The 57,671-nt window shown below is 39.1% G+C and carries 51 protein-coding genes, 1 tRNA gene, 1 pseudogene and 1 riboswitch (1 of these 54 cut by a window edge); of the genes and pseudogenes, 49 read left to right on the top strand and 4 right to left on the bottom strand.

Annotated elements, in window-relative coordinates; genetic code table 11:
• The 10 genes from topA to NE257_RS04980 all read left to right on the top strand — a co-directional run.
• Nucleotides 1–1,487, top strand: partial view of a type I DNA topoisomerase gene (gene topA / locus NE257_RS05025; RefSeq protein WP_040366499.1) — the 3' portion only. It extends 592 nt beyond the left edge of the window; the window shows 1,487 of its 2,079 coding nt (coding positions 593–2,079); its start codon lies beyond the left edge, outside the window; its stop codon occupies nucleotides 1,485–1,487.
• A 19-nt stretch (nucleotides 1,488–1,506) separates the two neighbouring features.
• On the top strand, nucleotides 1,507–2,826 hold the full coding sequence (gene trmFO, locus NE257_RS05020) for an FADH(2)-oxidizing methylenetetrahydrofolate--tRNA-(uracil(54)-C(5))-methyltransferase TrmFO (RefSeq protein WP_251885931.1): 1,320 nt from the start codon (nucleotides 1,507–1,509) through the stop codon (nucleotides 2,824–2,826).
• A 29-nt stretch (nucleotides 2,827–2,855) separates the two neighbouring features.
• Nucleotides 2,856–3,152, top strand: coding sequence for a MoaF-related domain-containing protein (locus NE257_RS05015; RefSeq protein ID WP_251885930.1), 297 nt, complete (start codon nucleotides 2,856–2,858; stop codon nucleotides 3,150–3,152).
• Nucleotides 3,153–3,326: 174 nt separating this feature from the next.
• Nucleotides 3,327–3,719 (top strand): hypothetical protein, encoded by a 393-nt coding sequence (locus tag NE257_RS05010; RefSeq protein ID WP_007208159.1) that lies wholly within the window; start codon nucleotides 3,327–3,329, stop codon nucleotides 3,717–3,719.
• Between the two features lie 15 nt (nucleotides 3,720–3,734).
• Entirely contained in the window at nucleotides 3,735–5,162 is a 1,428-nt protein-coding gene (locus NE257_RS05005) for a flotillin family protein (protein WP_251869125.1), read from the top strand.
• A 405-nt stretch (nucleotides 5,163–5,567) separates the two neighbouring features.
• Nucleotides 5,568–6,500 carry a tyrosine recombinase XerC gene (gene xerC, locus NE257_RS05000; protein ID WP_251885929.1) on the top strand — a complete coding sequence of 311 codons (933 nt, stop codon included), beginning with the start codon at nucleotides 5,568–5,570 and terminating at the stop codon, nucleotides 6,498–6,500.
• A gap of 17 nt (nucleotides 6,501–6,517) precedes the next feature.
• On the top strand, nucleotides 6,518–7,060 hold the full coding sequence (hslV, locus tag NE257_RS04995; protein ID WP_007208162.1) for an ATP-dependent protease subunit HslV: 543 nt from the start codon (nucleotides 6,518–6,520) through the stop codon (nucleotides 7,058–7,060).
• 1 nt (nucleotide 7,061) lies between these two features.
• On the top strand, nucleotides 7,062–8,462 hold the full coding sequence (gene hslU / locus NE257_RS04990) for an ATP-dependent protease ATPase subunit HslU (protein ID WP_007208163.1): 1,401 nt from the start codon (nucleotides 7,062–7,064) through the stop codon (nucleotides 8,460–8,462).
• 11 nt (nucleotides 8,463–8,473) lie between these two features.
• Nucleotides 8,474–9,259, top strand: a complete 786-nt coding sequence (gene codY / locus NE257_RS04985; protein WP_251885928.1) for a GTP-sensing pleiotropic transcriptional regulator CodY — start codon at nucleotides 8,474–8,476, stop codon at nucleotides 9,257–9,259.
• A 37-nt stretch (nucleotides 9,260–9,296) separates the two neighbouring features.
• Nucleotides 9,297–10,169, top strand: a complete 873-nt coding sequence (locus NE257_RS04980; protein ID WP_251886448.1) for an aldose 1-epimerase family protein — start codon at nucleotides 9,297–9,299, stop codon at nucleotides 10,167–10,169.
• Nucleotides 10,170–10,234: 65 nt separating this feature from the next.
• On the opposite strand, the gene plsY is transcribed toward NE257_RS04980, so the two are convergent.
• The gene (gene plsY / locus NE257_RS04975; RefSeq protein WP_040366504.1) at nucleotides 10,235–10,876 is read right to left on the bottom strand and encodes a glycerol-3-phosphate 1-O-acyltransferase PlsY; all 642 of its coding nucleotides are present in this window, start codon (nucleotides 10,874–10,876) and stop codon (nucleotides 10,235–10,237) included.
• A 185-nt stretch (nucleotides 10,877–11,061) separates the two neighbouring features.
• Here plsY and parE point away from each other — a divergent pair, with 185 nt between their 5' ends.
• The 7 genes from parE to NE257_RS04940 all read left to right on the top strand — a co-directional run bounded on the left by parE (nucleotide 11,062) and on the right by NE257_RS04940 (nucleotide 21,741).
• The gene (gene parE, locus NE257_RS04970) at nucleotides 11,062–13,068 is read left to right on the top strand and encodes a DNA topoisomerase IV subunit B (RefSeq protein ID WP_251885927.1); all 2,007 of its coding nucleotides are present in this window, start codon (nucleotides 11,062–11,064) and stop codon (nucleotides 13,066–13,068) included.
• An 11-nt stretch (nucleotides 13,069–13,079) separates the two neighbouring features.
• A complete protein-coding gene (gene parC, locus NE257_RS04965) occupies nucleotides 13,080–15,533 on the top strand; it encodes a DNA topoisomerase IV subunit A (protein WP_251885926.1) in 2,454 nt (817 codons plus the stop codon).
• Nucleotides 15,534–15,800: 267 nt separating this feature from the next.
• On the top strand, nucleotides 15,801–18,080 hold the full coding sequence (gene pflB / locus NE257_RS04960) for a formate C-acetyltransferase (protein ID WP_251885925.1): 2,280 nt from the start codon (nucleotides 15,801–15,803) through the stop codon (nucleotides 18,078–18,080).
• Between the two features lie 61 nt (nucleotides 18,081–18,141).
• The gene (pflA, locus tag NE257_RS04955) at nucleotides 18,142–18,909 is read left to right on the top strand and encodes a pyruvate formate-lyase-activating protein (RefSeq protein WP_251885924.1); all 768 of its coding nucleotides are present in this window, start codon (nucleotides 18,142–18,144) and stop codon (nucleotides 18,907–18,909) included.
• 85 nt (nucleotides 18,910–18,994) lie between these two features.
• Nucleotides 18,995–19,918: a manganese-dependent inorganic pyrophosphatase gene (locus NE257_RS04950; RefSeq protein WP_251885923.1), complete on the top strand. Its 924-nt coding sequence runs from the start codon at nucleotides 18,995–18,997 to the stop codon at nucleotides 19,916–19,918.
• A 114-nt stretch (nucleotides 19,919–20,032) separates the two neighbouring features.
• Nucleotides 20,033–20,875: a DUF1803 domain-containing protein gene (locus NE257_RS04945; protein WP_251851680.1), complete on the top strand. Its 843-nt coding sequence runs from the start codon at nucleotides 20,033–20,035 to the stop codon at nucleotides 20,873–20,875.
• An 80-nt stretch (nucleotides 20,876–20,955) separates the two neighbouring features.
• On the top strand, nucleotides 20,956–21,741 hold the full coding sequence (locus NE257_RS04940; RefSeq protein ID WP_251885922.1) for a hypothetical protein: 786 nt from the start codon (nucleotides 20,956–20,958) through the stop codon (nucleotides 21,739–21,741).
• 177 nt (nucleotides 21,742–21,918) lie between these two features.
• Here NE257_RS04940 and NE257_RS04935 read toward each other — a convergent pair.
• Nucleotides 21,919–22,001 (bottom strand) — tRNA-Leu (locus NE257_RS04935).
• A gap of 154 nt (nucleotides 22,002–22,155) precedes the next feature.
• On the opposite strand from NE257_RS04935, the gene NE257_RS04930 reads away from it, so the two are divergent.
• A complete protein-coding gene (locus NE257_RS04930) occupies nucleotides 22,156–23,373 on the top strand; it encodes a pyridoxal phosphate-dependent aminotransferase (protein ID WP_007208174.1) in 1,218 nt (405 codons plus the stop codon).
• 71 nt (nucleotides 23,374–23,444) lie between these two features.
• Here the strand turns inward: NE257_RS04930 and NE257_RS04925 are convergent, their stop codons facing one another.
• Entirely contained in the window at nucleotides 23,445–23,624 is a 180-nt protein-coding gene (locus NE257_RS04925) for a hypothetical protein (RefSeq protein WP_007208175.1), read from the bottom strand.
• 112 nt (nucleotides 23,625–23,736) lie between these two features.
• Between NE257_RS04925 and NE257_RS04920 the strand changes: the two genes are divergently transcribed.
• From NE257_RS04920 to NE257_RS04875, 10 genes and pseudogenes are all read left to right on the top strand, one after another.
• On the top strand, nucleotides 23,737–24,594 hold the full coding sequence (locus NE257_RS04920; protein ID WP_007208176.1) for a helix-turn-helix domain-containing protein: 858 nt from the start codon (nucleotides 23,737–23,739) through the stop codon (nucleotides 24,592–24,594).
• Nucleotides 24,595–24,651: 57 nt separating this feature from the next.
• Entirely contained in the window at nucleotides 24,652–25,806 is a 1,155-nt protein-coding gene (gene nagA / locus NE257_RS04915; RefSeq protein WP_040366507.1) for an N-acetylglucosamine-6-phosphate deacetylase, read from the top strand.
• A gap of 351 nt (nucleotides 25,807–26,157) precedes the next feature.
• The gene (locus NE257_RS04910; RefSeq protein ID WP_251851678.1) at nucleotides 26,158–26,859 is read left to right on the top strand and encodes an ABC transporter ATP-binding protein; all 702 of its coding nucleotides are present in this window, start codon (nucleotides 26,158–26,160) and stop codon (nucleotides 26,857–26,859) included.
• Nucleotides 26,860–26,868: 9 nt separating this feature from the next.
• Entirely contained in the window at nucleotides 26,869–29,250 is a 2,382-nt protein-coding gene (locus NE257_RS04905) for an ABC transporter permease (RefSeq protein ID WP_251885921.1), read from the top strand.
• 17 nt (nucleotides 29,251–29,267) lie between these two features.
• Entirely contained in the window at nucleotides 29,268–30,239 is a 972-nt protein-coding gene (locus NE257_RS04900) for an aromatic acid exporter family protein (RefSeq protein WP_251885920.1), read from the top strand.
• Nucleotides 30,240–30,254: 15 nt separating this feature from the next.
• The gene (locus tag NE257_RS04895) at nucleotides 30,255–30,755 is read left to right on the top strand and encodes a hypothetical protein (protein ID WP_251851675.1); all 501 of its coding nucleotides are present in this window, start codon (nucleotides 30,255–30,257) and stop codon (nucleotides 30,753–30,755) included.
• Between the two features lie 31 nt (nucleotides 30,756–30,786).
• A complete protein-coding gene (locus NE257_RS04890) occupies nucleotides 30,787–31,395 on the top strand; it encodes a glycoside hydrolase family 73 protein (RefSeq protein ID WP_007208182.1) in 609 nt (202 codons plus the stop codon).
• A gap of 13 nt (nucleotides 31,396–31,408) precedes the next feature.
• Complete coding sequence (locus NE257_RS04885) at nucleotides 31,409–32,101, top strand: beta/alpha barrel domain-containing protein (RefSeq protein ID WP_007208183.1); 693 nt, start codon at nucleotides 31,409–31,411, stop codon at nucleotides 32,099–32,101.
• 71 nt (nucleotides 32,102–32,172) lie between these two features.
• A riboswitch (purine riboswitch) is annotated at nucleotides 32,173–32,269 on the top strand.
• A gap of 75 nt (nucleotides 32,270–32,344) precedes the next feature.
• Nucleotides 32,345–32,923 carry a xanthine phosphoribosyltransferase gene (locus NE257_RS04880; protein WP_007208184.1) on the top strand — a complete coding sequence of 193 codons (579 nt, stop codon included), beginning with the start codon at nucleotides 32,345–32,347 and terminating at the stop codon, nucleotides 32,921–32,923.
• A 2-nt stretch (nucleotides 32,924–32,925) separates the two neighbouring features.
• Nucleotides 32,926–33,441, top strand: a pseudogene (locus NE257_RS04875) (solute carrier family 23 protein); the annotation flags it as partial.
• 154 nt (nucleotides 33,442–33,595) lie between these two features.
• Here the strand turns inward: NE257_RS04875 and NE257_RS04870 are convergent.
• Nucleotides 33,596–34,576, bottom strand: coding sequence for a hypothetical protein (locus NE257_RS04870; RefSeq protein WP_251854718.1), 981 nt, complete (start codon nucleotides 34,574–34,576; stop codon nucleotides 33,596–33,598).
• 451 nt (nucleotides 34,577–35,027) lie between these two features.
• Here NE257_RS04870 and pdhA point away from each other — a divergent pair, with 451 nt between their 5' ends.
• The 21 genes from pdhA (at nucleotide 35,028) to murC (ending at nucleotide 57,633) form a co-directional block, all read left to right on the top strand.
• Nucleotides 35,028–36,134 carry a pyruvate dehydrogenase (acetyl-transferring) E1 component subunit alpha gene (gene pdhA, locus NE257_RS04865; protein ID WP_251854719.1) on the top strand — a complete coding sequence of 369 codons (1,107 nt, stop codon included), beginning with the start codon at nucleotides 35,028–35,030 and terminating at the stop codon, nucleotides 36,132–36,134.
• A gap of 2 nt (nucleotides 36,135–36,136) precedes the next feature.
• Nucleotides 36,137–37,114, top strand: coding sequence for an alpha-ketoacid dehydrogenase subunit beta (locus tag NE257_RS04860; RefSeq protein WP_007208202.1), 978 nt, complete (start codon nucleotides 36,137–36,139; stop codon nucleotides 37,112–37,114).
• A gap of 24 nt (nucleotides 37,115–37,138) precedes the next feature.
• Nucleotides 37,139–38,761, top strand: a complete 1,623-nt coding sequence (locus NE257_RS04850) for a dihydrolipoyllysine-residue acetyltransferase (protein ID WP_276532301.1) — start codon at nucleotides 37,139–37,141, stop codon at nucleotides 38,759–38,761.
• 7 nt (nucleotides 38,762–38,768) lie between these two features.
• Nucleotides 38,769–40,175, top strand: a complete 1,407-nt coding sequence (lpdA, locus tag NE257_RS04845; RefSeq protein WP_251885919.1) for a dihydrolipoyl dehydrogenase — start codon at nucleotides 38,769–38,771, stop codon at nucleotides 40,173–40,175.
• Between the two features lie 115 nt (nucleotides 40,176–40,290).
• Nucleotides 40,291–40,575 carry a UPF0223 family protein gene (locus tag NE257_RS04840; protein WP_007208205.1) on the top strand — a complete coding sequence of 95 codons (285 nt, stop codon included), beginning with the start codon at nucleotides 40,291–40,293 and terminating at the stop codon, nucleotides 40,573–40,575.
• Entirely contained in the window at nucleotides 40,575–41,357 is a 783-nt protein-coding gene (locus NE257_RS04835; protein ID WP_007208206.1) for an inositol monophosphatase family protein, read from the top strand. Before NE257_RS04840 ends, NE257_RS04835 begins: the two co-directional genes overlap by 1 nt.
• 84 nt (nucleotides 41,358–41,441) lie before the next feature.
• Entirely contained in the window at nucleotides 41,442–43,268 is a 1,827-nt protein-coding gene (gene typA, locus NE257_RS04830; RefSeq protein ID WP_251851665.1) for a translational GTPase TypA, read from the top strand.
• Between the two features lie 148 nt (nucleotides 43,269–43,416).
• Entirely contained in the window at nucleotides 43,417–43,713 is a 297-nt protein-coding gene (locus NE257_RS04825) for a DUF1507 family protein (protein ID WP_007208208.1), read from the top strand.
• 3 nt (nucleotides 43,714–43,716) lie between these two features.
• Nucleotides 43,717–44,880 carry an FtsW/RodA/SpoVE family cell cycle protein gene (locus tag NE257_RS04820; protein ID WP_251885918.1) on the top strand — a complete coding sequence of 388 codons (1,164 nt, stop codon included), beginning with the start codon at nucleotides 43,717–43,719 and terminating at the stop codon, nucleotides 44,878–44,880.
• A gap of 31 nt (nucleotides 44,881–44,911) precedes the next feature.
• Nucleotides 44,912–48,340 carry a pyruvate carboxylase gene (locus NE257_RS04815; RefSeq protein WP_251885917.1) on the top strand — a complete coding sequence of 1,143 codons (3,429 nt, stop codon included), beginning with the start codon at nucleotides 44,912–44,914 and terminating at the stop codon, nucleotides 48,338–48,340.
• 16 nt (nucleotides 48,341–48,356) lie between these two features.
• Nucleotides 48,357–49,478 (top strand): CAP-associated domain-containing protein, encoded by a 1,122-nt coding sequence (locus tag NE257_RS04810; RefSeq protein ID WP_251885916.1) that lies wholly within the window; start codon nucleotides 48,357–48,359, stop codon nucleotides 49,476–49,478.
• The gene (locus NE257_RS04805) at nucleotides 49,475–49,900 is read left to right on the top strand and encodes a YlbF/YmcA family competence regulator (RefSeq protein ID WP_251885915.1); all 426 of its coding nucleotides are present in this window, start codon (nucleotides 49,475–49,477) and stop codon (nucleotides 49,898–49,900) included. The genes NE257_RS04810 and NE257_RS04805 overlap by 4 nt, the downstream gene beginning before the upstream one ends.
• Complete coding sequence (locus NE257_RS04800) at nucleotides 49,890–50,237, top strand: YlbG family protein (RefSeq protein ID WP_007208213.1); 348 nt, start codon at nucleotides 49,890–49,892, stop codon at nucleotides 50,235–50,237. The genes NE257_RS04805 and NE257_RS04800 overlap by 11 nt, the downstream gene beginning before the upstream one ends.
• 113 nt (nucleotides 50,238–50,350) lie before the next feature.
• A complete protein-coding gene (gene rsmD / locus NE257_RS04795) occupies nucleotides 50,351–50,914 on the top strand; it encodes a 16S rRNA (guanine(966)-N(2))-methyltransferase RsmD (protein ID WP_007208214.1) in 564 nt (187 codons plus the stop codon).
• Nucleotides 50,911–51,390: a pantetheine-phosphate adenylyltransferase gene (gene coaD / locus NE257_RS04790; RefSeq protein WP_007208215.1), complete on the top strand. Its 480-nt coding sequence runs from the start codon at nucleotides 50,911–50,913 to the stop codon at nucleotides 51,388–51,390. The genes rsmD and coaD overlap by 4 nt, the downstream gene beginning before the upstream one ends.
• 7 nt (nucleotides 51,391–51,397) lie before the next feature.
• Nucleotides 51,398–52,447 carry a SepM family pheromone-processing serine protease gene (locus NE257_RS04785; protein WP_007208216.1) on the top strand — a complete coding sequence of 350 codons (1,050 nt, stop codon included), beginning with the start codon at nucleotides 51,398–51,400 and terminating at the stop codon, nucleotides 52,445–52,447.
• 62 nt (nucleotides 52,448–52,509) lie between these two features.
• Entirely contained in the window at nucleotides 52,510–52,896 is a 387-nt protein-coding gene (locus tag NE257_RS04780) for a DUF1149 family protein (protein WP_007208217.1), read from the top strand.
• A gap of 12 nt (nucleotides 52,897–52,908) precedes the next feature.
• Nucleotides 52,909–53,280 carry a VOC family protein gene (locus tag NE257_RS04775; protein WP_251885914.1) on the top strand — a complete coding sequence of 124 codons (372 nt, stop codon included), beginning with the start codon at nucleotides 52,909–52,911 and terminating at the stop codon, nucleotides 53,278–53,280.
• A gap of 253 nt (nucleotides 53,281–53,533) precedes the next feature.
• A complete protein-coding gene (locus NE257_RS04770; RefSeq protein ID WP_251885913.1) occupies nucleotides 53,534–55,711 on the top strand; it encodes a Tex family protein in 2,178 nt (725 codons plus the stop codon).
• A complete protein-coding gene (locus NE257_RS04765) occupies nucleotides 55,708–56,148 on the top strand; it encodes a SprT family protein (RefSeq protein ID WP_007208220.1) in 441 nt (146 codons plus the stop codon). Before NE257_RS04770 ends, NE257_RS04765 begins: the two co-directional genes overlap by 4 nt.
• Before the next feature lie 150 nt (nucleotides 56,149–56,298).
• The gene (gene murC, locus NE257_RS04760) at nucleotides 56,299–57,633 is read left to right on the top strand and encodes a UDP-N-acetylmuramate--L-alanine ligase (protein WP_251854730.1); all 1,335 of its coding nucleotides are present in this window, start codon (nucleotides 56,299–56,301) and stop codon (nucleotides 57,631–57,633) included.
• Nucleotides 57,634–57,671 lie beyond the last annotated feature (38 nt).

The following is a 57,671-nucleotide window of genomic DNA, read 5'->3' as shown; positions in this document are numbered from 1 at the left end:
TTAAAAAAGAAAAGAAAAAATTTAAAGCGAACTTTTGGGGTGTGGATGGCAAGAAGCGTAAACTAAGCACAGCTGCGGATGTGAAAGAAGTGACGCAAAAAATCACCTCTAAAGACTACGACGTTACCAAAGTTGAAAAACAAGAGCGCAAACGCAATCCAGCAGCACCGTTTACGACAAGTAGTATGCAACAAGAAGCAGCTCGTAAGTTGAATTTCCGGACGAGAAAGACCATGATGGTAGCACAACAACTCTATGAAGGAATTGCATTAGGAAAACAAGGGACTGTCGGCTTGATTACTTATATGCGTACCGATTCTAAGCGTATCGCGGACTCAGCGAAACAAGAAGCAGCGACTTTTATTGAAGAAACGTATGGCAGTGAATACGCAGCACACTCAAATAAGGCGATCAAAAATGCGCAAGGTGCACAAGATGCCCATGAAGCTATTCGACCAACAAGCGCACTCCGGACACCTGAGCAAATGGAAACATATTTAGACAAGGATCAAATGAAATTATATCGGTTAATTTGGTCACGTTTTGTGGCTAGTCAAATGAAACCAGCAATTTTGGACACAATGAAGGTGACGCTTGTTCAAAATGGTGTGACGTTTATTGCCAATGGTTCTAAAATAAAATTCCACGGATTTATGAAAGTCTATGTCGAAGGACGAGACGATGGCAAAGAAGACAAAGAAAATATTTTGCCAGAGTTGCTCGAAGGAGACAAGGTTCAATCTGTTGATATCGAGCCAAAACAACACTTTACCCAACCACCGGCCCGATTTAGTGAAGCGACATTGATTCGTACATTGGAAGAAAATGGTGTCGGTCGACCATCGACCTATGCACCAACTTTGGATACCATTCAACGACGTTACTATGTCAAATTAGCTCAAAAGCGCTTTGAACCAACTGAACTTGGCGAAATTGTAAATGGGCTAATTGAGGAATTTTTCCCACGTATTGTAGACAGTCATTTTACGGCTGAGATGGAAAAAGACTTAGATAGTGTGGAAGAAGGCAAGGAGCAATGGATCAAAGTTGTAGATCGTTTCTATCGACCGTTTGAGACAGAGTTAACCAAAGCCGAAGAAGGTATTGAAAAAATTCAGATCAAGGATGAACCGGCAGGATTTGACTGTGAACTATGTGGGCATCCGATGGTCATTAAATTAGGCAAATATGGTAAATTTTACGCTTGTAGTAATTTCCCAGATTGCCGTAATACAAAACCAATCATCAAAGAGATTGGAGTGGAATGTCCAGTCTGTCACCAAGGTCAAGTAGTTGAGCGGAAATCTAAGAAGAACCGAATTTTCTATGGTTGTAGCAATTACCCGACGTGTGAATTTACGTCATGGGATAAACCAGTGGGGCGTTCTTGTCCAAAATGTGACCATTATTTAGTTGAGAAAAAAGTGAAGGGCGGCAAGCAAGTCATCTGTCCTGAAGGGGATTATGAAGAAGCAGTCCAAAAATAGAAAGTATGAGGAGTTATCTATGGAAAGTGTAAATGTTATTGGAGCCGGACTGGCTGGAAGTGAAGCTGCATGGCAAGTAGCCCAAGCAGGTGTACCTGTGCGCTTATATGAAATGCGCCCAGTGAAGTCAACAGAGGCTCATCATACAGCAAATTTTGCGGAATTGGTTTGTTCCAATTCTTTACGTGGCAATAGCCTAGCAAATGCGGTCGGTGTTTTGAAAGAAGAGATGCGTCGTTTACATTCGGTCGTAATTACTTCAGCCGATCAAACAGCTGTGCCAGCTGGCGGAGCGTTAGCTGTGGACCGCGATTCATTTTCTGAATTGATTACTAAACGCGTCAAAGATCATCCGCTAGTGACCGTCATTAGTGAGGAAATTACTGAGATTCCAGCAGGCTTAACGATTATCGCGACTGGCCCACTAACTTCAGCACCACTAGCCCAAGCAATTCGTGAGTTTAACGGATCGGATGGATTTTATTTTTATGATGCGGCGGCACCTATCATAGACAAAAACTCCATCGACATGAATAAAGTCTACTTGAAGTCAAGATATGATAAAGGGGAAGCTGCTTACTTAAATTGTCCAATGACCAAAGAAGAGTTCGAGGCTTTTCGTGAGGAACTCATTCATGCGGAAGTGGCACCTTTAAAAGAATTTGAAAAGGAAAAATATTTTGAAGGCTGTATGCCAATCGAAGTGATGGCTAACCGTGGTCCGAAAACAATGTTATTTGGACCAATGAAACCGGTTGGATTGGAAGATCCTAAGACAGGCAAACGGCCATATGCTGTCATTCAATTACGACAAGATAATGCGGTGGCTTCACTGTATAATATCGTTGGCTTCCAAACACACCTGAAATGGGGTGAACAAAAGCGGGTCTTTCGCATGATTCCGGGCTTAGAAAATGCCGAAATCGTTCGCTATGGTGTGATGCATCGCAATAGCTTTATGAACGCGCCTGAATTGCTACAACAAACGTATCAATCTCGTTTGCGGGATGACTTGTTCTTTGCTGGTCAAATGACAGGAGTCGAAGGATATGTCGAAAGTGCAGCGAGCGGACTAGTAGCTGGGATGAATGCTGCTCGCCTTGCTAAAGGGCAAGAGCCAATTATTTTCCCACAAGAGACAGCAATTGGTTCAATGGCGTATTACATTACACATGCTTCTGGCAAACACTTCCAACCAATGAATGCCAACTTTGGTCTATTTCCTGAATTACCAGAGCGGATTCGCGACAAAAAAGGTCGTTATGAAGCATTGGCTAATCGGGCATTGACTGCGTTGGAAGAAGTAACAAAAGAAACAACGGCTACAAATCCTGCTTGAGCAATGCATGACAATAGGAGTGTAGAACAATGACAAAACTTGATTTTATCGGTCAAGATTATTTATTTGATTTTGGAGAAAACGCAAAGTATCAATTACATTTTGAGAATGAAGACGAGTTAACTGTGACAGTTGTAGAAGATGCGAATTATGCTGCACGAACGGTGAATCACTTTAAGCCACAAATCACCCATTTACAAGATACGTTGTATTTGATTACTTGGGTAGAAGAAGATACAGGCAATACAGTGACGCATATCGATGCTTTTGTTCGTGGTATTTCTTATACGAACATCACAGATTTGGCTCCAAAAAGTTTTTGGTGACTAAAAGGTTTGACCACAAAGGAAACTAGTATCGTTCATCACTACAGGAATTGTTTTAAATTCAAAAATAACCACAGGAATCGCTTCCTGTGGTTATTTTTTATTTTTTGATACTCCTTGTCATGGAACGTGGCTTAAGCTATGATGACTATATAGAGAGGACTGGGATGCACGATGATCGAACAACTAATGAATTCGCTTAACCAACTGACTGATACTGCGAGATATGGTGCGTATGCTATTTTGCTAGTGACCGCTTTGATACTTTTTTCGCTCATATTGATGCCGTTTATGTATCTTTACAATCGGCTGACCGACAAAAATCAATCGAATGTGTTGGCGCAAAAAGATTATGTTATTGGGGAATTGACGGAAAGAATTAGTGGAGATTCCTTTGGGGAAGTACGTGAAATCGGAAGTGGGGATGCATCGAGTGTCTATCCAGCACGATTCTATAGAGAAGAAGATCGACAAAAGCAACAAGGCTTGCCAGTTGGAACCAAAGTACTAATTATTGATTTTGATCAAGCTGGTGTGGCATTGGTAGTAAAAGCAACTAATTATTAAGGGAGATGAAAGTACATGGTATTTGATTTGTTAGAAAGTCCGATTTTTTGGGTAGTGTTACTTGTTTTAGCAATTGTCGCATTTTTAATGATTCGCTATCGGATTGGGAAGCCGGATGAAGCATTAATTGTGACGGGGTCATTTTTGGGGAAAGATGGCATTAAAATTTTAAAAAATAGTGGAACCTTCGTGATTCCAATCGTGCAAAAGGCTCATACACTGAGTCTATTGACTCACAAATTAGAGATTGGTACACCGGAAGTTTATACGGAACAAGGCGTACCGATTAAAGCAAGTGCTACTGTGCTAGTAAAAATTGGCAACAGTGTCGAAGCAATTAAAACGGCTGCTGAACAATACTTAGGGAAATCCACAGCCGAATTAGAAGATGAAGCCCAAGAGGTATTAGAGGGTCATTTGCGCGCGATTCTAGGGACAATGACCGTTGAAGCTATCTACAAAAACCGTGATGACTTTGCTGAACAAGTCCAAGAAGTCGCCTCTACTGACTTGAGAAAAATGGGACTTGAAATTGTCTCGTTTACGATTAAAGACGTGAGTGATCCGAATGGTTACTTAGAAGCTTTAGGTCGCCCTCAGATTGCTGAAGTAAAGAAAAATGCAGAGGTAGCTGAGTCAAATGCGCTAAGAGAAACACGGATCAAACAAGCGGCAAATGAGCAGTTAGCACAACAAGAAGAAATTCGCCGTCGGACAGAAATCGCCGAAGCCAATAAAGACATGGCGCTAAAAGAAGCACAGTACAAGCAAGAGCGTGAAGTGGCCGATGCGAAAGCAGAGCAAATTGCCGTCGTCGAAAAAATGAAAGTAAACTTAATTGAACAAGATAAAAATATCGAAATTCAATCGAAACAAGCAGAATTGACTGAAAAAGAATTGACAGCTACCGTCAGAAAACAAGCCGAAGCTGACAAATATGTCGTCGAACAACAAGCTTTGGCAAGTAAAGCACGAGAAATTGCCCAGGCCGAAGCCGAAGCAGAAAAAGTCCGCTTAGCAGCCCAAGCCGAAGCAGAGCGAATTGCCAAAATTGGGGAAGCAGAATCTGAAAAAATCATCAAAGTCGGTTTGGCCGAAGCAGAAAGCCAAGAAAAAATGGCTGTCGCCTTACAAAAACTGAACGAAGCTGGGGTATTAATTGAATTTATCAAAGTCTTACCAGCGATTGCAAAAGAAGTCAATGCACCAATTAGCAACATTGATAAGATTGTAAGTTTTGGTAATGGAGATGGCGTGCATGAAATGGGACAAGCTGGTTTGGCGCGAACGTTTGATACAATCAAAGAAACGACTGGTCTAGATTTAGTTTCATTGATTAATGATTCAATGGCCGTTAATAAGGGAAATAAAGAGTTAGTTGAAGCTGTCAAAGAGCATCAAGCAACTGCTCCTGAGGTAAAACAAGAGCAAGAAACGCGATAAAAACAGTTGAGTCCAAAAATAAGCGGTTTAACTGATTATCGAATCATTTATAGTAAGAGAGTGTGACGAACGGTTGTCACACTCTTTTTTCATAAATCTGATAGTAAACTGGCAAATAGCAGCCGAACCCTCTGCAACGCTAAGACTTTTTTATGCTGAGTAAAAGACACTCATCAAAAAAAGAGCTTATCGCTTGAGAGCTAACCGCGCTCGATCTGCTTTTATTATTAGATTTTTTTCATGTAGTTCTTAGCGTATTTTTTTAAATTGTAAGCAAATGGTGAACAATTTATTAAATTCTGACAATTTATTTGTTTTTTTTGAAACCGTATGCTACATTCTAAACAATCGGATATCTCTCAACAAGATGTCAGAAAGAATAACAACAAGAGTGGATGAGGTGTGATGAATAAAGAGTCATTTGATGAACAAGAAAACACTCCGTCAATTCAATGGTTTGATGAATTTTCGCAATACCTAATCGTCGAGCGAGGCTATTCTGAAAAAACACAAGCCGCATATGCGGAGGATTTTTTTCAGTTTTTAGACTTTCTTGAACAGTCAGGTAGTCGCGATTTTTTAGCGATTGATTATCGAGATGTGCGAATTTATTTAAGCTTTTTAAATGATCAAAAGTATAGTCGCAACAGCATTAGTCGCAAGGTAGCTAGCTTGCGTTCATTTTATCAATATTTATTGAAGCGGATGGTATTGACTGAAAATCCATTTGCCTATGTGCATTTAAAAAAGAAAAATCAAAAATTACCACGCTTTTTTTATGAAGACGAGTTGCAACAGCTTTTTGACAGTGTCAAAGGCACCGAGCCACTTGAGCAAAGGAATCTGGCGTTACTAGAGATTTTGTATGGGTGTGGGTTGCGGGTGAGCGAATGCGCCGCGATTACACTAACATCGATTGATTGGGAACATCAGATTTTACTTGTGTATGGGAAAGGAAGCAAAGAGCGGATTGTTCCATTTAATGAGCATGCAAATAAAGCAATGATCCACTATATAAAAAATGGTCGTAAAGAATTACTTACGCAGTTTAAAAAGGAACACGACTACTTATTTGTGAATCATTTAGGGTCACCAGTGACGGCGACAGGTATCGAATATATCTTAAACCAACTATTAAAGAGAAGTCAGTTGGATAGTGAGATTCATCCTCATAAGTTGCGCCATACATTTGCCACACATTTGTTAAACAATGGTGCAGATATGCGGACGGTGCAAGAATTATTGGGGCATGCGAATCTATCCACGACTCAAATCTATGCCCATGTGACAAAAGAATCATTACAAAAAAATTATCGAAAATTTCATCCTAGAGCATGAAAGAGGAGGATCATTAAATGGAATCAATGTTTCATTCAACAACAATCTGTGCGGTTGAAAAAGATGGCAAATTCGCAATGGCGGGGGACGGTCAGGTGACGATGGGCGAACAAATCGTCATGAAAGGGACAGCTAGAAAAGTACGCCGCATTTATAATAATCAAGTAGTTGTCGGCTTTGCCGGTAGTGTTGCGGATGCCTTTACCTTAGAGGAAAAGTTTGAAGGAAAACTCAATGAATACAACGGCAACTTAACTAGAGCAGCTGTGGAATTAGCGCAAGAATGGCGCACACAGCAATCCATGCAAAAATTAGAAGCGATGTTAATCGTGATGAATGAAAAAGAGATGTTGCTCGTCTCTGGTACGGGTGAAGTGATTGCACCTGATGATGGCATATTAGCGATTGGTTCGGGTGGAAATTATGCCCTTTCTGCGGCTAGAGCAATGAAAGCTTACAGTCCAGCACTTAGCGCGAAAGAAATTGCCGAAAATGCGCTAAACATCGCAGCGGACATCTGTGTATTTACCAATCATAATATTATCGTTGAGGAGTTTTAAGATGAATCAAGAAAAAACACCAAAAGAAATTGTGCAAGAACTAGATCAATATATTATTGGCCAAGAAAAGGCGAAAAAATCTGTTGCTGTGGCCTTGCGTAATCGTTACCGCCGTTTGCAATTAGATGAAAAGATGCAACATGAAGTAACACCCAAAAACATCCTAATGATTGGTCCAACGGGAGTCGGCAAGACTGAAATCGCACGCCGTTTGGCAAAAGTTGTCTCTGCGCCTTTTATCAAGGTCGAAGCGACAAAGTTTACTGAAGTCGGCTATGTGGGGCGGGATGTCGAATCGATGGTCCGCGATTTGGTTGAGAATGCCATTCAAATCGTTCGTAAGGAACAATACAGCAGCGTCTACCAACAAGCGGTAAAAAAGGCCAATCGCCGCTTAGTCAAAGCACTTGTTCCAGGAATCAAAAAGGAGCAAAAGCAAAGCACCAATCCTTACGAGCAAATGATGAGTATCCTTAATACAGCCAATCAGCCAGTCGAAGAACCAAAAGAAGAATTAACGGATGAAATCCGCTCGAATCGGCAAGCGATTTTTGAGCAGCTGGAACGCGGTGTCCTAGATAACCGTGAAGTAACAATTAAAATTGACGAGCCCAAAGCCCAAGCTGCTCCAATGAACAATGGACTAGAGCAAATGGGGATTGATTTAAATGAAACATTGGGTGCATTAAAACCCAAGAAAAAAATCGAACGCACAGTCACAGTCAAAGAAGCTCGTGAGCTATTGGTACAAGAAGAATCATCTAAGTTAGTGAATGATGCCGATATCCATAGCGCCGCCTTAAAACTTGCTGAAGCGAGTGGGATTATTTTTATTGATGAAATTGACAAAATCACCTCAAAATCTCAAAGTAACTCTGGTGAAGTTTCTAGAGAAGGGGTACAGCGTGATATTCTCCCAATCGTAGAAGGCTCACAAGTAAATACTAAATACGGCACGCTGCAAACGGATCACATCTTATTTGTCGCATCCGGCGCATTCCATTTATCAAAACCAAGCGATTTGATTCCTGAACTACAAGGTCGTTTTCCAATTCGCGTAGAGTTAGATGATTTGACGGCAGAGGATTTTGTTAAAATTTTGACTGAACCCAACAATGCTCTAATCAAACAATATATTGCTCTACTAGGAACAGAGCACGTCTCGGTTATTTTCACGCAAGAAGCCATTGAGCGAATTGCTCAAATCGCCTTCCAAGTGAACCAAGAAACCGACAACATCGGAGCTAGAAGACTACATACTATTTTGGAAAAATTATTGGAAGATTTATTATTTGAAGCAGCAGATATGCAAATGGCTGAAATCACCATTACGGAAGCCTATGTAAACGAAAAACTAAATGATATCGCCCAAGATGAAGACTTAAGTCGCTATATTTTATAAGGAGGAGTACCATGCGTACATTATTAGAAAAAACAAGACAAATCAATGAGTTATTGCAACAAAAGAACACGTTTAATATGAAATCTGAGCTTCCTTATAATCAAATGGCTTTAATTTTAGGGGACATTTTGGATAGCAATGCGTATATTATTAGTAGTAATGGGAATTTACTTGGGCTAAATGAAAAACATGACGTCAATAATGACCGAGTGAAAAACATGCTTGTCGAAAAACAATTTCCGAAGACATACACCGATATGGTGGATCATTTAGGTAGCACATTAGCCAATATTCCGATTAGCAATGATATGACGGCCTTTCCAATTGAAAGCCGTGAACTGTATCCTAATGGCTTGACAACAGTTGTTCCAATTTATGGAGCAGGAGAACGTCTGGGTACAATTATCCTTTCACGGATTGAAGAAACATTTAGCGACGATGATCTGGTACTTGCGGAATATAGTGCGACCGTAGTTGGTATGCAATTTCTTTATCAACAGTCTCGTTCAATCGAAGAGGATGTCCGTAGTCTGACAGCTGTACAAATGGCTATTGGTACCTTATCTTATAGTGAGCTAAAAGCGGTTCAAGCTATTTTTGAGGCTCTTGATGGCGATGAAGGTCGACTAACTGCTTCAAACGTAGCAGATAAGATAGGAATTACCCGTTCAGTGATTGTCAATGCTCTACGTAAATTAGAGTCTGCTGGTATTATTGAATCACGTTCACTTGGAATGAAAGGCACGTACTTGAAAATATTAAACCAACGCTTTAAAGAGGAACTTGAAAAAGTATAGATAAGAAAAATTTGAATCGTTAGGGGGAGTAGCAGTGATGTTTATCTTAGAAAATGAACAGTATCGGGCAGAATTTGCAACAAAAGGGGCAGAATTACAGCATTTTATCGCAAAGAAAACAGGGATGGAATACATTTGGCAAGCAGATCCTGATAAATGGGGGCGACATGCGCCAATCTTATTTCCGATTGTCGGAGCATTAAAAAACGATCAATATCAGTATCAAGATAAGAGCTATACACTTCCTAGGCATGGCTTTGCTAGAGATCATGAGTTTCAACTCGTTACACAAACGCAAACGGCAGCTACTTTCCGACTGATAGATGACAAAGAGACACGCATTGTATACCCGTTTGCTTTCCAATTGGATGTAACCTACACACTTGGGGGCAATCAGTTGACAGTACACTACCATGTTCAAAATTCAGGCGAGGACACATGCTATTTTTCAATCGGTGCGCACCCAGCATTTCGTGTGCCATTGGAGCAGGATTTAGATTTTTCGGATTACTTTTTTACTGCGTACCCTGCTAAGTCAAGAACCATGATCCCGTTAGCAGGAAATTTAGTAGATTATGCCAATCGTACACTAGGCCAAACCAATGCGCCCATTGATTTGACGCATGAATTATTTAAAAATGATGCGTTAATATTTGAGACAAAAGGCCACAATGAATGGACCATCGAGTCAGAAAAATCACCGCATAAAATCACCCTCTCGTATGAAGGATTTCCTTATGTGGGTCTATGGTCGGCGTATCCAAAACAGGCGGAATTTGTCTGCATTGAGCCTTGGTATGGTGTAGCAGATGCTTTAACGACAACGAGTAAATTAGAAGATAAGTTGGGTATCTGTCGATTAGAACCAACTGAAGATTTCCATGCAGAATATACTATTTCCGTTGAATAAGTGGGAAGCTATTTAGAAAAAAATCCGGACCAAGCCGTGTTGTAAATAGGGATTGGTGTCCGGATTTATTCTTTCTTTTTAGCGGCTTGGAGGCCAAATGAGACTTTGCTTTCTGTACCATTTTTGATGCGGGCAATGTTTTCTTTGTGACGGTAAAAAATGAATGCTGATACCCCAATGGCAATAATTGTTAATAACCAATTATGTGTTGGCAAAATAGCAGGCACCCAATAGGGTAAAATGATGGTCGATAGCGTAATCAAGACGGCCGCAATCATGCTTGTCAGACTGACCGTGCTCGTTAGAAAAAGGAAGATAACAAAAATTGCTGACGAATAAAGAAAAAATAGCGGATTGTACGCCAGTAACATCCCTGCACTCGTCGCGACCGCTTTTCCACCTTTAAAATGAGCAAAAATAGGGAAGGTATGGCCGATAATGGCGAACACACCAAACCATAGTGGATTAATCACTGTACTATGAAACAATACCGGTAGTAAAGTGGCCAATGTTCCTTTGGAGATATCCATAATTAAGACAATAATCCCTGCTTGCTTTCCTAGCACACGGAAGGTATTTGTGGTACCAGTATTGCCGCTACCAAATTGGCGGATATCTTTTTTATAAAAAAGTTTCCCAATCCAAACACCTGATGGAATTGATCCTAATAAGTACGCACCAATAAATAATAATAGAATTTTAAACATAACTTCGCTCCTTATCTCTAAGTCAAATTTTATCATGAATTCATGTTTCTAACAATTTTTCCTACAAGCTTCTCATAAATTCATTTGAAACTCATAGGACAAGTAGGGTATGGCTTTTTTTTTTAATTTAGATAGAGTATGATAGGAGATGTTGCGAAATTTTAAACGATAAAGGAGAGCTGACTTTGGTAAAAAAATCCAATGAATATAATGATGCTTCAATCCAAGTATTAGAGGGGTTAGAAGCAGTTCGTAAAAGACCAGGTATGTATATCGGGTCGACAGATGCGCGCGGCTTACATCATTTAGTATATGAAGTCGTAGATAACGCAGTGGATGAAGCCCTCTCTGGATATGGCGATGAAATTAAAGTAATCATACATAAAGATGGTAGTATCAGTGTCCAAGATTTTGGTCGAGGGATGCCGGTCGGAATGCATACTTCAGGCATACCGACGGTCGAAGTGATTTTCACCGTCCTACATGCTGGTGGGAAATTTGGTCAAGGTGGCTACAAGACATCAGGTGGTCTGCATGGTGTGGGTGCCAGTGTCGTAAATGCCCTGTCCGAATGGCTTGAAGTGCGAATTGTCCGCGATGGAATAGAGTATCGCCAGCGCTTTGTTAATGGTGGTCATCCAGAAGGGACATTAGAAAAAATCGGTAAGACCAAAGAAAAAAATGGGACGACTGTGCGCTTTCTACCTGATAAAGGGATTTTTTCAACGACGAAATTTTCTTATGATACGCTAGCAGAGCGATTAAGAGAGTCGGCCTTTTTACTACGGGGAGTAAAAATTTCTTTTACTGATTTACGCGAAGACGATAAAGAAGATGTGTTTCATTACGAAGAAGGCATTAAAGAATTTGTCGAATATTTAAATGAAGAGAAGGATGTTTTGACGCCAATTATTTATTTTTCTGGCGAAAAAGAAATGATTGAAGTTGAAGTGGCGCTTCAGTACAACGATGGTTTTTCGGAAACGATTTTATCGTTTGTTAATAATGTCCGCACAAAAGATGGCGGAACGCATGAAGCGGGGATGAAAGCTGCTTTAACCAAAGCCTTAAATGAATATGCCAGAAAGGTCGGTCTTTTAAAGGAAAAAGACCGTAACTTAGAAGGTAGTGATTTTAGAGAAGGCTTGGCAAGTGTGTTATCGATCCGCGTTCCGGAGCATTTGTTGCAGTTTGAAGGTCAAACCAAAGAAAAATTAGGAACACCTGCTGCTAGAACAGCTGTGGACAATGCTATTAGCGAGCAGCTAGGCTTCTATTTACAAGAAAATAACGAAACTAGTCAATTATTGGTCCGTAAAGCAATCAAAGCTCGCGAGGCTCGCGAAGCAGCACGTAAGGCGCGGGAAGAAAGTCGTAATGGCAAGAAAAAGAAAAAAGGTGAATCTTTACTTTCAGGAAAATTGACGCCAGCACAGTCCAAAAATCCAAAGAAAAATGAATTGTATTTGGTCGAAGGAGACTCTGCGGGCGGATCGGCAAAACAAGGCCGTGATCGCAAGTTCCAAGCGATTCTGCCACTGCGAGGAAAAGTAATCAATACCGAAAAAGCGAAAATGCAAGATATCTTGAAAAATGAAGAAATCAATACGATGATCTATACAATTGGTGCAGGTGTCGGGCCAGAGTTCTCCATTGAGGATTGTAACTATGACAAAATTATTATCATGACGGATGCTGATACCGATGGAGCGCACATTCAAGTCTTGTTATTGACGTTCTTCTATCGCTACATGAAGCCATTAATTGAAGCTGGAAAAGTCTACATCGCCTTGCCACCATTGTACAAAGTATCTAAAGGCACTGGCAAAAAAGAAGTCATTGAATACGCGTGGACGGATGAAGAGTTGCAGACAGTTACAGAAAAAGTCGGTCGTGGCTATATGTTACAACGCTACAAAGGTCTTGGAGAAATGAATGCAGATCAGTTGTGGGAGACGACGATGGATCCTGAGACGCGGACATTGGTGCAAGTCAGAATTGATGATCCGGCTCAAGCTGAACGACGCGTGACTACTTTGATGGGTGATAAAGTCGAACCACGAAGAAAATGGATCGAAAGTCATGTGCAATTTTCTTTAGAAGAGGACGGCAGTCTCCTTGACTCGGTCGAAGAAAAACCAGTAAATCGGTCAGCAGATTCTGTTGAGGATATAAGTTTATTTGAAGGATAGGAGCTGATTTTTTGGAAAAAAAACACAGCATTCAAGAATTAACATTAGAAGAAGTGATGGGTGATCGTTTCGGTCGCTATTCAAAATATATTATTCAAGAGCGTGCATTACCTGATATTCGCGATGGCTTAAAACCAGTCCAACGCAGAATTTTGTTTGCGATGCATCAAGACGGCAATACTGCTGAAAAGAGCTTTCGGAAATCAGCTAAATCAGTCGGAAATATTATGGGGAATTACCATCCTCATGGTGATAGTAGTATTTATGAAGCAATGGTCCGAATGAGTCAAGATTGGAAATTGCGCAATGTGTTAATCGAAATGCATGGAAACAACGGAAGTATGGATGGTGATCCGCCGGCTGCGATGAGGTACACGGAAGCACGGCTATCAAAGGTAAGTAGCGAGCTATTACGAGATATTGACAAAGAAACAGTCGAATTTGTCTGGAATTTTGACGATACCGAAAAAGAGCCGACTGTTTTGCCATCAATGTTCCCTAATTTATTGGTCAATGGCTCGACAGGTATTTCTGCAGGGTATGCCACGGAAATACCGACTCATAATCTAGGTGAAGTCATCGATGGGACGATTTACCTTATTGATCATCCCGATGCCTCATTGGAAAAACTAATGACCTTTATTCCTGGACCTGATTTTCCGACAGGTGGTATTTTACAAGGTGCCGATGAGATTAAAAAAGCGTATCAAACTGGTAAAGGGAAAGTTATTTTGCGTTCTAAGACACGAATTGAAGAGCTAAAAGGCGGCAAACAACAAATCGTCATCTCTGAAATTCCTTATGAAGTGAATAAAGCCAATCTTGTCAAACGTATGGATGAAATTCGCATCAATAAAAAAATTGAAGGAATTGCCGAAGTGCGGGATGAAAGTGATCGCACCGGTCTTCAAATCGTTGTAGAACTAAAAAAAGAAGTAAATGCAGAAGGCATTTTGAATTATTTGTTTAAAAATACTGATCTACAAGTGAACTATAACTTTAATATGGTCGCGATTGATCAGATGCGGCCCAAACAAGTCGGCTTAAAGCAAATGCTAAGTAGCTACGTCGCCCATCGGCAATCAGTCATCTTGCGTCGTAGTGAGTATGATTTAAAGAAAGCTCTTGCACGTCAACATATTGTCGACGGCTTGATCAAAGCGTTATCGATCTTAGATGAAGTGATTAAAACAATCCGTAAAAGTAAAGACAAACGAGATGCCAAAAACAATTTGATTTTGGCGCATGCCTTTACACAAGAGCAGGCTGAAGCCATCGTTACTTTACAGCTCTACCGTTTAACAAATACAGATATTACACAATTGCAGCAAGAAGCGGAAGAATTATTAGCTACGATTGCTGAATTGCAAAAAATTATCCAAGATTCAACTGAATTGTTCAAAGTGATGAAAAAAGAATTACGAGAAGTGAAGAAACAATATCAGTCAGAGCGCTTGACCGTTATCGAAGCAGAAGTAACTGAACTGACGATTGACACCGAAATATTGGTCGCTCAAGAAGATGTGATGGTGGTCGTTACGCGTGAGGGCTATGTGAAACGTAGTAGTCTGCGCTCATATAGTGCATCAAACAATGAAGAAGCCGGGATGAAAGAGTCGGATGTCGTTGTCTATAAGGGGCAATTAAATACCTTAGATCACTTGTTACTTGTCACCGACAAAGGCAATATGATCTATCGGCCAGTTCATGAATTGCCTGATTTGCGATGGAAAGATGTAGGGGAGCACCTATCGCAAGCTCTGACTACATTAAAAATTGAAGAAAATATTTTGACAGTTCTACCATACAAACAATTAAGTACAACACAAGAATTACTTATTTTAACTCAAGCAGGGATGATTAAGCGCACGAAATTAAGCGAGTTCACCCCTTGGCGGACGTACAAAACACGACCACTGCCTTTTATCACCTTAAAACAAGAAGAGGATAAAGTTATTTCGGTCATGGTGATTGAACCACAAGAAATCGCTACACAGGATATCTTTATGGTATCCAATCGGGCGTATGGCTTGCGATATGCTGTAACTGATGTACCGGTAGTTGGACCGAAAGCTGCCGGTGTGAAAGCGATGAATTTGAAAGAAGACGATGCCAGTGTCGTACAAGCTATTTTAGTACATACAGACGGTGATACACCTGTCGTGATTATTACCCAAAGAGGTGCAGCGAAACGCATGTTAGCACAAGAATTGCCTCAAACATCGCGTGCGCAAAGAGGGATAATGGTTTTAAGGGAACTTAAAAATCATCCGCATCGGATTATCTATATGGGCCTTGGTGATGAAACAGAATTACTCTTGACCAATCAAAAAGGCGACAAAAAAGAAGTACAGGCCAATCAGTTCCCAATTGCTGATCGAACGTCTAATGGCTCATTCGTACTTGATGAAAAATCAGGTGGCACTATCGTTTCTGTCGATGAGCTACCAAATAAACTGTTATAAAAAATAACGAAACACTAGCAAACTGTTGCAAAACAGATTGCTAGTGTTTTTCTCATATTGTGATTGATTCACGTGTATTTTTCTTGTTTTTAAATAAGTATTTCACAATCATAAACGCTGATAAATAAGGGTTTCTAAAAATAAACTATAAAAAAAGCCTTAAAATGTTAAAAAATCACGTTGAAAACACTTGCAAAAAAGGGGTTATGTGTTATACTAATCACGTAAAAGCTGTTACACAAAAACAGTTATAAGGAGGACCAGAAAATGGCAGTCGAAACAACTAATGTAAAAGCAACAAACAAAGCATGGGATGGTTTTACAGGCGGACATTGGCAAAATGAAATTAACACACGAGATTTTATCCAAAAGAACTACACAGAGTACAGAGGTGACGATAGTTTCTTAGAACCAATCGCACCAAGTACAGAAAAATTATGGACGAAACTGCAAGAATTATTCGAAGTAGAACATGAACAAAATGGTGTTTATGATATGGATAATAATATCCCTTCAACCCTTACTTCTCATGGTCCTGGTTACTTAATCAAAGAAGAAGAAAAAATTGTCGGTCTACAAACTGACAAACCTTTGAAACAAGCATTCCAACCATTTGGTGGTATTAAAATGGCAAACAATGCGTTGACTTCAAATGGTTATGAAGTTGATGAAAACATGACAAAAGTTTTCACTGAATGGCGCAAAACACATAACCAAGGTGTATTTGATGCCTACACTCCTGAAATGCGTTTAGCCCGTAAAAACAAAATTATTACTGGACTACCAGATGCTTATGGCCGTGGTCGTATTATTGGTGATTATCGTCGTATTGCTCTATACGGAATTGATTTCTTGATGGAACAAAAGAAAAAAGATCATGACAATTGTGGAAACAAAGTCATGTTAGACGACGTTATTCGTCTTCGTGAAGAAATTTCTGAACAATACCGTGCCTTAGCTGATTTGAAAAAAATGGCTGCTTCTTATGGATTTGATATTTCACGTCCAGCTGAAAATGCTCAAGAAGCTGTTCAATGGTTATACTTCGGTTACCTTGGTGCAATCAAAGCTCAAAACGGTGCGGCAATGTCTATCGGTCGTATCTCAGCCTTCTTAGATATTTATATTCAACGTGACTTAGAACGCGGTGACATTACTGAATTTGAAGCGCAAGAATTAGTTGACCATTTAATTATGAAATTACGTATGGTGAAATTTGCGCGTACACCAGAATACAACTCATTATTCTCTGGCTACCCAATTTGGGCTACATTATCAATCGCTGGTATGGGTATCGATGGACGTTCATTAGTGACAAAAAATGATTTCCGTATCCTTCATACATTGACAAATATGGGGCCTTCTCCAGAACCAAACTTAACAGTATTGTATTCTTCACATTTACCTGAAGGGTTCCGTACTTACGCAGCAAAAATTGCGAAAGAAAGTTCTTCAATCCAATTTGAAAATGATGATTTGCTTCGTGCGAATTGGGGATCTGATGATTGCGCCATCGCTTGTTGTGTATCTGCAACAGTGGTTGGTAAAGATATGCAATTCTTCGGTGCCCGTGCAAACTTAGTGAAAGCTGTTCTTTATGCAATTAATGGTTGCCAAGATGAAAAAACAAAAATGCAAGTTGGTCCACGTTTCCGTCGTATGGAAGGTGAAACCCTTGATTTCGATGAATTCATGGAAAACTACAAACAAACATTAGACTGGTTAGCAGAACTTTATGTGAACACATTAAATATTATTCACTACATGCATGATAAATATGCATATGAAGCTGCACAATTAGCTTTAATGGATACTGATTTGAAACGGACATTTGCTACAGGTATTGCAGGTATTTCTCATGCGACAGATAGCATCATGGCAATCAAACACGGTAACGTGAAAGTGATCCGCGACGAAGACGGCATGGCTGTTGACTATGTACCACAAAATGAGTTCCCAACTTACGGAAATGATAATGAAGAAGCAGATGCAATGGCTAACTGGATTCTTGATTACTTCATGACTCAAATCAAACGTCAACATACTTACCGTAACTCAACACCTACAACTTCATTATTGACAATTACTTCAAATGTTGTTTATGGTAAAGCTACAGGTAATACTCCTGACGGCCGTCGTGCAGGTAAACCATTAGCACCAGGTGCAAACCCAAGTTACCAAGATGGCAAATTCTTAGGTGAAAAGAATGGTTTATTAGCATCATTAAACTCAACTGCGCGCTTAGAATATGAACACGCACGCGATGGTATCTCTAATACTCAAACAATTAATCCTAATGGTTTAGGTAAAGATGATACAACTCGTATTAACAACTTACGTAACGTTTTAGATGGCTACTTTGATAAAGGTGGTTACCATATCAACGTGAACGTATTTACAAATGAATTATTATTAGATGCACAAAAACATCCAGAAAAATATCCAAACTTGACTATTCGAGTTTCAGGATATGCTGTGAAGTTCCGTGACTTAACACCTGAACAACAAGCAGATGTTATTTCAAGAACATCTCATGATCATATGTAAGAAAAGGCGGGGTGTCAGTCTTGTTGATTGTCACCTTCTTTTTTAGAGAAGAGGGATTTTTATGACTACCGAAGTGAAAGGTAGAATTCATTCAACTGAAAATTTTGGGACGGTAGATGGACCAGGAGTAAGATTTGTGATCTTCTCGCAAGGGTGTCGCATGCGTTGCCAGTTTTGCCACAATCCAGACACATGGAAGATAGATGATCCAAAAGCTTCACTGCGATCTGCGGATGATGTGTTAGCTGAAGCGCTAAAGTATCAGTCCTATTGGGGTGAAAAAGGCGGCATCACAGTCAGTGGGGGTGAACCTTTGTTGCAACTGGATTTCCTCCTTGATTTATTTAAAAAGGCGAAAGTAAAGGGAATTCATACGACCATCGACACTTGCGGCAAACCGTTTACAAGGGAAGAACCATTTTTTAGTAAATTTGAAGAGCTAATGAATTATACTGACTTGCTTTTGTTTGATATTAAACATATCGATAACGAAGCGCACAAAAGATTAACTTCGCTAGGTAATGAAAATATTCTCGAAATGGCGAAATATTTATCAGAAATCAACAAACCAGTCTGGATTCGCCATGTCCTAGTTCCTTTTCGAAGTGATTACGATGAATTTTTAATTCGTTTGGATACCTTTATTAAGACGTTGAACAATGTTGATAAGGTAGAAATTTTACCGTATCATACGATGGGAAAATTCAAGTGGGATGAAATGGGGTTAAAGTATCCATTGGAAGGAATTGAACCTCCTACTGATGATCGTGTCCAAAATGCGAAAAATTTGCTCCATGTGAATGACTATCAAGGATATTTAACAAGATAAAGTGCAACAAGATAAGAAATGCTATTTTCTTATCTTGTTTTTTTTGCTATCATTAAAAGCGATAAGAAAGAATGGAGAGATCGTCATGTCAAAAACTTTAGTCTTCGGGCACCAAAATCCAGATACCGATGCAATCGGAGCGGCAATTGCTTTTGCCCATTTACAAAATGCACTAGGAAAGGATGTTGAAGCTGTCGCATTAGGAACACCTAATGAAGAAACACAATTTGCATTATCAACATTTGGACTAGAAGCACCTCGTGTGATTACAAGTGTGAAACCAGAGGCCGATAGCGTGATGCTAGTTGACCACAATGAATTTCAACAAAGTGCAGTCGATATCGCTGATGTTGCTATTTTATCTGTTGTGGATCATCACAGAATTTCTAACTTTGAAACAGCCAATCCTTTATACTATCGTGCTGAACCAGTTGGATGCACAAGTACGATTGTCTTGAAACTATACAAAGAAGCCAATGTTTCTATCCCTAAAGAAATCGCAGGAATCATGCTATCGGCTATCGTGTCAGATACATTATTATTTAAATCACCAACTTGTACGCCAGAAGACGTTGCTGCTGCAAAAGAATTAGCAGAAATTGCGGCTGTCAATGTAGAAAGCTATGGCTTAGACATGTTAAAAGCGGGTACGAATTTAAGTACGAAATCCGTCGATACATTATTAGAGCTTGATGCAAAAAGCTTCCCAATGGGCGATAAAAAGGTTCGTATCGCGCAGGTGAATACGGTAGACATCGCAGAAGTATTAGAGCGTCAAGCAGAATTTGAACAAGTCATGGCGGCTGAAAATGGACGTAACGGGTACGACTTGTTCTTGTTAGTCATTACCAATATTTTAGATAGCGATTCAGAATTGCTTGTTGTCGGCGAACCCAAAGCTAACGTGGAAGAAGCATTTGGTGTGACACTAAATAACAATCGGGCCTTTTTACCAGGTGTAGTTTCTCGTAAAAAACAAATCGTTCCACAATTGACTGAAACATTTTAATAGATTTAATTGAGTGAATACGATAGTTTAATCGGGTGTGATGAATCAATCTAAGCGTTTGCTTACTGTGATTGATTCTCACGCTTTTTTTATGAATGAACTGGAGGTGTCCGAATGAAATTAATAGTAGAGGATCATTGGCAAACTGATCAGAAACTTATCGATCGTCTTTTTTTTGAACAACTCGTTAACTATTTAATCAATAAAGCAGAGCAATTGCCGACATTGCGTGATATTAAACAAGCCTTTCCTACTGTGAAAGTCGATCGCGCGATGGAAAATTACATTCGTCTCGGTCTGATTGCTAGGTCAGAGCGGCGATATAAATTACTGGTACCCATATATCTGCAAGCTGAAACGGATGATGTAATCCGATCGAAATTTGAGCAAGCAAAGGTGATGATCGCGCCATGGCCGAAAGAGAAAAGAAGAGCGTGGTTTTTCTACCAAGGACAACAACTAGCGACTCATCCGCAACTATATCTGACAGACAGTAACAGCCCGCTATTCGTCTTTCGAGACCTAATTCATGAACAGCTTAAGGTCTATGAACTATCTGATGAAGAGTATGATAAGACGATGCCAGCCTATTTTACAGCTATGAGAAGCGGGGCAGAGAATCGCTATGAGCAGTTTTCTTATCTGGGCGATGTTGATCCATCATATTACTTAGATCAAGTAGCAGTTTTATTTGAAAAATTGCGTACCAATCCCAAACGAATACGTCCGTCGATCTTTTTAAAAAGTCTAGTTGATTTCGGCTTTTTGACAGAAGACTGTCAGCTTGTTGCTAGTTCTCCAAGTAAAACAGGTGCTCCATCTCAAGAGGATGAGATACTAGTGGATTGTTCACAATTTGAACAGCGGAGCATTTTAGGTCAGCTCTGGCAATTTTTTGAGGAAGGGGCCTATTCAATCGTCGAACAAGGCGACTATCAGTATGCCACGAGACTATAATTAATAAGAAAATTTCAGCAAATTTTTGCTATTCATGCTATGATAGTGAAGAAAAATGATACTTTGGAAGGAGCAAGTCAATGGCACACTATTCTGACATTAAGCGAAAGAAAGAAAGATTTCCGGCTTTTTCTGATGAAGAAGGTGTGAAAAGACGGTCGAACGAAGACTCGTTGACACGCTTTGCATCCGATGATAGCTGGATTATTACCGAACAACAAACAGAATCGCTAGTAGAAAAACCAAAAATGATAGTTGAAGAAAAAAACTATCGTCGTCAGCCAAGCGGCGAATCTGCTCAAAGTGCATTCCATAATCAAGAGCAAGAAACCCTTGAACGTTTCAAAAGAGCACTACCGACTTATCGTCAGCATGCAGTCAGTGAAACGAAGAAGACAGGAAAAAAAGTACTTTTCGATCACCAAAGAACAAATCATGAGCAGTCAGCCAAACAATATGTAGCACCCCGTGAAGGACAAAAGAAGCAGCCAGTTTCAACTGTTAAAAAGGAATATTCAGGTGGTCGTTCTTACTTTGTACCGAAATTTGTCCCCGCATCACTAATTCCTGATGATCCTGAGCAAAAAATTGCTCCAGCGACACTATACGCTTCGATGAAAAAAGAACAAGGGAATTATTTATTGTTTGATATAAATGCAGATTATCAAGAGAAAAAACCGGGGGATCCATCTGTTAAACGCTTCAAAAAAACGGAGCAAATCACAATGACAAGAAATGAATACAAAGCTGCAATCAAGTCTAAAGATAAAAAACGCAGTATTTTGGATCATTCATTAAATGGCTTAATTCAAGATGGAGAAAGTCAATTTAAAGAAAATGGGTATTTTAAACCAACAAAGAAGTAAAAAAATGTGAGAAAAGGGGCTATTGAGATAGTCAGAATTGCCATGATGCTGCTTTTCACAGTTTACGAGAGTGTGACGGAAATTTATTACACTCTTTTTTTATTTCAATAATAATGTTATGTAAACTTTTAGTTGTGTAAAAAAACACCACGCCTATAGGAAGCGTGGTGCTACTAATGCGGACAATGGGACTCGAACCCACACGACCTAAGGCCATACGCCCCTCAAGCGTACGCGTCTGCCAATTCCGCCATATCCGCAAATGTTACGACTTAGAAATGGTATCGTTTTTTTTAAAGTTTGTCAATGTGAATAGGAAAGATTACTTAAAAATATTTTTCAATACAAATTGCAATTTTTAAGAAGATGCCTTAAAGTTGAAACAAACCATTAATTCTGAAAAGAGGATCTGCTATGAGAAACTTTGAAAAATCATCAAAACTAGAAGGCGTAAGCTATGATGTTCGTGGTCCAGTATTAGAAGAAGCAGAGCGAATGCAAGAAGAAGGCGTAAGCATTTTAAAATTAAACACCGGTAATCCAGCGACATTTGGCTTTGAGGCACCAAATGAAATCATTCGCGATTTAATTATGAACGTAAGAGCTTCAGAAGGGTATTCTGATTCGAAGGGAATTTTTTCTGCTCGCAAAGCCATCGAGCAATATTGTCAATTGGCTAATTTTCCAAATGTGACAATCAATGATATTTATACAGGTAATGGTGTAAGTGAATTGATCACAATGAGTATGCAAGGACTATGCAACAATGGCGATGAGGTGTTAGTTCCGATGCCTGATTATCCGTTGTGGACAGCATCTGTTTCACTCGCTGGTGGCAAGCCTGTTCATTATATTTGTGATGAGCAAAGTGAATGGTATCCAGATATTGAGGATATTCGCTCAAAAGTAACTCCTAAGACGAAGGCGATTGTATTAATTAATCCTAACAATCCGACTGGCGCGGTCTATCCAAAAGAAATTTTATTAGCAATCGTTGAAATTGCCCGTGAGTTTGATTTAATTATTTTTTCTGATGAAATTTATGATCGCTTGTTGATGGATGGCCTTAAGCATGTACCAATCGCGACATTAGCACCTGATCGTTTTGTCGTGACATTTAGCGGATTATCAAAATCACATCGAGTTGCGGGATTCCGTGTTGGTTGGATGGTGCTAAGCGGCAATAAAAAGAATGCGAAAGACTATATCGAAGGATTAAACATGTTGTCCTCAATGCGTCTATGCTCGAATGTCCTCTCGCAACAAATCGTTCAAACCGCATTAGGGGGCTATCAAAGTGTGGATAAGCTCTTGCTTCCTGGTGGTCGAATTTATGAGCAAAGGGAGTACATCTATAATGCGATTAATGACATACCTGGTTTAAGTGCCGTTAAGCCTAAAGCAGCCTTTTATATGTTTCCAAAGATTGATGTCAAACGATTCAATATTACCAATGACGAACAGTTCGTTCTGGATTTTCTCCACGAGCATCATATCTTATTGGTACATGGGGGAGGTTTTAACTGGCAACAACCGGACCATTTCCGTATCGTCTACTTGCCAAACTTAGAAGAGTTAAGAACGACTGCGACGTCCATGCGTCAATTTTTAGCAACGTATCGTCAAAAATAAATAGAATCCACGCTCATTCTAGCAAAACCTTTTCCCAATTGGCTTTGAAATGAATGAGCTGGATTCTTTTTTTAGTCATTAAGGTCGCTACAATTCTTTTTACTGATGACGATGCGACCATTGTATTTTTCAGTCAATTCTTGATTCGGATTACTCACACTAATCAAGTAAGAGTTTTCGTATTCTTTCTCCACGATACCATTATACACTGCATTTTCCCATGTAAAGCTAATTACTGTCTGCTGACTCATCCCAATCACTCCCTTTTTTCATCTAAAAAAAATAAATACGCTTTCTTTTTTGATAGTATGTGCTAAAATGAATAAAATAGAAAATGCGAATTCGCATATTTGGTGAGGGCTTATGACAAACGAAAAAAGTAGTCTCGGAGAAAAAATAAAAAGACTGAGGAAAACACGAAAATTGACACAAAAAATGCTGGCTGATGGTATCTGCTCACAAAGCGTACTAAGTCGAATAGAGAATGATTTAGAAATTCCCAATGTACTCGTATTGAAAAAAATCTGTGTGCGGCTGGGTATTACCATGGATCAAATGATGTTTGCTGAATTTAATGAAATTCATCGAATGCAACGATTCTTTGAAAAGGTGAATAATGCGTTGATTCATCAAGACTACGAACAAATGAATGCACTACTACGCAATGCTCAGATTGCCAATCAAATTTATTTAGATACCGATATGCAGCTGTATTTTTATTATCTGGGCACTGTCCAATTTTTTATCGATCAAAATCCTGATCGAGCGATCAATTCGTTGAAGCATAGCTTGTTGTTGACGTATACAGAGAACAAGAAAAGCAATATTTCACCGATTGAGATTCAAATTTTGGGCTGTCTTGGCCGGATTTATGCAGATACGAATCAGTTGAAAAACGCAGAACATTATTTATCGCTAAGTATTCAGTTGACCATGGATTTGCCAAAGGAGCATGCGAATTTTGAACTCTCTAAAATCTTTTATCATCATAGCCGCTTTTTATTTTTACAAGCTGATTTTTTAGGGACGATTGATAGCGCCCTGAAAGGAGTTCAATGGGCCATTAGTAAAATGAGCTATTATTATGTTGAAGAATTATTGCAAATTACGGGTGCTGCCTATGAAAAATTGCAAGAGTATGAGCGCGCACAATTTATGTATGAGAAAGCGCAGTCAGTTCAGATGTTCGCAAAGTTTGAAAATGGTGTATACCTTTCTTGATTTTCGAACCAAAAAAGAGTACGTTTATCGTATAAATTGTTTAAAGGAGCGATTATCGTGAAAGACTATATTTATGCGGACAAGTTCTTTTTCACTTCGGGAACAAAAGGGCCGGGCTATTTAGAACTTGTGGATGGCTTGTTTGGTGAGTATTCTGCAGAGTTACCTGAAAAGTTTTCTGGAGAAGTGATCGATTATACGGGAAAGTGGATTGCACCTGGCTTGGTGGATACCCACATTCACGGCTATGCCAACCATGATGTGATGGATAATGATGCGGATGGGCTAAAAATCATGTCGGAAAAATTATTGTCTTGTGGTGTTACATCCTTTTTACCAACGACACTCACTTCAAGTCAAGAACGGCTGAAAGAGGTCGCTGCGACCATTGCTAGCGTCAAAGCGGATGTTACTGGAGCCAAAATTCAAGGGATTTACTTCGAAGGGCCTTTTTTTACAGAAGAACACAAAGGAGCTCAAAATCCAAGCTATTTTGGCGATCCAGATCTTGATGTCTTTCATGATTGGCAAAAAGCAGCAGAAGGGTTAATAAAAAAAATTGCTTTGGCACCTGAACGTCAAGGGGTAAAAGAATTTGTCAAGACCGTGACGGATGAAGGGGTTGTCGTTTCACTTGGACATAGTGACGCGACATTGACGCAAGCCCAAGCCGCTGTCGAAGCGGGTGCAAGTGTCTTCGTCCATGCGTATAATGGCATGCGCGGTCTGAATCATCGTGAACCAGGCATGGTCGGTGCGCTGCTAACGTTGCAGCATGTCTATTCAGAATTAATTTGTGATGGGCATCATGTACACCCTAAAGCATGTGAGTTGCTTATTGATAAAGTCGGCGCTGACCATATAGCATTGATTACTGATTGTATGATGGCAGGTGGAATGCCAGATGGAAATTATCAATTAGGTGAATTTCCTGTTGTCGTAAAAGATGGTACGGCTCGCTTATCGGAAGGTAATTTAGCAGGTAGTATTTTAAAATTGAAAGAAGCCATTAAAAATGTCGTGGCGTGGGGATTAGCGACACCTGAGGAAGCAATTATGATGGGAAGTCTGGTTCCGGCAATGAGTTGCAAAATTGATGATGTTTGTGGTTCAATCAAAAAAGGACGCGCAGCGGACTTTATTGTTTTGACGCCGCAAATGGATCTATATGCAACCTATCTAGATGGAAGCAAGCGTTACACAGCTCAATAAGAGAATAGGCTGTGTAACACTCGCTTCGATCAACAAATATACGTAAATTTTTTCAAATATACGGAATGTTTGGCTTGTCGAGTGAGCTGTTTTGCCACACTATTTATCAAGGTTGAGACAGAATTGTAAAATTATAAAAAGACTAGAACATCTAGAGATTGTTTTTCGAACTTTTGGATGTTCTAACCTTTTGTCAATAGTAGCTAATTCGTTCGTGCCTTTTTACATATTTTTCAGAATAGGAATACTTCTTTACACCATTTTTTCGCGTTTAATCATAGGTAAGGGTCATTCCTTGAAGGTGGCCTTCTATGGTAAACTACATGTAAAGGATTGGAAGAGGGGAACGTCATGGCGTTGATTGAATTACATAATGAATCTAAGCATTACCAGATGGGTAGTACACTTGTTCAAGCGAATGAGAATGTTTCTTTTGAGATAGAATCAGGTAGTATTACGATCATCCTTGGCCCGAGTGGTGCGGGAAAATCAACTGTACTGAATATATTAGGTGGTATGGATGTCCCGACGAGTGGTCGCGTGATTGTCGACGAGACGGATATCGCTCAATTTTCGAATAAGCAACTGACACATTATCGCCGAGTGGATGTTGGGTTTATTTTTCAATTTTATAACTTGGTCCCGAATCTGACAGCTATAGAAAATGTTGAGCTTGCAAGCCAGCTCGTACCCAATGCATACGATGCCAAAGAGATGCTAGAAAAAGTTGGTCTCGGGCATCGGCTGGCTAATTTTCCCGCACAATTATCTGGTGGAGAGCAGCAGAGGGTAACGATTGCTCGCGCTTTGGCAAAAAAACCAAAGTTGTTATTAGCGGACGAACCGACTGGCGCATTGGACTATGAAACGGGTAAACAAATTTTGCAATTACTTGAGGACGCTGCTAGAAAAGATGGCACCACAGTAGTCATAATCACGCATAATAGTCAGCTGGCTCCGATGGCTAATCGTGTGATTCGTATGAATGATGGAAAAGTACAACAGATTTATGATCAGAAAAATCCTATATCCATACAGTCACTAGAATGGTAGGTGAATCGGATGAATAAGCAATTCTTTCTCTCGACATGGCGCGATATTCGTCAGACACCGGCGCGTTTTCTTGCCTTAGTCAGTATTATTTTTTTAGGCGTTGCATTTTTTGTAGGAATTAAGGCTACAGCACCAGATATGAAACAATCAGCAGACGAGTATTTTCGCCAAACTTACCTTGCCGATGTAACGCTGACAAACGCAGAAGGGGTTACGCAAAGCCAGATTGATACAATAGCGAAATTAAATGGTGTGAAAGAAATCGACACACAAATCAGTGCCGATACTACACTTACAGCCAATGGTGATGTGTTACGACTGACTGGCTATCAAGCATCAGCCGCTTTGAATCAGTTGACACTGCTTGAAGGACGTTATCCGCAAGCAGCATCTGAGATTATCTTGGACCAATCGATAAAAAGTGAGCTAAATATTACTATTGGTGATACGATTCAACTGGATGAGAGTAATCAGTTGCGGAGACTGACCTATAAAGTGATAGGGTTTATTCAAAGCCCTGTCTATCTTGATAAAAGCAACCGTGGCACATCATTTATCGGTAGTGGGTCGGTCGCATACTATGGCTTCATAATGAAGGATAATTTTGTTCAACAACTACCTACTAGCTTAGTAATTCAGCTAGATGCTAGTTATACGAACTACCAGACCTATTCCACTGCATACCAGAAGAAAGTGACACAATTTACAAGTAAATTGACGTCTATCGTTGATCAACAAACGACCGTTACGACTAGAGAAGACTTATCAGGCTATACAGAGTATAAGCAAAATGCCAATCGGATTGATTCATTAGCGACGGTCTTTCCGACCATATTCTTTTTAATTGCCTGTTTGATTAGTTTTACCACTGTCAGACGTATGGTAGACGAAAAACGATCAGAAGTCGGCTTATTCTATGCATTAGGGTATCGACCAACGGAAATCATGAGTAAATTTCTCTTGTATATTGGTTCAGCCTGTTTATTAGGTGTTGGGTTTGGTTTGGTGGTTGGCTTCACTTTATTTCCGAAAATTATCATTGAAGCTTATAATCAAGTCTATAGTATTAAAGGGTATCAATTGATTTGGCACCCCAACTTAATCGTCCTTTCGACCACTGTAGCGATTCTGTGTACAATCGGTGTCGCGGTTGGCGTTTTAATGCTCGAAGTAAGGCAACGTCCTGCTGAATTAATGCGACCAAAAGCACCTCAAGCTGGACGACGAATTTTACTTGAACGTTGGCAACCATTTTGGCGTAGACTGAATTTTCATTACAAGGTTTTGTTTCGCAATCTATTTCGTTACAAAGGGCGGATGTGGATGACAATTATCGGTATAGCTAGTTGCACGGCGATGATTTTGACAGGCTTTGGCTTGAAAGATTCGATTGGTGATATCGTTCCACTTCAATTTGATAAAATATGGAAGTATCAACTGGTAGTAATAGTAAAACAACCGGATTCCACACTGGCAGATGCTTTTTCTAAAGAGGTGGACACAGTGGTCAACGTCGCTACTAGTGAGCGAACTGCTTCAAAAGCTGGCTATCAAAACCAAAAGGTGACTGTTACGGTGCCAAAAGTAAACAAAGAATTAAGTGAAGTCCAATTATTGCAGTCGAGCACGTCAGAAAAAATAGTGGCTGTTCCTAAAAGTGGAGCTTTGGTATCTGAAAAACTTGCATCCTTGTATCATTTAAAGGTCGGTGATACATTGAGGGTACGATTAACAGATACGCATTCATCAAAAGTGAAAATTGCTGGAATCATCAAAAATTATGTCGGCCATGCCCTGTTTTTATCAAATGCCTATTATGAAGAATTGACAGGTGAGTCACCCGTTTATCGGACCTTTTTACTTTCCTTTCAAAAAGATAATCAAGCAGCTAGTGAAGCATTTGTAAAAAAATGGCAAAAAGATGACAATATTATCACTATCACGCAGCTGGATGAGACAAAAGAAAACTTGGAAACTTCTTTTGCTGTGTTAACAATTGTCGTTTGGATTCTCATCATCGCTGCTGGTATGCTGGCATTTATTGTTCTTTACAATCTAAATTCCATGAATATTGCCGAACGAATTCGAGAGCTTTCAACAATGAAGGTCCTAGGTTTTTTCTCTAAAGAAGTGACTTTGTATGTCTTTCGAGAAAATATTGTACTTTCGCTTTTTGGCATTATGTTTGGTTTATTCGCTGGCATTTTCTTGCATCATTTTGTCATTCAAACGGTCGAAATGGATACGACATTGTTTGTACAAACAATGCATTGGCAGAGCTATCTTTATGCGGGGAGCATTACGTTTCTTTTTACATTAGTTGTAGGAGTTGTAATGCACCACCAATTGCAAAAAATAAATATGTTAGATGCGTTAAAAGCAAATGAATAACTACTAGTGGAGGATTTATGCGAATTGGGTTACGTACGATAAAAACGGCTATAGCAAGCGTAATAGCTATGATGATAGCAGAATTTTTACAGTTAAATTATCCTACGGCAGCGGGTGTCATCGCGATACTAAGTTTAGGGAATACCAAAAAAGATTCTTTGTATACTGGCTTGGGGAGAATTTTTTCATTAGGATTGGCAACAGTGGTAGCATTTGTGTGCTTCCATATTATCGGGTACAATCCCTTTGCATTTGGTATCTATTTGTTACTCTTTATTCCACTTGCGGTTAAGTTAAAGGTGACAGAAGGGATTGTCGTCAATTCGGTTTTGGTGACGCACTATTTAGTTGAACAATCCTTTAGCGTACAATTGTTGACAAATGAATTTTTATTGCTGACGATTGGAGTTGGTGCAGCGCTGTTGTTAAATAGCTATATGCCCAATCGCGAAAAAATGGTCAAGGAAGAGCAAATCGTAGTGGAGGATCTTTTCCGCAAGCTTATCTGGGATCTATCAAAGTCCTTTCAGCAACTCGATAATACCCAGTTATCTGCCGATTGTGAAAAATTAATGAAAACCATTCGTTCAGCACAGACAAAAGCCAAACTACTGAGCAAAGATCGTTACTTTGATGTAAATCCGTATTTTGAAGAGTATTTTTTGATGCGTGGTTCACAAGTCAGAATATTGAAAGATATGATTGACTTACAAGCAAAAATTAGTCTAGATGCAAAGTACACTAAGCAGATGCAACTGTTGTTAGAAAAGACTGCACTGAGTTTTGATGAGGAAAATGATGGTACTCAGCTTTTGGAAGATTTAGATGCTATCTATATGTTTTATCAGGCATTACAATTACCTGACAATCGCAAAGAATTTGAGAATCGTGCAAGATTGTTTCAATTCTTGCAATCATTTCAATCGTTTATTGAATTAAAATCAGAGTTTTCAAATGTCAATCCATTTTCAAAAAATGCAAAGAATTAATGGGAGGAATGGAGTATGCATACTATCTATGTTGAGATTGTGTGTCAAGAAATTAAAGAAAAATACGGATCGGAAGCGAGCTTTGTCAGTAATACTTTAGGTATTGACTGGGCTAAATGGGAGGCGTGGAAGGAAAATCACACAGCTTTACCACCAGAAGTAAACCAAAAAATCAATCATTTATTTAGTGATTACGAATGGATGCTCGTACAAAAGGTATTAAGGCAAACAATTATTTATCCAGAAAAACGCTTGTTGGCACTAACTGAATACCGTAAAATGAAACTAGTTATCGCCAAAGATTGGATTGAACATCAATTGGGTCAAGTAGAAGTCATTCAACAAGAACAAGAACTAGACGGCAAGCAATGGATTAATTTAAAAGTAACCATTGCATACGGTGAGTGGGGCTTTGATGATGTCTTGACGTTTCGCGTACCAGCGGTCCTACAACATGCCTTATCCGGCGAAAAGCAAGCGTTACTCGAATGGATGGGTGAGTCGATCGATCAGTAAATGAAGAAAATAGCAGAAATAAAGAGGGTTTATGAAAAAAAGAAAAAGAAATCAACCAAATTGGGTACTCATTATTAGTGGTTTTTTTATTATATGTGGGTCATTTATTTTTTCTATTCGCCAGCTTTCAGATCAAATCACACCGACAACAATCAATGTTGAAAATCCTTCAAAAGTGACGAGACAGGAATTTCTAGATACTATCGCTCCTCATGCTCAAGAATTGCAACAGGGATACGGTATTTTGCCAAGTATCATCCTCGGTCAAGCTATTCTTGAATCAAATTGGGGAACTAGCCAATTAGCAGCAGAGTATTATAATTTATTTGGGGTAAAGGCATATGGCAGTCAAAAGGCCATTCGTTTAGATACAAAAGAATTTGTTAATGAACAATGGATTACGATTAAGGGAAATTTTCGAGTGTATGAGTCGTGGGATGAGTCATTGGATGAACATACGCAATTACTAGTTAATGGTGTCTCTTGGAATCCTCAAAAGTATGAAAAGGTATTGACGGCAAATTCATATAAAGAGGCGGCTCTTGCCTTGCAAGAAGCAGGCTATGCAACAGATCCTGACTATGCGACAAAAATAGAATCGGTGATCGAGTCGTATCATTTAACAAAATACGATCAATAAGGAGCGGAAGAAAGTGGGAAATAAGTTTGTACCTGAAGTAACATCAGTTCTAAGACAAGATATCGTAAAAGTGCCGGAAGTCATCAAAGATGCGAGTGGCATTCGTGTCTTTGGGAAACGAATAAAATCAATTTTATTTTCAACGGATATTGCCATTATCTATAATACCAATGCTGATGCAGTCATCGCTGTGTACCCATTTACCCCGCATCCAGGCATTACCAAAAGCATTATTGAAGCAGCAAACATCCCAGTCTTCTCAGGTGTAGGAGGTGGCTTGACACAAGGTCAGCGTTCGGTGTATATGAGTCTATTTGCAGAATCGCAAGGCTCGCTTGGAGTGGTCTTGAACGGCCCGACACCGATAGAAACAGTCCAAGCCGTCTGCAAAGTTGTCGATATTCCAGTTATTAGTACTGTCACAAGTATTTATACAGAGCTAGATGAGAAATTGGCAGCAGGGGTAAAGATGATCAATATTAGTGCCGGCAAAGAGACGGCGAATACCGTTCGTCATTTTCGGGCCAAATATCCTGATTTACCAATTATCGCTACAGGTGGACCGACTGAAGAACTCATTCGGGAGACAATCGAGGCCGGAGCCAATGCAATTACCTATACACCACCGACAAATGGCCAATTATTTAGTAAAAAGATGGAAAAGTATCGGGAAACTGAAAAAGAACGATATGAATCCGAACATTAGAGAAAAAAGAGAAAGAATGAGAATATTTCTTCTTGTATTTTTCACAACGAATCGACATAATAGTTAGTGAGTTTTTCATAATTAGAGTTACTTATATATCGTCGTAATTGGTCGACAGTTTCTACCTGATACCGCAAATATCGGACTATAAGTAAAAAAGGCTTTTTTTCGTGCGTCTTTTTTGCATTTTTTGCAGAGAAGACGCCTTTTTTATTAGAATGACTGAAAATAAGGAGTGGAACAATGAAAGAATTGACAGAACGAATCAAAAAGGACGGCCGGGTATTAAATGAGGATGTTCTAAAAGTCGATCGATTTTTAACACACCAAGTGGATCCGCATTTAATGGCCGCGATTGGCACAGAGTTTGCGACATTATTTGCCGATGAGGGCGTGACAAAAGTTGTGACATTGGAATCATCAGGGATCGCTCCCGCAATTTTTGCCGCACAAGCGATGAATGTGCCGATGATTTTTGCCCGTAAAACGAAAAGTTTGACTATGAATGAGGAATTATTGACTTCTTCTGTTTATTCTTTCACCAAACAACAAACCAATCAAATTTCGATTTCAAAAAAATTTCTAAATGAGGACGATCGCGTGCTGATTATTGATGATTTTTTAGCTAATGGTCAAGCAGCGAAAGGCTTAATTGAATTGTGCCAACAAGCAGGTGCATCTGTTGTAGGTGTCGGAATCGTGATTGAAAAGGCCTTCCAACCTGGTCATCAGTTGATTGTAGACATGGGTGTGCCAGTCTACTCATTAGCAAGAATCAAATCATTATCAGAAAATCAAGTGAACTTTGTTGAGGAGGACTAATCGTGAAGCAACCATCGAATGCTCAATCAGCAGTGATCGGCATGCAGCATTTACTTGCGATGTATGCAGGAGCTGTCGCCGTTCCTTTATTAATAGGTGCTGGATTAGGGCTGTCTAATAGTCAGTTAACATACTTGATCTCCATTGATATTTTTATGTGTGGTATCGCGACACTGCTTCAATTAACGGCGGGGAAATATTTTGGTGTTGGTCTACCAGTTGTTTTAGGCTGTGCGATTCAAGGTGTTGGTCCAGCGATTCTGATTGGAAAACAATCAGGGCTCGGCGCAATTTTTGGTTCAGTAATTTTTGCTGGTGCTTTATTACTGCTCTGTGCGGGAATCTTTTCAAAAATCAAACGGTTTTTCCCGCCGATAGTGACCGGAACAGTTATTACAACAATTGGTTTAACTTTGATCCCAGTTGCGATTGAAAAAATGGGTGGTGGCGATCAAAGTGCCACTACATTTGGTTCGACTGGATCCTTGATTCAAGCATTTGTGACGATTTTTTTAATATGGTGATACAATCTAACTTAACATCGAGATAGCCATCATTGTGCTAGCCAATTCAAAAATAAACAGAATTAAAAAAAAGACCATACGAACCGAAAGTTGTTTCTCAAGCTTCTAGTTCGTATGGTCTATTTGGTCGTAGCTCCTCACTCTGTTGTTATTTCGCCAAAATTTGTTGTTCAAACTGATAGCGTTGAATGAGAGATACGAATAAGTTTTGATAATACTCATCATTTGGTAAAGATAGGTTTTGTTGTAATAACTGTACTTTCATACGATTTATTTTGGTGTCAGAGGAACAAAATTCTGGATTTTGCGCAAAGTTAACTAATTGGTAGGGTGGAAGATGGTGGTACCAAAGTAGCAAATTATAGACACAATATAATGCAAAAGATCTTTCGTGGGGGCTATTTATCTGATTCGTGTTTAAAAAAGTCTGAAAATAAAAATTAAAGGGTGTACAATCAAATGGATGCTCGCTACATAATTCAGACAGAAGCGAGAGTGGATTGGTATATTGATTTTTTTTGAAGCGATAAGTTGGGTAACATGCTAAAAATGGTTCTTTCTTAGTCGTAATTTCTATTGCGTTTGTAAAAAAGATAGGATAGCTGAGTGTCCACATGACTTCTAGTCTCTCTCGATACAACTTGACTAGTGTACGTTCCAGACAAATACTAAAATAAAAGAGAAGGTTCTTTTTTATTGTACAAACAGGTCTATTGTCGGAAATTAGCTGGTCCTTTTGAAATGAGAGGATCTTGTGTTTTGCTTTTGATAGAGTGGATGGAGCGAAAGGCTGATCTTGAGAAATGGTTAGTAAAGTCCGTTTCCTTTGGAAAAGAACTTCATCTAAAATAATTAACTCAGGGATTTCTTTAAATATCTGTTCGTATAGATCGAATATTAACCTAGGATTACTGCGATTCAAGGTGATGGAAGTGGGAGATAAATAAAAAAGAGGGGGAGTACTTAATGCGTTCATTGTAGCGAGTCGTTTTTTTAACAATTCACCGCTAATACTAATGTGGTTTGCTAGTTGGGAGATTGAATAGACTGAAGGTTCAAATTGAATCTGGTTTAAAATAGCTAGATAATCGGATATAGCGTGTGTCAAAATAGAAGAAATCGGTTTCATTTAAATCAACTCCTAAATCTGTTATATAATAGTAATCTGATTGTGACAGTACAAAATAAATGATAACATACGTTACGCATTCAATCAATAATGAATTGTAACAATAGTTCGAAAAATAGATAGATTTTTTTTTGAATTAAAAATCGGATGAAATTGAAATCTTTTAAATGGATTTTACTCACATACCAACAAAATGATTCTGTTATGAAAAGATAATTTCGTTGTTATATAGCTATAAATTAAAATGTGAAACAGTTCACCATTTTCAAAAAGAATCTCGCGGATATTTCAATTAAAAGATTATGAATGCGAAAACATTTTGCTTGTTTTTCTCTCTCAAAAATGATAGGTTATACCTGTGAGTCAGAAATGTAGTAATACAGTATCAATTTCTGTTATACATACTGATAGAGAATCGCAAAAAGAATTTCAGAGAGGAAAGTGTGACAAGATGGCAAAGAAAAAAACAATTGACTTTGAAGCTTTGTTAAAAGATATCAATGCTGATTTTCCAACTTATCAAGCTTTGGATAAAGATGGAAATGTTGTAAATGAAGCGTTAGTACCCGATTTAAGTGATGAGGAATTAGTTGAGTTGATGACTCAAATGGTCTGGTCTCGGGTCCTTAATGAACGTTCAACCGCATTGAATCGTCAAGGACGTCTTGGTTTCTTCGCTCCAACAGCTGGACAAGAAGCGAGCCAATTAGCTAGTCATTTTGCATTTGAAAAAGAAGATGTTCTTTTACCAGGATATCGTGATGTACCTCAATTAATCCGTCATGGATTACCATTAAAAGAAGCATTTTTATGGTCAAGAGGACACGTAGCAGGGAACTATTACCCTGAAGAACTGAAAGCTCTACCACCACAAATTATTATCGGAGCACAGTATGTCCAAGCTGCTGGTGTGGCATTAGGTTTGAAAAAACGCAACAAGAAAAATGTTGTATTTACTTATACAGGTGATGGCGGTTCATCACAAGGTGACTTCTATGAAGCAATTAACTTCGCAGGAGCATACAAAGCAAATGGAGTATTCTACATCCAAAATAACGGCTTTGCTATTTCAACACCTCGTGAACAACAATCTGCCGCTGCTACACTTGCTCAAAAAGCAGTAGCTGCCGGAATTCCTGGTATCCAAGTAGATGGTATGGATCCATTAGCAGTTTACACTGTATCTAAATTGGCTCGTGAATGGTCAATTGCTGGAAATGGTCCAGTTTTAATTGAAACATTAACTTACCGTTATGGTCCACATACACTATCTGGTGATGATCCAACTCGTTACCGTTCGAAAGATATGGATGACGAGTGGCTACAAAAAGATCCATTGATTCGGTTCCGTAAATACCTTGAAGCAAAAGGTTTATGGTCAGAAGAAAAAGAAGAACAAGTGATTGAACAAACAAAAGAAGAAATTAAAGCAGCAATCGCTGAAGCAGATAAAGTTCCAAAACAAAAAGTATCTGATTTCTTGAAAAATATGTTTGAAGTTCAACCTCAATCAATTAAAGAACAAATTGCATTCTATGAAGCGAAGGAGTCGAAATAAAGATGGCACAAAAAACAATGATTCAAGCAATCACAGATGCCCTTGCTCTTGAGTTAGCCAACGATGAAAACGTCCTAGTTTTTGGTGAAGATGTTGGTAAAAACGGTGGGGTATTCCGTGCAACTGAAGGATTACAAGAAAAATTTGGTGAAGATCGAGTATTCGATACACCATTAGCGGAATCCGGAATTGCTGGTTTAGCGTTTGGTTTAGCTTTAGAAGGCTTCCGTCCGGTTCCAGAATTACAATTCTTTGGTTTCGTATTTGAAGCAATGGACGAAGTTGTTGCTCAAATGGCTCGTACGCGCTACCGCATGGGTGGCACTCGTAACTTGCCAATCGTTGTTCGTTCACCATTTGGTGGTGGCGTTCATACACCAGAATTACACTCAGATAACTTAGAAGGACTAATTGCGCAATCACCAGGTATTCGTGTAGTTATCCCTTCAAATCCTTACGATGCAAAAGGACTATTAATTTCATCAATCCGTAGCAACGATCCAGTTGTTTTCTTAGAACACATGAAATTATACCGTTCTTTCCGTGAAGAAGTTCCAGAAGAAGCCTATGAAGTACCTTTAGATAAAGCAGCTGTTACTCGTGAAGGAAAAGATGTTTCTATCATTACTTACGGTGCAATGGTTCGTGAAGCAATAAAAGCTGCTGATAATTTAGCTAAAGAAAATGTTTCAGTTGAAATCATTGACTTACGTACTGTTGCTCCTTTGGATATCGAAACAATTATTACTTCTGTTGAAAAAACAGGTCGTGTTGTAGTTGTTCAAGAAGCACAAAAACAAGCAGGCGTTGGTGCGCAAATTGCTTCTGAAATTGCTGAAAGAGCTATTCTTTCATTAGAAGCACCAATCGGACGTGTATCAGCTCCTGATACTGTATTCCCATTTGGTCAAGCTGAAAATGTGTGGTTGCCAAACGCAGCAGACATTGAAGAAAAAGTGAAAGAAATCGTAAACTTCTAACGTAGTCAGAAAGGACGAAAAAAAATGGCATTTCAATTTAAATTACCAGATATCGGCGAAGGTATCGCAGAAGGCGAAATCGTTAAATGGTTTGTAAAACCAGGCGACACAATTAACGAAGACGATACATTATTAGAAGTACAAAATGATAAGTCAGTGGAAGAAATTCCATCACCAGTTACTGGTACTGTAAAAAATATCATTGTCCCAGAAGGAACAGTAGCAAACGTTGGTGATGTTTTAGTTGAGATTGATGCACCTGGTCATGAGGACGAAGGATCAACCGAAGCACCTGCTCAAGAACAAACTCCAGCTGCACCAGCTGCTTTACCTGAAGCTGATGCAAGTGAAGGTGTATTCCAATTCAAATTACCAGATATCGGTGAAGGGATTGCAGAAGGCGAGATCGTTAAATGGTTCGTTAAAGCTGGCGATACAATTAATGAAGACGATACTTTATTAGAAGTACAAAATGATAAGTCAGTGGAAGAAATTCCTTCACCAGTTACTGGTACTGTAAAAAATATCATTGTCCCAGAAGGAACAGTAGCCAATGTTGGTGACGTTTTAGTTGAGATTGATGCACCTGGTCATAACTCAGCACCTTCAGCAGCTCCTGCAACTGGCGCAGCAGCTGCAACTGCGGAACCTGCTAAAGCTGGTAGCACAACTGTCGTAGAAGCAGCAGATCCAAACAAACGTGTATTAGCTATGCCATCGGTACGCCAATTTGCACGTGAAAAAGATGTTGATATTACTCAAGTTCCTGCCACAGGCAAAGGTGGACGTACTACCAAAGCTGACGTTGAAGCATTCTTGGCTGGTGGATCAACAGTAAATGAAGCAAAAGCACAGGCGAAAGCTCCAGAAGCATCAGCAAGTGCAGCAGCACCAGCTGAAGCAAAAGCTGCTCCAGCAAAACCATTCTCTTCTAACTTAGCAGAAGCTGAAACACGTGAAAAAATGACACCTACACGTCGCGCAATTGCAAAAGCTATGGTCAATAGCAAACATACAGCGCCACACGTGACCTTACACGATGAAGTTGAAGTATCAAAACTTTGGGATCAACGTAAGAAATTTAAAGAAGTCGCTGCAGCAAATGGCACGAAATTAACATTCTTACCATATGTTGTTAAAGCATTGACTGCTACAGTGAAAAAATACCCAATTCTTAATGCGTCAATCGATGATGCATCACAAGAAATTGTTTACAAACATTACTACAATATTGGTATCGCAACAGATACAGATCATGGATTGTATGTACCTAACGTGAAAGATGCAGACCGTAAAGGCTTGTTTGCTATCGCTGATGAAATCAATAGCAAAGCTGCTCTAGCACACGAAGGCAAACTTTCAGCTGATGACATGCGCAATGGATCAATTACAATTAGTAATATCGGTTCTGTGGGTGGTATGTGGTTTACTCCGGTTATTAATTACCCTGAAGTAGCTATTTTAGGTGTTGGAACAATCGTTCAACAACCAATCGTGAACGCTGAAGGTGAAATTGTTGTTGGTCGTATGATGAAATTATCATTCAGCTTTGACCACCGTATTGTTGATGGAGCGACTGCTCAAAAAGCAATGAATAACATTAAACGTCTGTTAGCTGATCCAGAATTGCTATTAATGGAAGGATGATAAACAAATGGTAGTTGGAGATTTTGCAATTGAGTTAGACACAGTTGTTATTGGTGCGGGACCTGGTGGCTATGTAGCTGCCATCCGTGCTGCGCAATTGGGACAAAAAGTAGCGATAGTAGAGCGTGAATACATCGGAGGCGTTTGTTTAAACGTTGGTTGTATCCCTTCTAAAGCATTGATTTCTGCTGGACACCACTTCCAAGAATCATTAGATTCTACTATGTTTGGTGTGACTGCTGAGAATGTTTCTCTAGATTTCACGAAAACACAAGAATGGAAAGACAATGGTGTTGTTAACAAATTAACATCAGGAATCTCAATGTTATTGAAAAAGAATAAAGTTGAAGTTTTAGAAGGGGAAGCATTCTTCGTTGATGATCATACTCTTCGCGTAATGCATCCAGATTCTGCTCAAACTTACTCTTTTAACAATGCAATCATTGCTACTGGTTCTCATCCAATTGAAATCAAAGGTTTCAAATTTGGTGGCCGTGTATTAGATTCTACTGGCGGATTAAACTTGAAAGAAGTTCCGAAAAAATTCGTTATCATTGGTGGCGGAGTCATCGGTGCTGAATTAGGTGGCGCATATGCGAACTTAGGATCTGAAGTAACTATTTTAGAAGGTTCTCCACAAATCTTACCTACTTATGAAAAAGATATGGTTAAGCTTGTTGAAACTGAATTTAAAAATAAAGGCATCCAAGTTGTCACAAAAGCAATGGCTAAAGAAGCAGTGGATAATGGCGACAGTGTAACAGTAAAATACGAAGTTGATGGTAAGGAAGAGTCTGTCACAGCTGACTATGTAATGGTTACTGTTGGTCGTCGTCCAAACACAAACGATATGGGATTAGAGCAAGCGGGAGTTGAAATCGGCGAACGCGGCTTAATCACAGTCGACAAACAAGGTCGTACGAATGTGAAAAATATTTTTGCAATTGGCGATATCGTTCCTGGCGCAGCTTTAGCTCATAAAGCTAGCTACGAAGCAAAAATTGCTGCTGAAGCTATTTCTGGCAAAAAAGTAGCGGTTGACTACAAAGCAATGCCAGCAGTTGCCTTCACAGATCCTGAATTGGCAACTGTCGGTATGACAATTGCAGAAGCAAAAGATGCTGGCCTTGAAGCGAAAGCATTCAAATTCCCATTTGCTGGGAATGGTCGTGCCCTTTCATTAGGTAAAACTGAAGGCTTTATCCGTTTAGTAACAACGGTTGAAGACAATGTTTTAATCGGTGCTCAAATTGCCGGTGTTAGCGCATCTGATATCGTATCTGAATTAGCTTTAGCTATTGAGTCAGGTATGAATGCAGAGGATATTTCATTAACAATCCATCCACATCCATCTTTAGGTGAAATCGTGATGGACGCTTCCGAATTAGCTTTAGGACTACCAATTCACGCGTAATAAATCGATAGAAATACTAAAAGTACCAGTTTGCGTAAAAGTTAACTGGTATTTTTTTGCATTTTTGCTCTAAAAAATTTATAGTTAAATAAAAAAGAAAGAACAGAGGAACTTTATGAATCAAAATTATGAATACCCATTAAATTTGGATTGGAATACCGAGGAGATGGTTGCAGTCATTGCTATGTGGAATGCTGTCGAAAAGGCGTATGAAAAAGGGGTTCAGATTAGCGATCTTCTTACGGCCTACCAAGACTTTAAAAAGGTTGTTCCTTCGATTGGTGAAGAAAAACAACTTGGTAAGCAGTTTGAAAGCAGTAGTTCCTATTCACTTTATCGGACAATCAAGAATGCAAAAGAAAAACAAAAGGGTGTTCTCAAAATGAGGAGTGACGACTAATGCAAGAAATTGTTCATGAAATCAAGAGCTGGATATATGAAGCATCCGAACGAATTAGAGCATCCATTGCAAGCAATCAACTGACGGTGTGCACAAAATCTGATCGAACTGATTTAGTTACCAATATTGATAAAGAGACACAAGACTTTTTGATGACCAAAATCAAAAATTTTGATCCAACTGCAAAAGTTTTGGGTGAAGAAAACAATCAAAACCATTTGACAGATTTTTCAGGAACAGTATTTATTGTCGATCCGATCGATGGGACTATGAATTTTGTTTTAGAACAAGAAAATTTTTGTTTAATGATTGCTGTGTATGAAGAGGCGAAACCGAGCTTAGGTTTTATTTACGATGTCGTAAAAGATGTTCTATTATGGGGAGGCCCTTCAATTGGTGTCTATCGTAATGATGAGCGCATTGATGCGCCTGCCAACAAAGGGGTAGCAGAAGGATTGCTAGGCGTGAATGCTGGCATGTATGGGACAAATTTTGCACATGTGCGCGAAATTGGTAATATGGCTCTTGGTGTGCGAATGTCAGGCTGTGCTGGAGTAGAGCTGATTGCCTTAATTTTAGGAAAAAGAATTGGCTATATATCAAACCTTTCTCCTTGGGATTATGCAGCAGGAGGCGTTTTACTTCAAACATTAGGCTTAAAGATGAGCAACATTAGTGGTGATGCCTTGAATTTAAGCGATCGTGAGTTTTTTGTTGCTGGAACGCCAAAAGCATATGAAGAAATGACGAGATTGTTGCAAAAAGATGAAAAAGTAAGTTAATTGAAAACTTTCTACTATGTTTCACCTTTTTTTTCTGGTATAATAACTCGTTGAGTCAAAGCCAAAATTAAAGGAGCAATTACATTGAAGTATAGAAATGATATTCGAAATGTTGCGATTATTGCCCATGTCGACCACGGGAAAACAACTCTAGTTGATGAACTATTAAAACAATCGCATACGTTAAACGCAAGAACGCAATTACAAGAACGTGCGATGGATTCAAATGCCATTGAAAAAGAACGTGGAATTACGATTCTAGCAAAAAATACTGCTGTTGAATACAACGGTACAAGAATTAACATCTTAGATACACCGGGTCACGCGGATTTTGGTGGAGAAGTTGAACGTATCATGAAAATGGTAGATGGTGTTGTCCTAGTCGTAGATGCGTATGAAGGAACAATGCCTCAAACTCGTTTTGTATTAAAGAAAGCTTTAGAACAAAACGTTACGCCAATCGTTGTTGTAAATAAAATCGACAAACCTTCTGCACGTCCCGAGCACGTAGTAGATGAAGTATTAGAATTATTTATCGAATTAGGCGCAGACGACGAACAATTGGATTTCCCAGTTATTTATGCATCTGCTTTAAATGGAACTTCTAGCTTATCTGACAATCCTGCTGATCAAGAAAAGACAATGGCACCTATCTTTGATACGATCATTGAGCATATTCCAGCACCAGTTGACAATAGCGAAGAACCATTACAATTCCAAGTATCCTTACTTGATTACAATGACTATGTTGGACGTATCGGAATTGGTCGCGTATTCCGCGGAACGATTCGCGTAGGAGACCAAGTGGCATTGATGAAATTAGACGGCGAAGTTAAAAAATTCCGTGTAACCAAAATTTTTGGATTCTTTGGTTTACAAAGAGAAGAAATTCAAGAAGCCAAAGCTGGTGACTTAATTGCTGTATCTGGGATGGAAGATATCTTCGTAGGTGAAACAGTGACACCTTCTGATCATCAAGAAGCACTACCAATTTTACACATTGACGAACCAACACTACAAATGACGTTCCTAGTGAACAACTCACCATTTGCTGGTCGTGAAGGAAAATGGGTAACTGCACGTAAGATTGAAGAACGCCTAATGGCCGAATTACAAACGGACGTATCGTTAAGAGTTGATCCAATTGGTCCTGACTCTTGGATCGTTTCAGGTCGTGGTGAATTGCATTTGTCTATCTTAATTGAAAACATGCGTCGTGAAGGCTTTGAATTACAAGTATCACGTCCAGAAGTTATTGAACGTGAAGTAGATGGTGTGAAATGTGAACCATTTGAGCGTGTTCAAATTGATACTCCTGAAGAATATATGGGATCAATCATTGAATCATTGGGCATGCGTAAAGCTGAAATGCAAGACATGATCCATACAGGTAACGGACAAGTACGTATAATCTTCTTAGCACCTGCTCGTGGATTGATTGGATATACAACAGAGTTCTTATCAATGACTCGTGGATATGGTATTATGCACCACACATTCGATCAATACTTACCGATGATTTCTGGACAAATTGGTGGCCGTCATCATGGTGCGTTGGTATCAATTGATACAGGGAAAGCTACAACTTACTCAATCATGAACATTGAAGAACGTGGAACAGTCTTTGTTGAACCAACGACTGAAGTATACGAAGGTATGATTATTGGTGAAAACTCTCGTGATAATGACCTTACTGTTAATATTACGAAAGCAAAACAAATGACTAACGTTCGTTCTGCAACAAAAGACCAAACTTCTGTGATTAAAAAACCAAGAATTTTGACACTTGAAGAATCTTTGGAATTCTTAAATGATGATGAATTCTGCGAAGTAACACCAGAAAATATTCGTTTAAGAAAACAAATTCTTAATAAAAATGAACGCGAAAAATCACAAAAGAAGAAAAAATAATCGTTAATAGATAGTTAAAGAAACCTTATTTCATCTGAAATAAGGTTTCTTTGTTTTAAAAACAATAATCCTTTTGAAAATTGAAAAGACAAGTCTTTCTTTTTAAAAAAATATGCTATAATATTGGAATTAGATAGGAGGAGATACCATGGAAACAGTGACTCCGGAAATGGCGAATTCATTGCTACTGAATGAAGCAAATCGTATTCGTTTATTAATTAAAAATCAAAAAAATAGCCAATGTATTTCACAATGTAAAGCATTTGAAGAGGTAGTCGATACGCAAATGTATGGCTTGTCTCGCCAGGTGGCATTCGCCATTCAACTTGGTATTATTCAACCCGAAGTGGGTCATCAAATTTTGAGTAGCTTAGAGCGGGATTTGAATCATTTGTATACCGAAGTATATGAAGACCAAAAGATTACTGAGGGCAAGGAGGTTTAAATTTTGCCTAAAAAAATCTTAAAAAGGCATTTGCTCGACTTACATATTTTTTTACCTTATATAACGTTATGTGTCATTGGATTAATGATGGTTTACAGTACAACGTCTTATGATCTATTAGAAGAAAATCAAAACCCAGCGAGACAGGCGATTTTGCAGTTTATCTTTTGGGTGATTAGCCTGATTTTGATGGCAGTTATCTATCGGGTTAAAACAATTGTTTTAAAAAACAAATATGCGACGTATGGTGCGTTGGCAGTCATTATACCGGCAATGTTTCTAGTATTTGCTTTTAAACCAGTCAATGGTTCCTATGGCTGGATTCAAATCCCTGGAGTGGGAACGTTGCAACCTGCTGAATTTTTGAAATTTATTGTCATTTGGTACCTAGCGATTCAGATTACCAATCGGAAAGATGATATCTTACAGTTTGAAAAGCAACCAATTGCGACTGTGGTTCGAATAACGTGGATGACTTTAATCCCTACCAGTTTATTATTGTTTTACCCTGACTGGGGAAATATGATTGTTATTTGTTTAGTAATTCTTGTATTGTTACTAGCTAGTGGTATTAATTATCTCTATACATTTGTAGCAGGAGCTGGATTGATGGCACTAGCGGCTTTAGCAATCAAATTAGTCCCTACAGTTGGAAGTAAGTTTTTGCCAGCCCATGTCGTTTCTCGATTTAAAATCTTTCAAAATCCATTTTTGGATGAATATGGCACTGGTCACCAAGCAATTCATGGCTATTACGCGATGTTTAATGGTGGATGGTTTGGTAGAGGATTGGGTAACAGTATTCAAAAGAAAGGCTTCTTAAGTGAAGCGCAAACCGACTATGCATTTGCAATTGTCGTTGAAGAACTGGGATTACTCATGGCACTTGCAATTCTTACACTATTATTGTATATGGCTGCTCGGGTTATTTTAGTAGGTATTCGATCGACGGATACATTTAACTCGTTGATGTGTATCGGTATTGGTTCTCTGTTCTTGATTTCAATATTTGTCAATCTAGGTGGAATTACAGGCTTAATACCTCTAACTGGAATTACATTTCCATTCATCAGTCAAGGTGGATCGAGTTTGTTGGTATTTTCCGTAGCAATAGCATTTACATTAAATATAAGTGCAGATGAGAAAAAGAAAAAACTTCAGCTATAAAAGAATTGGTTATTCAAAAGGAGAGGTTTTCATGAAAAAGGTTCTAGTGGCAAATCGAGGAGAAATTGCAGTGCGGGTCTTTCGCGCATGTGCTGAATTAGGCATTCAGACAGTCGGAATCTACGCGACTGAAGATGAGTTTTCTATGCATCGCTTTAAAGCGGATGAAGCATATGTGGTTGGTGTCGGAAAAAAACCGATTGACGCCTATTTAGACATTGAAGGAATTATCCAAATTGCAAAAGATGCTGGAGCAGAAGCAATCCATCCAGGCTATGGATTTTTATCTGAGAATTTAGCCTTTGCAAAACGCTGTGAAGAAGAAGGTATCATTTTTATTGGGCCTTCTGTCCACCATTTAGATATCTTTGGTGATAAGATAAAGGCCAAAGAAGCAGCGATTGATGCGGGTATTCAGTCTATTCCGGGTACGGATGGGCCAGTAGAATCAGTCGATGATGTGCAAGCATTTGGCGAACAATATGGTTATCCAATTATGATTAAAGCTGCCCTAGGTGGTGGTGGACGTGGAATGCGCGTTGCCCATAATGCTAAAGAAGCAGTTGAAGGGTTTCAACGGGCGAAAAGTGAAGCCAAAGCCGCTTTTGGAAACGATGAGATTTATGTTGAAAAGTATATCCAAGATCCAAAACACATTGAAGTTCAAATTTTAGGTGACCAATATGGCAATGTTATTCATTTATTTGAACGAGATTGCTCGGTGCAAAGACGTCATCAAAAAGTTGTCGAAGTAGCTCCTTGCGTCTCGATGAATGACGAACAAAGGGAGAAAATTTGCTCTGCAGCCGTACAATTAATGAAGCATGTAGGCTATATTAATGCCGGGACGGTTGAATTTTTAGTTGAGGGCGACGATTTTTATTTTATTGAAGTAAATCCTCGTGTTCAAGTAGAGCATACAATTACTGAGTTAATTACAGATGTAGATATTGTAACGACTCAGCTATTGATTGCGCAAGGCAAGGATCTTCATAAAGAAATCGGTATTCCGAAGCAAGAAGCAATCACCTACCGTGGGGCGGCAATTCAATGTCGGATTACTACTGAGGATCCATTGCATGATTTTTTACCTGATACTGGTAAAATTGACACGTATCGATCCCCAGGTGGGTCAGGTGTACGATTGGATACAGGAAATGCCTATGCTGGTGCTGTCGTAACACCTTACTTTGATTCACTTTTGGTTAAAGTTTGTACCCACGCAAGTACCTTTGAGGCTGCGATTCACAAAATGGAGCGTTGCCTTCGTGAGTTTCGGATCCGTGGGGTAAAAACAAATATTCCATTTATGATTAATGTCATTAAACACCCAGCTTTTCGTTCCGGTAAACTAAAAACGACCTTTATCGATACAACACCAGAGTTATTTTTATTTTCAGACGTACGCGATCGTGGAAATAAAACAATGAAATACATTGGTGAAATTACAGTGAATGGCTATCCAGGAATTGAGCGCCAAGAAAAACGATACTACCCAGATCCACGAAAACCAAAGAAAATTTTACCATCTCTACCTGAAGTCACACCAAAAAGCATATTAGATCAACAAGGTGCTGATGCTGTCAGTCGTTGGGTTAGTGGTCAGAAAGCTGTACTTTTGACAGATACTACGTTTAGAGATGCGCATCAAAGTTTGCTTGCTACGCGTGTACGGACTAGAGATATTGTAAGTATTGCCAAGCAAACGGAAGAAAGTATCCCTCAATTGTTCTCAAGCGAAATGTGGGGTGGAGCGACCTTTGACGTAGCCTATCGTTTCTTAAATGAAGACCCTTGGGAAAGACTACGTTTGATTCGTAAAACCATGCCCAATACACTATTGCAGATGCTATTTAGAGGATCTAATGCTGTCGGCTATAGTAACTATCCTGATAATGTGATTCGTGAATTTATCAAAGAGTCTGCAAGACAAGGCATTGATGTGTTTCGTATTTTTGATAGCCTTAATTGGGTTCCTCAAATGGAGCAAAGTATTTTGGCTGTCCGAGATGCAGGGAAAATTGCAGAAGCGACGATTTGTTATACAGGTGACATTAATGATGCAAAACGCGCGAAATACAGTGTGGCATACTATAAAGAGCTTGCAAAAGAGCTTGAACAACTAGGTGCGCACATCATAGCAATTAAGGATATGGCAGGGTTACTAAAACCTAAAGCTGCCTATCGCTTAATTAGTGAGTTAAAAGATGCTGTTTCTATCCCAATTCATTTGCATACTCATGATACAAGTGGTAATGGCATCATGACGTATTCAGAGGCAGTGAATGCGGGCGTAGACATTGTTGATGTGGCAATGAGTGCTATGAGTAGCAGTACGAGTCAACCAAGCATGAGTAGCTTGTACTATGCATTAGTCGATGATCAACGTGTCCCTGACGTAAAAATCGAAAATATTCAGCAAGTAAACCATTATTGGGAAGATGTGCGCACTTACTACCATGCTTTCGAAAATGGTGTGAGCGCACCTCAAACAGAAGTATACATGCATGAAATGCCGGGCGGACAATACTCAAATCTGCAACAACAAGCGAAAGCAGTTGGTTTAGGCGATCGTTGGGATGATATCAAAGAAATGTACCATCATGTAAATCTGATGTTTGGAGATATCGTCAAAGTAACACCATCGTCAAAAGTAGTTGGAGATATGGCTCTGTTCATGGTTCAAAATAACTATACAGAAGATGATATTTATGAAAAAGGGGACGAGCTAAGTTTCCCTGATTCCGTTATCCAATTTTTCCTAGGTGATTTGGGGCAACCGGTTGGAGGGTTTCCAAAACGATTGCAAAAAATTATTTTAAAAAATCGAGAACCACTCATTGAGCGACCAGGGAAATTAGCACCGTCTGTTGACTTTAATGAAGTAAAAGTAAGCTTGGCTGAAAAAATTGGTTATGAACCTTCACAAGAAGAAGTGTTGAGCTATATCATGTATCCGCAAGTCTTTTTAGATTATCGTAAGGCTTACGAACAATTTGCAGATATTAAAGTCTTAGATACGCCTACATTCTTTGAAGGAATGCGCTTAGGCGAACGGATCAATGTTCAAATTGAAAAAGGCAAAGTATTAATTATACGTTTGGACGAAATTGGTGAGCCGGATATTGAAGGAAATAGAACCCTCTTCTTTAACTTAAATGGACAACGACGAGAAGTAGTGGTTCATGATGCATCTATTCTTAGTGCTGTGAAAAAACGTAGAAAAGTTGAACCAACGAACAAAGAACAAATCGGTGCAACAATGTCTGGTTCAGTCTTACAAGTATTAGTGAAAAAAGGGGACCGAGTGAAAAAAGGAGATAGCTTGATTGTGACCGAAGCGATGAAAATGGAAACGTCGATTGAAGCGAGATTTGATGGTACCGTGGAACATATTTATGTCGATGCGGGTGACACGATTGTTTCGGGAGATTTACTCATCGAGGTATCGGAAAAATAAAGTAGGAGGAAATGGGATGAAATACCAAAAATTCATTTTTTTAGGGATACTCATTGTAGCCTTTGTCATTGTATACGGGCAACCAATTGCTTATCCAATGTATTCATCCCCGCTTAAAGCTCCTGCAACTCAATCTATTAAATCAACGAACCTCACATATGAAACAATCCCAACTTCAGGCTTTGCAAATTATATTGGCAAAAAGCTTGAAGCAATCCAAGCAGTGTATGGAGAGCCAGTAGAAACAATTTCTACTGGCTACTCGTATACCATCTCAATTTTTCGAGCAACTGAGTCATCCAGTTACATGGAAGTGAGTACGATAGATCAAAAAATAGTCGGAATAAAAGTAATTGATCCTAAAAATGATGCAGTGGCGCCTTTTTCAAATGGTATGACAATGAGTCAATTAACAAAAATCACGATGATATATCCTAATTTTCAATTGAAATATGAAAATCAATATGTAGATATTGAACTTTCGGAAGAAGATATGAACTATCGACCGTTAATTGGTTTTGAAAACGGGACCTTCTTAATCTTATTTTTCGACCAAAGTTCGAGTAAATTATATAGTATGATGTATCTATCAGAAGAACTCCTTTTAAAATTGGTACCATATACAATGACAGGTGAAGTGTTGCCTGATTTTGTTGAGCAACATAATGTGGACTGGACAACAATTGACCATCAAAAAGTAGACCTCGCTAGTAATACGCTAAAAATTTTAAGGAAAAGAGAAAAACTAACCGTTTACCAGCCAAATACGACATTGCAAGCGAAAGCGAATCATATCTTAGCAGAATTTTTGACTCATCCCGAAGACACATTGACGACGCAACGTGTTCAGCTTATGCAGCGAAGTATTGCGGGACAAGAGTCTGATCACTTTATTTTGACGGATGAGGAGATTTCAGGCCTTCTTCAAGCGAACGCTCTTACGCAATCAAGTGGTTACCTAGAAATTCCAGTAATTGACCCGACTTTTACCATTTTATCTTGGTACAGTAATTCTTTTTTACACCAAAAATATATGCAAGAGAAAGAAGAATCATTAGGCGTTGCATTTTCAAAAGAAACTATGTTAGTCTTATTACAAGAAAAACAAACTACATCAAAGGAAAGTAATGAGCCATGATTTATAACCAATCATTTTACCAAATTGAAACGCAAATAGAGCACTTAACTTCTGACCTTATCAATAGTCCACTTTTTCTTAATTATTTGCAATCTAAACGAAGAGTTCAGGATTCGAAAGAAGTTAAGCAGCTTCAATTAGCCTTCCTACAATCGAAGGAATCTTATGAGCAAGTTGAGCAATACGGAAAATATGCGCCCGATTTTAATAAAAAACGACGAGAATTACGTCTTGCAAAGCGGACGCTTGATTTGCAAGAAGATGTGAGTGAATTTCGCTATCAAGAAACGCAACTTCAAACTGTTTTGGATGAAATCTGTCTAGCGATAGCGGAAACAATTTCAGATGATATCAAAGTTGATGCTGGTAATCCGTTTTTTAGTAGTCACTCAGGATGTGGAGGAAGCTGTCATGCAAGTTGAAGTACATCATGAATTGGAAGTACCAACAAGAAGAAGTCTCGTCGTTTGGATGTATTCTTTGCGCCAAATCCGTAATTTACGTCGGTATGGTTCGGTTCTATATATTTCAAAACGGATGAAGTATGCGCTTGTGTACCTCAATGAGGAAGACTTTGACGCAAGCAGTGAAAAGATCGAACGGTTGCATTTTGTGCGAAAAATAGAACGTTCTTATCGACCAGATATCGAAATGAATTTTGCTGACAAAATCGGCACTAAACGAGCATTTCAACCTGTAGATGATGGGTATGAGGTGGAAGAGAAGAGTACCAAAATTCGTTTAGCCGAAAATGTTTAAATAGACAAGCCATCAGTCAAATAGTAGCAGCACAAGTTTTGAAAGAAGGCAATTTTGCTGTAAAACTGCTATTCTTGACTAATGGCTTTTTCATGTAAAAGGGAGGATACATAGTGCGAATTATTGCAGGAACGTATGGAGGTAGGAAGCTAAAAAGCCTTCCTGGTACGAATACACGACCAACTACTGATAAAGTAAAGGGTGCCATCTATAATATGCTTGGGCCTTATTTTGATGGTGGGAAAGTACTTGATTTATTCTCTGGTAGTGGTGGGCTGGCTATCGAGGCGATCTCAAGAGGAATGGACAAAGCGGTCTGTGTGGACAAAAATTACCAAGCTATCTCAATTATTAAGGAAAATATTCAAATAACGAAGGAACCTGAAAAATTTGTCGTGTTAAAAATGGATGCCAATGCTGCCCTAAAAAAATTATCTGGCGAAGAAATGAAGTTTGATTTGATTCTTTTTGATCCTCCGTATGCAAAGCAAGAAATCGTGGACCAAATCGAGCAGATGTCTCAGCTCAATCTTACAGCTGAATATGCCAAAATTGTTTGTGAAACGGATAAGGCGATTGATTTACCCGAAAAAATTGCGGGATTTAGCGCAATTAGACAACAAACATACGGCGCTAGTAAAGTGACCATATATCGAAAGGATGAGGCAGAAAGATGAACAAAAAAATTGCCCTATTTCCTGGAAGCTTTGATCCGATTACGCTTGGCCATATTGATTTGATTGAGCGGGCGTCACAGTTATTCGATCATTTATATGTGGGCGTTTTTCAAAATACAACGAAGAAGTCACTGTTTACTAAAGAGGAAAAAATGCTTCTAGTAAAAAAAAGTCTAGAACAATATGAAAATGTTAGCGTTGTTTCCCAAGAAGAGGAACTGACAGTGACCTATGCCAAAAAAATTGGCGCCGATTTTTTGATCCGTGGTATTCGTAATAGTAAAGACTTTGAATATGAGAAAGATATATATGCACTAAATCAACACTTGGACGATTCAATTGAAACAGTTTTTCTTATAGCGAACCCTAAATATGAACATGTTAGCTCTAGCATGTTAAAAGAGATTTTGACTTTTGGTGGCGATGTTACAGCCTTTTTGCCAGATGTTGTGAATCAATACATTGAAAAGAAGTGAATGAGAAGTGAAAAAAAAAACTTGGTTAAAAGTTAGTCTATTTTTTGCAACGTTACTCGTTGTTTTAGGTATCGTTGTCGTACCAATCCCGTATTACATAGAACAACCTGGCTCGACAATCAATCTAAAAGATTTAATTACGGTCAATAATAAAGAGGACACACAAGCAGGTTCCTTTTCGTTAACTTCTGTTGGAATACGTCGTGCGACTGTCGCCACGGCACTAATCTCCAAATTCTCTGCCTTTGACGAACTTCTTTCAGAAAAAGATCTGATGGGTTCGGCCTCAAGTGAAGAATACAATCAAATTCAACAATATTATATGCAATCAGCTCAAAATAATGCAGCCGAACAAGCACTTAAATTAGCCGGTATGGATTATTCGATGAAGTATAAAGGTGTCTATGTCATGTCAGTTGAAAAGAATTCCAGTTTTTATGGTGTCATTCAAATTGGTGATACGGTGACAGGCGTCGATGGCAAGAGCTTTGAAAGTAGCCAAGCATTTATGTCCTACGTACAGTCGCAAAAAGTTGGTCAAACGATGACGGTCTCTTATACGCATAATAATGAAACAAAAACGGCATCAGGCAAGCTGATTGAGCTATCGACAACAAAAAAAGCTGGCATTGGTATCTCACTAGTGGATCATACTGAAATTGAATCCGACCAAGCCATTGATTTTCATGTAGAAAATATTGGTGGCCCTTCTGCTGGATTAATGTTTACCTTAGAAATTTACCAACAATTGACTGGGAAAGACTTGCGTCATGGCAAAGTGATTGCCGGCACTGGTACGATTGACGAAACAGGTACAGTCGGCCGAATTGGTGGTATTGATAAAAAAGTAGCGAGCGCAAGCAACGAGGGAGTAGAAATCTTTTTTGCTCCAGATGATGAAATCACGGATGCAGAGAAAAAAGCAGATCCAACTATTCAAACGAATTACGAAGAAGCTAAGGCTGCTGCTAAGAAACTAAATACAACTATGAAAATTGTACCAGTCAAAACATTGAAAGATGCTATCGATTATCTAAATGGCTTACAAGATTCTTAATTTACTTTCTTTGCACAAATCGTATGGTAAAATAGGTAAATAAGGCAGAAGGAGTGAGTTAATTGGAAATACGCAGACAAAAACCAATCGTAGAAAATTATCATTTTGATATGAAAAAACCAGAAGAACAAGTTGAGACAAAGTTAAATGTAGGGTTTATGCCTCTCACCCCTCCTGATAAAGACTATCCAAAAGAGAATAGTATCATTGGAGCTCGCTTGGAGTTTACAATTGCTTTTCCTGAGTATGTCCTATCTGGAGCAGTGGGACAAATAAATCATATCGTGAATCAATCAGTCACGAAAACGGAAGATATTTCACGTGCAGAAGCAGATGAGTTAGTAGCACCTTTATTTGATATTGTTAAAAGATTGAGCTACGAGGTTACAGAAATCGTCACGGATGAACCCGGCGTCGACTTAAACTTTAATTCTCAAGATAATGAGTAAGGAGAAAAAATGATGATTTCAAATCAAATGGAAATTATGTTATATGTTGACGATGTTCCTCGTGCCCAAGAGTTTTGGGAATCTCTGGGCTTCCAAACAATTACTGTTCAGAATCTAGAGGAAACAAAAATCGTTGAGATGGCCCCTAATGAAACGGCTGAAATTCACTTTGTTTTATATGATCGTACATTTATCGAAACCTATTCACCAGAAGTGGCGACCAACTCCCCATCGATCATGTTCCAAACAAAGGACATCGAAGGTTTTTATAATAAATTATTAACCTTAAATACAACTGTTGGCGAACTCATTCAGCTTGAAGATAGTAAGATTTTAAATTTTGCTGATCCAGATGGTAACTATTACGCAATCAAAAGTATATAGCACAAGAAATGAGCAATAAATCGAATCTGATTTATTGCTTTTTACATTTATACACTTATGAAAATAAAGAAATATATAAAAACTTTTAAAAAACTTTATATATTCCATTTAAAGAGTTCTGCTGAAAAAGTTTTTTAAAAGATTTTTAAAAGCACCTTATCCGTCTGTTCTTTACTGGAGAAGGAAAGAATGGTTGATTCATATTGGGAAGACTTGCTATGATTGTGTGAACACGTGCGAAGGAAGGAAATGAATGACTATGACGAATCACGAAGAAGTAATAATCAAAGCGTTAGGGCAGTACAAGCCAAAACAAATCCGAGCGGTGTTAAATCTACTAGCGGACGGCAATACAGTGCCATTTATTGCACGATATCGTAAAGAGATAACTGGTTCTCTTGATGAAGTGCAAATCAAAGAAATTGAAGATCGTGCAACCTATATTGACAACTTAGAAAAAAGAAGACAAGAAATTTTGACGAAAATTGAGAGCTTGGATCAGTTGTCACCATCATTGAAACAGGCGATTGAGCAAGCTGATACATTGCAATTATTGGAAGACTACTACCGACCATTCAAGCAAAAACGGCGGACAAAAGCTACAATTGCCAAAGAAAATGGCTTAGAACCATTTGCAAAGTGGTTAAAGACATTTCCAAACAAGCCGTCACTTGAGGAAAAAGCAAGTCAGTTTTTAAATGATGCCATCCTATCGATAGAAGATGCTCTTAGCGGTGTTCATGAAATTTTAGCGGAAGAAATAGGCGACAACGCAGAAATTAGAAAATGGATTCGTTCCTATACAATGAAGCATGGTCAGTTTTATAGCCGCGTAAAAGATGAAGAGGCCGATGAAAAACGAATTTATGAGATGTACTATAATTTTTCAGAGCCGTATCTTAAAATGGTTTCACATCGAATATTAGCGGCCAATCGTGGTGAAAAAGAAGGTGTGTTAAAAGCCGGTATCACAGTGGATGAGGGGGCTATTTTTTCATATTTGGAAAGAACTGTTCTCAAGGGGAAACAATCGAATAACAATCAAGTACTGATCGACGCTGCTATTGATGCATACAAACGATTTATTCAACCTGCGATTGAAAGGGATTTGCGTAGTGAATTAACAACAAAAGCTGATGAGCAAGCGATCCAGGTTTTTGGCGAGAATCTTAGAAATCTTTTATTACAAGCGCCATTGAAAGGGAAAGTAGTCATGGGATTTGACCCTGCGTATCGAACAGGGTGTAAATTAGCGATTATTGATGCCACAGGTGCGTTACTGGCCATCGATGTCATCTATCCGCATGCCCCCGCTCCTGCAGCAAAAAGACAAGCAAGTGGTCAGCAGTTCAGGCAATTAATTCAAGACTACCAAGTAGAAATGGTTGCTATCGGTAATGGAACGGCAAGTAGGGAATCGGAACAATTTGTAGCAAAGCAGTTGAAGCTAGTGGATAATGACGTATATTATGTCATTGTCAGCGAGGCTGGTGCATCGGTCTATTCAGCCAGTCCAGTCGCTCGTGAGGAATTTCCAAAATTACAAGTAGAACAGCGTAGTGCCATTAGTATCGGTCGTAGATTGCAAGATCCATTAGCAGAGCTAGTTAAAATTGAACCAAAAGCTGTGGGTGTTGGCCAATATCAACATGATGTTTCACAAAAAAGACTAGCTGATGAATTGTCCTTTGTTGTTGAAACGGCTGTGAACCAAGTGGGTGTGGATGTCAATACGGCGAGTGCACAACTCTTAGGATACGTGTCCGGTATTAATAAAACGACGGCGCAAAATATTGTGACACTTCGTCAAGAAGTAGGAAGCTTTACCGAACGGAAAGAATTAAAAAAAGTCCCACGCCTAGGGCCAAAAGCGTATGAACAAGCAATCGGATTTCTACGGATTCCAAAAGGAAAATCGATCTTTGATTCAACCAGCATCCATCCAGAAAGCTATCCACTTGCCAAAAAAATATTAGAATACATTCACATGCCTGAATCTTCTGTCGGATCTGAAGAGACAACTGCTTTGTTAAAGCAAGTCAGTCAAGAAAAGTTGGCTGATCAATGGGGAATCGCAGTCGTGACACTACAAGATATCATTCAAGGGCTTATTCAACCAGGCAGAGACATGCGCGATGCGATGCCGGCGCCACTTTTGCGTAAAGATGTCTTAACAATCACTGACTTATCAGCAGGTATGGAGCTGAAGGGGACGGTAAGAAACGTTGTCGATTTTGGTGCATTTGTCGATATCGGCGTCAAACATGATGGACTAGTCCATGTCTCAAAATTAAGTGAAAAGTTTGTCAAAAAAGCAAGTGAAATCGTCGCAGTGGGAGACATTGTTTCAGTGTGGGTGGAACAAGTCGACTTAGCCAGAGAACGTGTCAGTCTAACCATGATTCAACCACGACAAGCGGCTAAAGTATGACCAATGAGCAACTACAAGCGCTCATCGAACAAGTGTCGCTTGACCATTTCAATAAAGCGTTTCGCCACCATGCGTGTTTTAATGCGCGCCTTAAGACAACGGGTGGTCGTTATCATTTGGCTGACCATCACATTGATGTTAATCCCAAGTTAATGGAACCTGAGTACCAGCAATATTTAATAGGTGTAATCAAGCATGAATTGTGTCATTACCATTTGCATTTAGTGGGTGGCGGCTATCGTCATCGCGACCAAGATTTTAAGCAATTACTTCATTCAGTTGAGGGATTACGCTACTCGCCACTGACTTTTGCCCCAAAAAAGAGGATAGTCTATGAATGCTTGAATTGCCATCAAATATACCTGCGTCAAAAGGCTATCAATACGCAGCGGTTTTGCTGCGGCAAGTGTCGCGGAAAACTGGTAGAGCAAGTTTAAACATACATGTTGTTTTATAATTCATGAGGAAAACTCGTTGCTATTTTTTTTAATCTGTTAGATAATAAGCAACGGTTGCACCATATACGTAGTTTTCATTTGACGCATTTGGTGATTGAAAGGATTTTCTTAAAGAGAGGATATTTTAGCATGAAAGATCAAGAAACATTGTATCATTTTGTCGGAATCAAAGGGTCAGGAATGAGTTCATTGGCGCTCGTTTTACACGAAAAAGGCTATCACGTGCAAGGGTCAGATGTACCAACTTACTTCTTTACACAGCGAGACCTAGAAAAAGCAGGTATCCCAATTTTTAACTTTGACGCAAATAATATTAAAGAAGGTATGACGGTTATTGCAGGGAATGCATTTCCTGATAGCCATGAAGAAATTGTTCGAGCAAAAGAACTAGGTTTAGAAGTGATTCGTTACCATGATTTTATTGGCCAATTCATTCAAAACTTTACGAGCATCGCAGTGACTGGTTCGCACGGTAAGACTAGTACGACTGGGATGTTGGCTCATGTTTTGTGTGGCATTCGTCCAACAAGCTACTTAATCGGCGATGGTACTGGACATGGCGACCCTCAAGCTGAGTTTTTTGCATTTGAAGCATGTGAATACCGACGTCATTTCTTAGCATATTCTCCTGACTATGCCATTATGACGAATATTGACTTTGATCATCCTGACTACTATAAGAGTATCGAAGACGTTTATGATGCCTTCCAAACGATGGCTCATCAAGTGAAAAAAGCAATCTTTGCATTTGGTGATGACGACTATTTGCGAAAATTAGAGGCCGATGTACCAATCTACTACTATGGTATTAATGAAAATGATGACGTGCAAGCACGCAATATCGAACGCACGACGACTGGTTCAGCATTTGATGTTTATTTCCATGACAAGCTTGTTGGTCACTTTGTTCTGCCAGCATTTGGTCAGCACAATATTAACAATGCACTAGGAGTTATTGCGACAGCATACTTAGAAGACTTCGATATGGAAGAAGTTGCCAGAGAAATGCAAACATTCGCTGGTGTGAAGCGTCGTTTCACTGAAAAGAAAGTTGCTGATATGATTATTGTAGACGACTATGCGCATCATCCTGCTGAAATTCGTGCGACGATTGATGGCGCAAGACAAAAATACCCAAATCAAAAAATCATTGCCGTTTTCCAACCACACACGTTTACAAGAACCATTGCGTTATTAGATGATTTTGCCCAAGCATTAGACTTAGCAGATGAAGTCTATCTGTGTGATATCTTTGGTTCGGCCCGTGAAACAAAAGGAAATGTAAAAATTGAAGATTTAGGGGCGAAAATCCATAAAGGTGGGACAGTCCTTTCTGAGGATAATGTTTCGCCATTGCTTGATTACAAAGATGCTGTAGTCATCTTCATGGGAGCGGGCGATGTACAAAAATTTGAACGTGCATACGAAGAACTCTTAAGCAAAACAACAAAAAGCGATCGTTAGCGATTGGTGCTGTAGACTGTTTTTCCTTTCAATTTCTA

Origin of the sequence: Enterococcus italicus (assembly GCF_023743875.1) — a bacterium.
GTDB lineage: Bacteria > Bacillota > Bacilli > Lactobacillales > Enterococcaceae > Enterococcus_G > Enterococcus_G italicus.
This window is presented reverse-complemented; position numbering and strand designations above follow the sequence as displayed.

Excerpts from the sequence above, each read along its gene's own strand:
- NE257_RS04940 (WP_251885922.1), top strand. The coding sequence starts at position 20,956 with ATGGCACACTATTCTGACATTAAGCGAAAGAAAGAAAGATTTCCGGCT.
- NE257_RS04925 (WP_007208175.1), bottom strand. The coding sequence starts at position 23,624 with ATGAGTCAGCAGACAGTAATTAGCTTTACATGGGAAAATGCAGTGTAT.
- murC (WP_251854730.1), top strand. The coding sequence starts at position 56,299 with ATGAAAGATCAAGAAACATTGTATCATTTTGTCGGAATCAAAGGGTCA.
- NE257_RS04980 (WP_251886448.1), top strand. The coding sequence starts at position 9,297 with ATGTTTATCTTAGAAAATGAACAGTATCGGGCAGAATTTGCAACAAAA.
- hslV (WP_007208162.1), top strand. The coding sequence starts at position 6,518 with ATGGAATCAATGTTTCATTCAACAACAATCTGTGCGGTTGAAAAAGAT.
- NE257_RS04905 (WP_251885921.1), top strand. The coding sequence starts at position 26,869 with ATGAATAAGCAATTCTTTCTCTCGACATGGCGCGATATTCGTCAGACA.
- trmFO (WP_251885931.1), top strand. The coding sequence starts at position 1,507 with ATGGAAAGTGTAAATGTTATTGGAGCCGGACTGGCTGGAAGTGAAGCT.
- xerC (WP_251885929.1), top strand. The coding sequence starts at position 5,568 with ATGAATAAAGAGTCATTTGATGAACAAGAAAACACTCCGTCAATTCAA.
- NE257_RS04900 (WP_251885920.1), top strand. The coding sequence starts at position 29,268 with ATGCGAATTGGGTTACGTACGATAAAAACGGCTATAGCAAGCGTAATA.
- pflB (WP_251885925.1), top strand. The coding sequence starts at position 15,801 with ATGGCAGTCGAAACAACTAATGTAAAAGCAACAAACAAAGCATGGGAT.
- NE257_RS04890 (WP_007208182.1), top strand. The coding sequence starts at position 30,787 with ATGAAAAAAAGAAAAAGAAATCAACCAAATTGGGTACTCATTATTAGT.
- NE257_RS04870 (WP_251854718.1), bottom strand. The coding sequence starts at position 34,576 with ATGAAACCGATTTCTTCTATTTTGACACACGCTATATCCGATTATCTA.
- NE257_RS04950 (WP_251885923.1), top strand. The coding sequence starts at position 18,995 with ATGTCAAAAACTTTAGTCTTCGGGCACCAAAATCCAGATACCGATGCA.
- NE257_RS04805 (WP_251885915.1), top strand. The coding sequence starts at position 49,475 with ATGATTTATAACCAATCATTTTACCAAATTGAAACGCAAATAGAGCAC.
- pflA (WP_251885924.1), top strand. The coding sequence starts at position 18,142 with ATGACTACCGAAGTGAAAGGTAGAATTCATTCAACTGAAAATTTTGGG.
- hslU (WP_007208163.1), top strand. The coding sequence starts at position 7,062 with ATGAATCAAGAAAAAACACCAAAAGAAATTGTGCAAGAACTAGATCAA.
- NE257_RS04910 (WP_251851678.1), top strand. The coding sequence starts at position 26,158 with ATGGCGTTGATTGAATTACATAATGAATCTAAGCATTACCAGATGGGT.
- NE257_RS04945 (WP_251851680.1), top strand. The coding sequence starts at position 20,033 with ATGAAATTAATAGTAGAGGATCATTGGCAAACTGATCAGAAACTTATC.
- NE257_RS04835 (WP_007208206.1), top strand. The coding sequence starts at position 40,575 with ATGCAAGAAATTGTTCATGAAATCAAGAGCTGGATATATGAAGCATCC.
- NE257_RS04895 (WP_251851675.1), top strand. The coding sequence starts at position 30,255 with ATGCATACTATCTATGTTGAGATTGTGTGTCAAGAAATTAAAGAAAAA.
- NE257_RS04810 (WP_251885916.1), top strand. The coding sequence starts at position 48,357 with ATGAAATACCAAAAATTCATTTTTTTAGGGATACTCATTGTAGCCTTT.
- plsY (WP_040366504.1), bottom strand. The coding sequence starts at position 10,876 with ATGTTTAAAATTCTATTATTATTTATTGGTGCGTACTTATTAGGATCA.
- coaD (WP_007208215.1), top strand. The coding sequence starts at position 50,911 with ATGAACAAAAAAATTGCCCTATTTCCTGGAAGCTTTGATCCGATTACG.
- NE257_RS04815 (WP_251885917.1), top strand. The coding sequence starts at position 44,912 with ATGAAAAAGGTTCTAGTGGCAAATCGAGGAGAAATTGCAGTGCGGGTC.
- NE257_RS05010 (WP_007208159.1), top strand. The coding sequence starts at position 3,327 with ATGATCGAACAACTAATGAATTCGCTTAACCAACTGACTGATACTGCG.
- NE257_RS04800 (WP_007208213.1), top strand. The coding sequence starts at position 49,890 with ATGCAAGTTGAAGTACATCATGAATTGGAAGTACCAACAAGAAGAAGT.
- lpdA (WP_251885919.1), top strand. The coding sequence starts at position 38,769 with ATGGTAGTTGGAGATTTTGCAATTGAGTTAGACACAGTTGTTATTGGT.
- NE257_RS04840 (WP_007208205.1), top strand. The coding sequence starts at position 40,291 with ATGAATCAAAATTATGAATACCCATTAAATTTGGATTGGAATACCGAG.
- pdhA (WP_251854719.1), top strand. The coding sequence starts at position 35,028 with ATGGCAAAGAAAAAAACAATTGACTTTGAAGCTTTGTTAAAAGATATC.
- NE257_RS05005 (WP_251869125.1), top strand. The coding sequence starts at position 3,735 with ATGGTATTTGATTTGTTAGAAAGTCCGATTTTTTGGGTAGTGTTACTT.
- NE257_RS04880 (WP_007208184.1), top strand. The coding sequence starts at position 32,345 with ATGAAAGAATTGACAGAACGAATCAAAAAGGACGGCCGGGTATTAAAT.
- NE257_RS04770 (WP_251885913.1), top strand. The coding sequence starts at position 53,534 with ATGACTATGACGAATCACGAAGAAGTAATAATCAAAGCGTTAGGGCAG.
- NE257_RS04775 (WP_251885914.1), top strand. The coding sequence starts at position 52,909 with ATGATTTCAAATCAAATGGAAATTATGTTATATGTTGACGATGTTCCT.
- codY (WP_251885928.1), top strand. The coding sequence starts at position 8,474 with ATGCGTACATTATTAGAAAAAACAAGACAAATCAATGAGTTATTGCAA.
- NE257_RS04920 (WP_007208176.1), top strand. The coding sequence starts at position 23,737 with ATGACAAACGAAAAAAGTAGTCTCGGAGAAAAAATAAAAAGACTGAGG.
- NE257_RS05015 (WP_251885930.1), top strand. The coding sequence starts at position 2,856 with ATGACAAAACTTGATTTTATCGGTCAAGATTATTTATTTGATTTTGGA.
- NE257_RS04930 (WP_007208174.1), top strand. The coding sequence starts at position 22,156 with ATGAGAAACTTTGAAAAATCATCAAAACTAGAAGGCGTAAGCTATGAT.
- NE257_RS04825 (WP_007208208.1), top strand. The coding sequence starts at position 43,417 with ATGGAAACAGTGACTCCGGAAATGGCGAATTCATTGCTACTGAATGAA.
- NE257_RS04765 (WP_007208220.1), top strand. The coding sequence starts at position 55,708 with ATGACCAATGAGCAACTACAAGCGCTCATCGAACAAGTGTCGCTTGAC.
- NE257_RS04860 (WP_007208202.1), top strand. The coding sequence starts at position 36,137 with ATGGCACAAAAAACAATGATTCAAGCAATCACAGATGCCCTTGCTCTT.
- NE257_RS04850 (WP_276532301.1), top strand. The coding sequence starts at position 37,139 with ATGGCATTTCAATTTAAATTACCAGATATCGGCGAAGGTATCGCAGAA.